We start from the raw sequence: 43,035 nt of genomic DNA, 5'->3' as shown, positions 1-43,035 counted from the left end.
TGGCCCAGCCGCGACGGCGCCGGGCCTGGCTGACCGCAGGGGCGGGGGCGTTCGTCGCCCACGCGGCCGCCGTGGTGATCAAGCGGGTGGTCCGCCGCGAGCGCCCACACCATCCGGCGATCGCGGTCAACGTGGCCACCCCGAGCCGGTTGAGTTTCCCCTCGGCACACGCCACCTCCACCACGGCGGCCGCGTGGGCGACGAACGCCCCCGCCCCTGCGGTCAGCCAGGCCCGGCGCCGTCGCGGCTGGGCCAGCGCACCGAGCGCGGACACCGCCAGCCAGCCCAGGCTGTGCTCACCGAAGTGCGACATGGCACGCGCGGTGGTCAGCACCCCGGTACGGCCCGTCAGCGCCGACTGCACGGCGACGAGCACCGCGTTCTCGCCGTGCGGGGGGCCGGCCAGCGGTTCAGTCATGGTTCTCCAACAGCACTGTCTCCCACTGCTGTTTGCTGGCCAGTGTGGGCAGTGCCCGCCGGTAGGCCCGGCGCAGGTCGTCGAAGCGGCGGCCCAGCTGGTACTGGCGGCGCAGCGACTCGCGCAGCAAAGTGAACATCTTCTCCCGGTCGCGCTGCCGGTAGACCACGCCGCGGCCGTCGGCGGTGGTCACGGTGACGCCGTCCTGGGTGCACAGCAGGAACCACCGGGCGTCCTGGGTGGGCACGTTGAGCTGCGGGCGCTGATGGTGCTCGGGCGCGGTGGCCTTGAGGTTGTGGGCGATGCCGCGGGCCAGCCGGTAGCCGATCGACAGCGGTTGCACCGGCGGGCGCATCGGCTTGCGGCGCTTCGACGGGGCGGGCAGCTGGCTGGCCGCGGGCAGCACTACCGCGTCGGGATAGGTCTTGCGCAACGCGTGGATGTCCGGCAGCGCCGACTCCAGGATCGAGAAGATGTGCTCGGGACCGGCCATGAAATCGTCGAGCGCCTTGTTCTGCACGGCGACCGTCGAATACTCCAGGCAGGCAAGGTGTTTCAGCGTGGCCTTGAGGTGGCTGCGGATCAGGCCGGCGATGTTGCCGTCCCAGTGCAGTGCGGCCACCATCAACCGGTTGCGCAGGTGGAAGTAGGCCTGCCAGTCGATCGCGTCGTCCTTGTCGCTCCAGGCCATGTGCCAGATCGCCGCCCCGGGCAGGGTGACCGTGGGGTAGCCGTGCTTGCCGGCTCGCAACCCGTACTCGGCGTCGTCCCACTTGATGAACGACGGCACCGGCTGGCCGACCTCTTCGGCGACGGCCCGCGGGATCATGCACATCCACCAGCCGTTGAAGTCGACGTCGATGCGCCGGTGCAGCTCGGGGGTCTCGGCCAGCGAGTCGGTGGCGAAGTTGTGGTCGTACTCGGTGTGCGGGGCGTTGGTCCACATGAACACGCCCGGGTCGACGACCTCGCCCATGATGTGCAGGTGCGACGGCTCCTGCAGGTTGAGCATGTGCCCGCCCACCAGGGTGGGCGTCTTGGCGAACCGGTTCAGTGCGAGTGCCCGCAGGATCGAGTCCGGCTCGATGCGGATGTCGTCGTCCATGAACAGGATCTGTTCACAGCCGGTGTTTTTCAGCGCCTCGTACATCACCCGGCTATAGCCGCCGGAGCCGCCGAGGTTGGGCTGGTCGTGGATCGACAGCCGGTCACCCAGCGCGGCGGCCGCCGTCGGGAATCCCGGATGGTCACGCGCTTTGCGGGTGCCCTGATCCGGGACGATCACCGCGCTGATCACCTCGTCGACGCACGGGTCGGAGGTGAGCGCGGCCAGCGCGTTGACGCAGTCGTCCGGCCGGTTGAAGGTCGGGATGCCGACGGCGACGTCGGCGCGCCCGGGCGCCTCGACCGGCGCGTACCAGCCCCCGCCGATCAGGGTGACCGCGCTGTCGGTGGTGATGTCGAACCAGATCCAACCGCCGTCCTCGAACGGCTGCAGGCCGACCTCGAACTCGATGATCGCCGGCGCGCCACTGCCATCGACGGATCCGAAAGGCTTGCCGTCCACCGCGATACGCGCACCGGTGGCCTTGGAACGGTAGACGTCGACACGGCCGGAACCGGTCAGTTCCAGGCGCAGCACCACCGACTCGAGGATCGACCAGCGGCGCCAGTAGGAAGCCGGGAAGGCGTTGAAGTACGTCGCGAACGACACCTCCGACTCCTCGCCGATCTCCAGACTGGTGCGGGTGAGCGGGTGCGCCCGGCGGTTGTTGGTCTCCGACTCCTCGATGTAGAGCTTGCGGACGTCCAGCGGCTCACCGTGGCGGGGCAGGATGATCCGCGAAAGTCGGCTCACCGCACGCGAACTCTTGGCCTTGGTCATCGGTTGTTTTCCCTGTTGTTCTCGTGCAGCGGAACGCCCTCGGCCAGATACGGCGCCAGGACGTTGTCGTACATGCTCAGCGCACTGGCGATGGCCATGTGCATGTCCAGATATTGATAGGTGCCCAGCCGCCCGCCGAAAAGCACCTTCGCCGACTCCATCTCGGCCTTGGCCAGCCGGCGGTAGGCCTCGACCATGGCACGGTCGTCGGGGGTGTTGATGGGGTAGTACGGCTCGTCGTCGTCGCGCGCGAATCGCCCGTATTCGCGCATGATCACCGTCTTGTCGGTCGGGTAGGACCGTTCCGGATGGAAGTGCCGAAACTCGTGGATGCGGGTGTAGGGCACGTCGGCGTCGTTGTAGTTCATCACCGGGGTGCCCTGGAAGTCACCGGTGTCGAGCACTTCGAGCTCGAAGTCCAGGGTGCGCCAACCGAGCCGGCCCTGCGCGTAGTCGAAGTAGCGGTCCAGCGGCCCGGTGTAGATGACCGGGGCATCCGGACTGACAGCCCGAAGCTCGTCGCGGACGTCGAACCAGTCGGTGTCCAGCCGGACTTCGATGTTGTCGTGCGCCGCCATGTTCTGCAGCCACGCGGTGTAGCCGTCGACCGGCAGTCCCTCGTAGGTGTCGTTGAAGTAGCGGTTGTCGAAGGTGTAGCGCACCGGCAGCCGGGTGATGTTGGACGCCGGCAGCTCGGTGGGGTCGGTCTCCCACTGCTTGGCGGTGTAGTGCTTGACGAACGCCTCGTAGAGCGGGCGGCCGATCAAGCTGATCGCCTTCTCCTCGAAGTTGGCGGCCTCCTTGGTATCCACCTCCGAGGCCTGCTCGGCGATCAGCGCCCTGGCCTCGTCGGGGGTGAAGTAGCGGCCGAAGAACTGCGACACCAGGCCCAGCCCCATCGGGAACTGGTAGGCCTGGCCGTCGTGCATGGCGAAGACCCGGTGCTGGTAGCCGGTGAAGTCGGTGAACTGCCGCACGTAGTCCCAGACCCGCTTATTAGAGGTATGGAACAGGTGCGCGCCGTATTTGTGGACCTCGATGCCGGTCTGCGGCTCGGCCTCGGAGTAGGCGTTGCCGCCGATATGGTGGCGCTTTTCGACGACCAGGACGCGCTTGCCGAGCTGCGTGGCTGCGCGCTCGGCAATGGTCAGGCCGAAGAATCCAGAACCAACAACATAGAGGTCGTAGCGACTAGCAGGTGAAGTCATCGGCGCCAAGGGTATCTGAACAGCGGCCGTGAGCAGCGTCGGCGCCCCGCCACTTCCGCCGTCCAGCCGACCGGGCGGCCCCTCGCAGCGCCGCCGGCACCGCGAGATTGCGCTCACGCAGGCAAAACGCGCGAATTCCCTGCACCAGTCCAATCTCGGCGCCCGGCCGGGATAGCGACGCCGACGAAGGGTTGGTCGCGGTTTCCTCACGATTCGATCTCGTCACTCTATTCACATCAGTCACACGCGTACCGTCGATCCGGTAGGCAGTAAACGCTCTGGGGGTCCTCGGCGAGATCGGGACCGAGGGGCAAAACATATTGAGGAGACTTCCGTGCCGAACCGACGTCGACGCAGGCTCTCGACCACCATGAGCGCAGTCGCCGCCCTGGCAGTCGCGAGTCCGTTTGCAGTTGTCGCAGTATCCGAGCTGGCCGCCCGCCAGGACGCCCCGCAGCAGCGCGACTTCGTCGCGGCCGCGTCGGTGGCCGACCTGCCCAATGAGCTCATCTCAGCCCTCACCCAAGGGCTGTCCCAGTTCGGGGTGAACCTCCCGCCGGTGCCGGGCTTCGGGGGCGGGACGGGTTCGATGCCCGGCGCCTACCCCGCCTCACCGGGGCTTACCTCGCCGGGGCTGTACCCCGCCTCGCCGGGGTTGACCTCGCCCACGGGCCTGACGCCGGGCCTGACCACCCCGGGGCTCACCGACCCCTCACTGACGACGCCGTCACTGTCGACGCCGCCGCTGGGCACCCCGGGCGTGTCCACCACCTCGGGCTTGACGACGCCGGGCCTGACCACGCCGTCGCTGGGCACCCCCGGGCTGACCTCACCCGGTCTGACCACGCCGTCGCTGTCCGACTCTTCGCTGACCAGCCCCGGGCTGACCAGTCCCGGCTTGACCAGCCCGGACACCGGTCTGCTGGGCTCCGGTGACCCGCTCACCTCGCCGGTGGGCCTGGACCCGGGCCTGGACGGCACCTACCCGATCCTCGGCGACCCGTCGCTGGGCATGGGCATGCCGGAGGAAAAGGGCGGAGTCGTCAGCGACCTGATGAGTGCGGCCAACCAGTTGGGCGCCGGACAGGCCATCGACCTGCTCAAGGGTGTGGTGATCCCGTCCATCGCGCAGGCCGCGCAAGGTGCCGCCCCGGCCGCCGCGGCCGCACCGGCTGCGGTCCCGGTCCCCTGACCCAGGAGCCTGTTTCCCTAACGGCACCGCAGAGTCAGCCCGCCAGGGCAACGGAGGACTCTGCGGTGCCGTTAACAATTCGGCCGGCCCCCAGGGTCGCGTGTCGCATCACTAACAACACGAGACACATACGTAACATCAGCACGTGCCAACCCGTCGCCCCCCGCCGACGATCAAGCTGACCGCTACCGTCGCGACCGTGCTGATCCTGCCGTGGGCACTGGGCTATGGATCGGGATCTCCGACGGACGAGACACCCAGCGCCGCCGCGACCAAGCTGAACCAGCAGCCGCTGCCCGACCTGGAGCCCGGCGTCACCGTCCGCGAGATCACCCAGGACGAGCCGTTCACCATGGTCGCGCTCACCGGCGCCGACCTCAGCGGCACCTCGGCGAAGATCCGCGCCAAGCGCTCCGACGGCTCCTGGGGGCCCTGGTACGCCACCGCCCACGAGGTCACCGAACATGCGTCGCCGGCCCGGCCCGCCGACGCCCCGGGGCCGGACGGGACCGAGCCGGTTTTCGTCGGGCGCACCACAGCGGTGCAGATCGCGGTCACCCGGCAGGGCCCAGCCGCCCAGGCGAAGACTCCGGCCAAGCAGCAGACCCCGCCGAAACAGCCCAAACCCGACCTGGGCTACATCCCGGCCACCGCCGCCCAGCCGTTCGCCCAGAACATCTCCGCGGTGCTGATCACCCCCCCGAAAGCCCCGGTCGACGCGCAGTGGTCGCCGCCGAGCGCGGCCCTGGCGCCGGGACAGCCGCCCAACATCATTCCGCGCAGCCAATGGGGTGCCGGCGCCCGCGGGCGGTGCGGCAAGCCGGCGGAGAGCGGCCCGATCCACGCCGCGGTGGTGCATCACACCGCGGGCTCCAACGACTACTCCCCCGAGGACTCGGCGGAGATCATCCGGGCCATCTACGCCTACCACACCCGCACCCTGGGCTGGTGCGACATCGGCTACAACGCGCTGGTGGACAAGTACGGCCAGGTGTTCGAGGGCCGGGCCGGCGGCGTCACCAAGGGCATCGTGGGCAGCCACGCCGGCGGGTTCAACAAGAACACCTGGGGGGTGTCGATGATCGGCACCTTCGACGACGCGCCTCCCCCGCCGATTCAGCTCGAGACCGTCGGCCGGTTGCTGGGCTGGCGGCTGGGCCTGGACCTCGCCGACCCGCGCGGCACCGTGCACCTGACCTCCGCCGGCGGCGCGTTCACCCACGTTCCCCGCGGCTCGGAGCTGACGCTGCCGGCGATCATCGGCCACCGCGACCTCGACGCGACCGAGTGCCCCGGCGAGCAGGGGTATGTGGCGCTCAACGAGATCCGCGAGATCGCGGCCCGATTCGGTGACCCCCCGGGACCGGAAGACCTCGCCCGGACGATGCAAGGTGGCGCCATCCACGCCCGCTGGCTGGAGCTGGGCGGCCCGGAGGGCCTGCTCGGCGCCGTCACCTCGCCTGAGGCGATCGGCGAGGGTTCCACCAAGTACGCGACCTTCGAGCACGGCGCGGTGTACTGGTCACCGGAGACCGGCGCCCAGCCGATCACCGGGGCGATCTACGACGCCTGGGCGTCGCTGGGCTACGAGCGCGGCATGCTGGGGCTGCCCACCAGCGCCGAGATCCCCGAACCGGAGTGGATCGGGCAGAACTTCCAGCACGGCACGCTGAACTACAACCGGGCCAGCGGCAGCGTCGTCCGGGTTATCGACGGCAACGCCGAAGAGCTGCCGCCACCCCCGCCGGAGGGCCCGCCGGTGCAGCTGGAGCGCTTCTCCCGGGTGCTGGAAATCGGTTAACCCCCGCTGGGGTTCCACCACCGTTCCAGCACCCGCGCCAGGCCGTCGTCGGTATTGGGCGCGGTGATCTCGGCAGCCGCCGCCAGCACCTCGGGATGCGCGTTGCCCATCGCCACGCCATGGCCCGCCCCCAGCAGCATCGGCAGATCGTTGGGCATGTCGCCGAAGGCCACCACCTGATCGATGCCGATTCCCAGCGGCGTGATCAGCTCCTCGATGCCGGTGGCCTTGGTGATCCCGGCCGGCACCACCTCGACCAGCCCGTTGTTGGTGGAATAGGTCATCTCCGCGGCGCTGCCGATATGCGGCGCCAGCTGCGCCGCCATGTCGGCACTGGCCGCCCCGGCCTGGCGGATCAGCAGCTTGATCGCCGGCTGGGACAGCAGGTCGGCCAGGGAGACCTCGGTGTTGTCCGGGTTGAGCCAGGCGTGTTCATAGCCCGGTGAGCTGACGAACTGCGGCGTCGCCGCGTCGTGTGCGCGCTCGCCGATGCGTTCCACCGCCAAACCCGCGCCGGGCAGGACGCGTCCGGCGACCTCGGCCAGTTTGACCAGGCTGTCGGCCGACAGCGTGCGCGCCGAGATCACCCGGTCGGTGTCGGGGTCGTAGAGGACCGCCCCGTTGGCGCAGACCGCCAGCGGGGCGAAGCCGAGCGCGTCGACGACCGGGGCGATCCAGCGCGGTGGGCGCCCGGTCGCCAAAATGAAGCCGGCGCCGGAGTCGACGGCCGCGTGCACCGCCGCCCGGGTGCGCGCGGTGATGTTCTCGGTGTTGTCGAGCAGGGTGCCGTCGACGTCGCTGGCGATCAGCGCGGGAACCGGGTACTCCATCAGCGCCGACTCAGTCCGGCCAGCGTGCGCCGCAGCCGGCCCCGCTGTGCCCGCTCGAGCCGCTTGCGATCGCGTTCGGCCAGTTCGGCTTCGCGCATCACCAGGGCTTCGGCCATGGTGGGGGCGCCGCCGCCGAGCCGCCGCGGCACCCAGTACGCGCCGGCGGGGTGCGGGTACTCCAGTTGCGCCTGGTCGAGCATGGCGGCCATGGTCTCACGCAGCGCGGCGGTGGTCGCCTCGACGTCACCGGTGGCGGCCATCGGCCGGCCGATCTTCGCCAGCACCGGAACGTGGTTGCGCCACAGGTTCTTCGGGTGATCCTTCGTCCATACCCGCTGCATGCCCCAGACGATGACCGGGATGATCGGGACACCGGCGGCGCGGGCCATCCGGGCGGCGCCGGTCTTGAACTCGCGCAGTTCGAAGCTGCGGCTGATGGTGGCCTCGGGATGCAGCCCGACCAGCTCACCCTCGCGCAGCCGCTGCACCGCCACGTCGTAGGCGCCGGCCCCGGCCGAGCGGTCGACCGGGATCAGCTTGATGTGCTTGATCACGTAGCTGATCACCGGCACCTCGGTCATCTCGGCCTTGATCATGAACCGCAACCGGCGGCGGCGCTGCAGGGCCGCCATCGAGGCCGGATACCAGTCCAGGTAGCTGGTGTGGTTGAGAGCGAGCACCGCCCCGCCGCGTTCGGGAATGTTCTCCAGGCCCTCGAAGGTCGGGTGCGGCCCGTTGGCCTTCACCAGCGCCGGGATCACGATCTCCAGGGTGCGGAAGAAGGGTTCAGCCATCCTCGGCGCTCCGTGTTCGGTGGGCCGCCCGCTGCGCCAGTTCGCGTTCGTCGAGGACGGTGGCCTCCGCCGGGGTGGGGGCGGTACCGCCCAGGCGCCGCGGCACCCAGTACTGGCCCGCCGGGTGCGGATAGTCCTGCTGGACGCCGGCCAGCATCGGCGCCATCTGCGCACGCAACGCGGCGCTGAGGCCGGCGGCGTCGCCGGCCGGGGCCAGCGGCGGGCCCGCCAGCACGGTGATCGGGATCCGGCTGCCGATCAGCCGCGCCCGCGGATGATCCTTGGTCCACAGCCGGTGGGCACCCCACACGATCAGCGGGACGATCGGCACCTGCGCCTCGAGCGCCATCCGGGCGGCCCCGGACTTGAACTCCTTCAGCTCGAAGCTGCGGCTGATGGTGGCTTCCGGGTAGACGCCGACCACCTCGCCGGAGCGCAGCGCGGCCACCGCGTGCCGGTAGGCGTCGGATCCGGCGCCGCGATCGACCGGGATGGTGCCGGTGTGGTGGATCAGGTAATTCACCACCCGCACCTGCTGCATCTCGGCCTTGATCATGAACCGCATCCGCCGGCCCCGACGATAGGCCGCCAGCGCCGCGGGCAGGAAGTCGACGTAGCCGGTGTGGTTGATCGCGATCACCGCGCCGCCCTCGGCCGGGATGTGCTCCAGGCCGCGAAAGTCGATGCGGGCGCCGGAGACCTTCACCGCGGTCACCGCTGTCAGCTCCAGCGCACGAAAAACCGGCTGCATGCCAGGGCTACTCCGCGGCGCCCGTCGCAGTCGGCGGCTGCGGGTCCCGGGCGGCCCGCGCCTCGGCCTTGCGGGCGGCTTCCTCGGCGTCGAGCCGCAGCGCCTCGGCCGGGGTGGGGGCACCGCCGCCGAGGCGGTGCGGCACCCAGAACTCGCCGGCCGGGTGTTCGGGATAGGCGTCCTGGGTCTGCTCGAGCAGGTGTTGCATGCGGGTCTGCAGCAGATCCCGCAAGTCCTCGACGGGCAGCGTCGGCGGTATCGGTTCGCCGACCGCCACCGAGATCGGCACCTTGGAGCGCCCCAGCCGTCTGGGGTGGTCCTTGGTCCAGACCCGCTGGGCGCCCCACACGATGTGCGGAATGATCGGCACCTGCGCCTCGAGTGCCATCCGGGCGGCGCCGCTCTTGAACTCCTTGAGCTCGAAGCTGCGGCTGATCGTCGCTTCCGGGTAGACCCCGACCAGCTCCCCGGCCCGCAGGTAATCGACGGCGGAGGCGTAGGCGTCGGCGCCCTGACCGCGATCGACCGCGATGTGCCGGCAGCCGCGCATGATCGGGCCGGTGAAGCGGTTGTCGAAGGTCTCCTTCTTGGCCATGAACCGCACCCGGCGCCGCGGTTTGTTGTCGTAGGCGGCCAGGCCGGCGAACGCGAAGTCGAGGTAGCCGGTGTGGTTGATGGCGACCACGGCGCCGCCACTGGCGGGGATGTTCTGCGCGCCGGTGACGGTGATCTTCACCCCCTGAAAGCGCCATAACGTGCGGGCGGTTGTCGCGACGCTCCCGTACCACGGCTCCACAGTCGTCCAGCCTAGGCGATGCCGCCGGCCGTGCCGCCGTTAAGCTCGGGAGGAATCTGCTACAGCGTCGGGAAGGTACCAGTGCGGGTCACCAGCGTCGGACACGCCGGCTTCCGGATCGAGACCGCCGCGGGCAGCATCCTGTGCGACCCGTGGGTGAACCCGGCCTACTTCGCGTCGTGGTTCCCGTTCCCGGACAACTCCACGCTGGACTGGGACGCCCTGGGCGACTGCGACTACCTCTACATCTCGCATCTGCACCACGACCACTTCGACCCGCGGCACCTGGCCGCCCACGTCAGCAAGGACGCGGTGGTGCTGCTGCCCGACTATCCGGTCCCGGATCTGCGCACCGAACTGGAGAAGCTGGGCTTCCACCGGTTCTTCGAGACCACCGACTCGGTGCGGCACACCGTGAGCGGCCCCAAGGGCGATCTCGACGTGATGATCATCGCGCTGCGTGCCCCGGCCGACGGCCCGATCGGCGACTCGGGGCTGGTGGTTTCCGACGGTGCGACCACCGTCTTCAACATGAACGACTCGCGCCCGATCGACCTGGACGTGCTCAAGGCGTTCGAGAACATCGACGTGCATTTGCTGCAGTACTCCGGGGCGATCTGGTACCCGATGGTCTACGACATGCCGGAGCGGGCCAAGGAGGCGTTCGGCATCCAGAAGCGGCAACGGCAGATGGACCGCGCCCGCCAATACGTCGCGCACGTCGACGCCCGGTGGGTGGTGCCGTCGGCCGGCCCACCGTGCTTTCTGGATCCCGAGCTGCGCTACCTCAACGACGACCACGGCGATCCGGCCAACATCTTCCCCGACGAGATGGTGTTCCTGGATCAGCTGCGCCGCAACGGCCACGACGGCGGACTGCTGATGATCCCCGGGTCATCTGCGACGTTCGCCGGGGCACAATTGGATTCGCTGACCCACCCGGTTGACGACGTCGAGGCGATCTTCACTTCCGGCAAGGCCGACTACATCGCCGCCTACGCCGATCGGATGGCGCCGGTGCTGGCCGCGGAGAAGGCGTCCTGGGCGCCGGCTGCCGGGCCGGCGATGCTGGAGCCGCTGCGGGCGCTGTTCGAGCCGATCATGGCCAAGAGCAACGAGATCTGCGACGGCATCGGCTATCCGGTGGAGCTGGTGCTGGACGGGTCGGATCAAAGCGGGGCCCATAGCGAAACCGTCGTGCTGGACTTCCCGAAACGCATGGTGCGCGAACCGGTTCCGGGCGAGAAGTTCCGTTACGGCTTCGGTATCCCGCCCGAGCTGGTGCGCACCGTGCTGCGCGACGGCGAACCCGACTGGGTCAACACCATCTTCTTGTCGACCCGATTCAAGGCTTGGCGGGTCGGCGGCTACAACGAGTACCTCTACACGTTCTTCAAGTGCCTCACCGAGGATCGGATCGTCTACGCCGACGGCTGGTTCGGGGAGAGCCACGACGACTCGGCGACGATCACCTTGGGCGACTGGCAGATTCAGCGCCGCTGCCCGCACATGAAAGCCGATCTGTCGAAGTTCGGGGTGGTCGAGGGCAACACTTTGACCTGCAATCAGCACGGCTGGCAGTGGGATCTGAAAACCGGCCGCTGCCTGACCGCCAAGGGCCACGAGCTGCGCTGCGAGAAGCTGTGAGCGGCTCCTACGACGACGGCCTGATCGCCCTGGACGGCAGGGCGATCACGTTGCGCCGCTACCACTTTCCCTCCGGCACCTCGAAGGTGATCCCGTTGTCGGCGATTCGCGGCTACCGCGCCGAACCGCTGGGCGCGCTGACTCACCGCTTCCGGCTGTGGGGCAGCTCGGATCTGCGCCGCTGGCTGCCGCTGGACATCAAGCGGCCGCTGCGATCCACCTTGATCACCCTGGATCTGCACGACAACCATTGGCCGCGGCCGGCGTTCACCCCGGCGGACCCGGAAACGTTCCGGGTGCTGCTCGACGAGCTGCTGGCGGGGGCGAACCCGAACTGAATTGACCCCGGCTACCGCGGTGGTAGCGTTGATCGCCGCGCAAGCTAAAGGGGTCATCGGTGCACCTGGAGTCGATCAGCATTCCGTTGCTGGTCGCCGAGGCCGGCGGTGATCCGTGGGCGATCAACGCCGCGCTGCAGCACGGCCGGCCGGCCCAGATCGACGGTCTGGCGAAGGCATTTCACCACGCCGGGAGCTCCGCCGCCGAAGCCGATGCCAGTTTCGAGCAGGCCCGCAAGCGGTTCGAGGGCGCCTGGAACCGGGAGAACGGCGATCATCCGATCAACGATTCCGCGCAGGTGCAGCTGGTCACCACCTCGCTGGGAGTGCAGGCCGAGCAGCTGCCCAAGATCGCCGCCGATCTGGAGAGCATCGCCGCGGCGCTGGCCGAAGCACAGAAGTCGTCGGCGGCGTGCATCTCCGAGCTCGAGACCGTCCTTCAGGCGATTGACACCAACCTGACGCACTGGCTCGAGGTGGACAAAAGCCCCGATCTGACCGCCGAGCAGCGCCAGGGAGTCCACGACCAGATCCACGACCTGCAGCAGGCGGCGATCGACGACACCAAAGAGACGCTGCGCCGCATCAAGGTCGTCCGCGACGGCTACCTGGGCGCGCTGCGCGCCGCCGAGGCCCGGCTGCGCGCCGAGGGCTATGACCCGGGGCTGGTCAAAAACCTCGACCAGCCCACCTCGCCGCTGGGTGATCCGCTGATGCCGATCCCCCCGTCCGACACCGACCCGCAGGCCGTCACGAACTGGTGGAATTCGCTGACCCCGCAGCAGCGCGCGGCCTATCTCGCGCAGCACGACCCGGGCCTGGGCAACCTCAACGGCATTCCCGCCGACGCCCGCAACGAAGTCAACCTCGCGGTGATGCACGACGACCTCAACCGGGTGCGCGACCTGGCCAACCTGCGCGGCGTCTCCGTCGACGACGTGCTGCGCAACCCCGGCGTCTACGGCCTGTCGGCCGGTGATGCCACCCGCTATGCCAATGCGGTGCAGACCGAAAAGGGTTTGCAGCACATGGCCGGCAAGGTCAACCCCGACGGCACGACCGCGCGTCAAGCCCTGCTGTGGGCGTACGACCCGTCGGCGTTCAACGGTCAGGGCACGGCGGCGGTCGCGCTCGGCAACCCCGACCATGCCGCCAACACCGCGGTGGTGGTTCCCGGCACCGGCAACAGCGTGCAGCAAGGCTGGCTGGCGAGCAGCGACGCCACCAACCTCTACGACCAGATGCGGTTGGCCAATCCCGGTGAGTCGACGTCGGTGCTGGCCTGGATGGGCTACGACGCCCCGGACAGCCCGGCAGATCTGCGAATCGCCACGCCCTGGCTGGCGCGTGACGGTGGCGAGCTGTTGGCCGCTGACGTCAACGGCCTGTCGGCGACCCACGACACCGGATTGTCCTCGCACGTGACGGTGATCGGCCACTCCTACGGCGCCACCACGGTGGCCGACGCGTTCGCCAACAGCGGGATGCACGCCAATGACGCGGTGCTGATCGGTTGCCCCGGAACGGATGTGGCGAAAAGCGCCGCCGATTTTCATCTCAACGGCGGCCAGGTCTACGTCGGCGCGGCCTCCAGCGACCCGGTGTCGTGGCTGGGCCAGTCCGGGCTGGCGCCGGACTTCATCAACCACACCATGCACCACCCGCTGGGCGAGATGGCCGGGCTGGGCACCGATCCGGCCGGCGATTCCTTCGGCTCGGTGCGTTTTCGGGCCGAGGCGGTCGGTCACCAGGGGCTGGCGTTCGGCGATCACTCCCGCTACTACGACGTGGGCAGTGAATCCTTGCGGGCGATGACCGACATCGCCGCCGACAGGGGGCAGTCACTGGCCGACGGGGGCCTGATCGCCGACGGCCGCCGCCAGGCCCACATCGGTTTGCCGGAGAAGGTCCACGTCCCGTTCCTCGGGGAGGTCGACCTGCCGCACGTGGACACCCGGATCCCCGGCACCCCGGCACTCATCGACCCGGAAGGCAAACGTGCACCAGCAACGATCACCGATGATCACCAATACCGCTGACCGCACCTGGCGCCGGGCGGTGGCGCTGGTTGCGACGGCACTGATAGGAGGGTGCGCGATGTCTGCCCACGACCGGCGAAGCGAACTCGAAGGGCCGGAACTGACCGACGAACAGACCCGGGCCCAGGTCGTCGAGCCGGCCAAGGCGATCGTGCAGGGCGCAGACCTGCGCGATTTCACCGCCTCGTTTCGGTTCGAATCCTGCAACGACCAGAACGAGGCGCCCTACCGCGGCGTCGCCGAGGTGGTCTTTACGTTTCCGGCCGACGCCGACAAGCACGCCTATATCGACCACGTCGCGGCGGTGATGACCCGGCTCGGCTGGGATGAGGGTCCACCGGCGGGCAAGATGCCGTATGGCCGGGTGCTGCACCAGGGACAGCTGATGGCGATCATGGCACCCGAGCCCGACCATCCCCGTTTCGGCAGCATCGATATCTACGGCGAATGCCGCAACCTGACCGATCAGCGCAGCCGCGGTGGGCTGGGCCGCCAGGACATCGCCGGTGAGCTGGCCGGCTGACCTAGTTCCGGTCCGCCAGCACCGCATGGGCGGCGTTGTAGCCGGGGGTGAACGTGATCCCCGGACCGCCGTGACAGCCCGCGCTGCCCAGATACAGTCCCTCGACCGGTAGCGGTTGCCCGACGAAGCCCCGGGGCCCGGGCCGGTTGGGCCCGATCTGGTCGGGGTTCAACAGACCATGGCAGTAGTCCCCGCCGGGCGCCCCGAACATGGTGCCCATATGGCGTGGCGTGAAGGTGGTGTGGCGGGTGATGCTGCGCTCGAAATTCGGTGCCAGCCTGGTGATCTTGTCGATCACTCGCTGGCCCATCTCGGCCTTCATTTCGCCGTAGTTGCCGTCGCCCTCGATCGGGAACCACAGTGCGAACGCCGACGCGGCGTGCTTGCCCGGTGGGGCCAGCTCGGGATCGTGCAGCGACGGGATCTGCAGCACCACGGTCGGATCGGCCGGGACGATGCCGCGGCGCGCATCCTCCCACTGCTGCTGCACCTCCTCAGGCGTGCAGAAGATTCCCAACGAGGCCTGCATCGCTGGGTCATTGAGCGCCTCGTAGGGCGTAGTGAACACCGGCGCCTCGTCCAGCGCGAAATGCATCTGCAGATAGCTCCCGCGGTGGTCGGTGCGGGCATAGCGGGCGCGGACGTCGTCTGGAACCGCAGCCGCGTCCAGCAGCCCGGTCACGGTGGCGTCGGGCGCGATCGCCGACACCACCACCGGTGCGGTCACGGTGTCGCCGGACTCGGTGCGCACGCCGCTGACCGCCCCGTCGGCGACAAGGATCTCCGCGACCGCGGTGCGCAGCCGAAGCTGTCCGCCCAGGCCGGTGAACGTGTCACGCAAATGCCCGGTGAGCGCGCCGATTCCGCCGCGCAGCTTCTTCATCAGCACGGTGTTCTCGTCGGGCACACCCAGGCCGTAGGCCAGGGCCGCGGCACTGCCGGGGGTGGCGGGCCCGCGGTAGAGGGTGTTGACGGCCAGCACGGTGAAGGAGCCGCGCAGCGCCGCGTGCTTCTCCCGGTCGGGCAGGTAACGATCCAGCACGTCGGTGACCGACCCGAACAGCATGTCGTCGATGGCCGATCGCTCGAATTCATTGGCGGCGCAGGCATACATCTCGTCGAGCGATTTCGGCGCCCGACCCGCCTCGAAGCGACCCAGCGCCCGGGTGGGCGCCTGACTCCAGGCCAGCAACCCGGCCATGCCGTTGACCGCCTCGGCGCCATGCACCTCACTGAGGTGGGTGAACAGCTTCATCGGGTCGGTGTACTGGATCAGCGGGTCGTCACCGACGCCGCGCATCGCCACCGACATGACCTCGAGGTCGATGCTCTCCAGACCGTCGAGGCCCAGCTCCGCGCTGACCGCGGCCGATGTGGGGAACTGCACCGAGCCGGCTATCTCGAACCGATAGCCGTCGAACAGCTCCACCGTGGAGGCCATCCCGCCGGCGTAGCGCCCGGCCTCCAGGCACAGCGTGCGGAGTCCGGCGCGCTGCAGGATGAGCGCCGCGGCCAGGCCGTTGTGTCCGGCGCCAATGACGATCGCGTCGTAATCGGTCATTCATCCGCCCCTTCCCGCTTTCCGGGAACGCTGGCATGCGTGGATAGTTTTGTCAATATTGACGTAACTAGAGATCACCCAGCGAGTCCAGCGCGGTACGGCACATTCGGGCCAGCTCGGCCAGTGAGCGGTCCGCACCCAGCATCCAGACCTCCATCGCGGCGAACACGGCGGCCGCGATGCAGCGGGCCGTCACGGCCACGCGCAGCGGGTCAGCTGGTTCGTTCGCCGCGGTGGCCCGCAGCCGCTCGGCCACCGCGTCAGCGAAATCGGTCTCCACCTGGCGGATATGGCGCACGATCCGCTCCGGATCGAGTTCCTCGGCACGCAGTGCGGCGATACGGGTCACTGCCTCGACGTCGTAGGGGAAGGCGAAGATGGCCGCCTGGACCGCCTCGATCATCGGCTCGGCGGGCGGGCGGGTGGCCAGGGCGCTGCGGAACCACTGCAGTCCGGCGTCGTAGTCGGCGAACAGCAGATCGTGCTTGGAGGTGAAGTGCCGATAGAACGTTCGCAATGACACCCCGGCGTCGGCGGCGATCTGCTCGGCGGAGGTGTCCTCCACACCCTGCGCCAGGAAGCGGACCAGCGCAGCCTGGCGCAACGCTTCGCGGGTGCGTTCGCTGCGGGCGGTCTGGGGCGCTCTGGGCATGGCGGTAAAGGTACCCCAGCGCGAGTAGGCCAATAATGTCATTATTGACAAAACTTGCGGCGCGTGGTGAGACTGACCGCATGATCTCGCTCATCGTGCATGCGGTGCTCGGCCTGGCGACTATCTGGTGGATCGTGGCGTCCAACCGTGCGGTCTTCGCGAAACCCACTGGGGGCAACGCTTTCTCACTTTTGGAGATCGTGTACTACGCGATCGGTATCGCCTCGATCGTGCTGGGCTGGTACTTCAACATCCGGTTCGTCCAGGAATACGCGCACGGCCCCAACCACAATCCGATCTGGGGGCCGGGCAGCTGGACGCAGTACATCCAGCTGATGTTCACCAACCCGGCGGCCGGCTCGGCCAGCCAGGACTACACCATCATCAACGTGATTCTGCTGCCGCTGTTCACCATCGTGGATGGCTACCGGCGCGGGCTGCGGCGCCCCTGGCTGTACTTCGTCTCGAGCCTGTTCACCAGCTGCGCGTTCGCCTACGCGTTCTACTTCGCCACCATGGAACGCCAGCGCCGCCACGCCCCGGCTCCAACGTCGCGGGTCGTGGCAGGGCTCTAGCGAAAGCGCCGCGCGATAGGCTGGCCGCGACGACGGGAGGGATGTCGTGGCCAAGCCGGTGGCGCCGCGCGGATCCGCGCGCGAGCGGGTGCTGCAGGCGGCATTGGCCCTGTTCATGGAGCACAGCGTGGGCGGCACCTCGATGCAGATGATCGCCGACCGGCTGGGCGTGAGCAAACCTGCCGTCTATTACCAATTCCGGTCCAGGGACGACATCGTCGTCGCCCTGGTGGAACCGATGTTCGACGACATCGCCCGGGTGATCAAGATCGCCGAGGCGATGCCGACCGAACAGGGCAAGCGTGATGTGACGGTCAGCGGGGTGGTCGAGCTCGCGGTGCGATACCGCCGGCTCACCTTCCTGTTCTACGACCGCGCCGTGGAGTACGCCGTGCGGTCCCGGGATGACTTCATGGCCGCCGGCCAGGATGCGGCGGCGATCCTGCAGGGGTCCGAGCCGGATGCGGCGGCCCGCGTCATCACCACGGCGCTGATGGCGGGGACCTTCACCGCGGCAGCCGATCCGGAACTCGAGGACATCGCCGACGAGGAGCTCCACGAGATCCTGCTGGCCACCGCACGCCGGGTGATGGCACCACTGACTTAAACGGTCAGGTCCAGTTCCACACGCCCATGTCGGCAGCGGGGTACTGCTCGCACACGTCGGTGGTCCGGGCCGCGACGCCGTGGTTGTTGAAGAACAGCTTGGACCAGTTCGGCCACGCGAAAGCGAGCTTCTCGTAGTAGATGTCGGTGGCCAGGTTCTCCGAGTAGGCGCGCCGGCCCGGGTAATCCATCCCGTAAAACCAGTGGATCCGGTCCTGCACCGCCTCATGGACCTGCGGGGATTTGTTGTTGTAGTCGATCATGTAGCGCTCGTAGTAGACCGGTGCGACGTCGCGGGCGGCCGCCAGGATCTGTTCGGCGGTACAGCTAGTGTGCAGCATCCGGTTGGGAATCGGGAAGTTCTCCGTCGCATCCGCCGACGCAGTCCCCGCCGCAGCCATACCGGACAACAGCGCTACCGCTAGAGCCCGTATCGCGTAATGCCAGGGGTTGCGCTTCATCGGGTAGCTCCAGCCTGTTCCAGAACGATCAGCTTGTCGGGGCAGTAGGTGCTCAACGCCGCACCCACGAACTGCCAGGCCTGCTGGGAGTCAGCAGCTTTGACGTTCTTGCCGACAAAGGCCGCCGATTCGAGAGCGTCGTGGTCGACGTCGTTGGTCAACCGTTTACAGGTGAGCTTGCCGATCCAGGCGTTGTAGTCACGCGCCCCGTAGATCCCGTAACCGTGTAACCGGCTGGCGAAATCGGTGTCGACATCGGCGTGCGCGGGCACTGCGAAAAGGATTGCCGCCGACACACCTGCCACGGCGGCCACGGCTCCGAACCTCATCACCAACCTCCCCGATGCGCTCCACCACCGGACCCGACGAGCTCGTCGCGCGGGTTGCGCTGCAACGGCGCCGGCCAGGGAGAGGGCTTGGGCCGCAGCCGCGGTACCTGCGGCCACCAGAACCATTTGCCGAGCAGCGTCGCGATCGACGGCGTCATGAACGAGCGGATGATCAGGGTGTCAAGCAGCAGCCCCAAACCGATGGTGGTGCCGACCTGACCGATCACGCGCAGTTCACTGATCGCCATCGTCATCATCGTGAAGGCGAACACCAATCCCGCCGCGGTGACCACCGACCCGCTGCCGCCCATCGCCCGGATCATGCCGGTGTGCAGCCCGGCGTGGATCTCCTCCCGCAGGCGGGAAACCAGCAGCAGGTTGTAGTCGGCACCCACCGCCAACAGGATGATCACCGCCATGGCCATCACCATCCAGTGCACCTGCAGACCGATGATGTTCTGCCACAGCAACACCGACAACCCGAAGGCGCTGCCCAGTGATACCACCACCGTGCCCACGATCACCAGCGCGGCCACCACGGCACGGGTGATCACCAACATGATGATGAAGATCAGGCACAGCGCCGCGACGCCGGCGATCATCAGGTCGTAATTGGAGCCCTCCTGCATGTCCTTGAACATCGCGGCGGTACCACCGACGTAGATCTTCGAGCCCTCCCACGGGGTGGTCTTGATGGCTTCCTTGGCGGCGAGCTTGATCGCATCGATGTGTTTGATGCCGTCTGCGCTCAGCGGATCGCCCTCGTGGTTGACGATGAACCGCACGGCGTGCCCGTCCGGCGACACGAAATTCTTCATGCCGCGCTGGAACTCGGCGTTGTCGAAGATCTCCGGCGGCAGATAGAACGAGTCGTCGTTGCGGGCCTTGTCGAAGGCCTCCCCCATCGCGGCGGGATCTCCCTGGGCTTCCTGCGCCTGTTTGGCCAGCCCGCTCTGGGTGGCATACGTGGTCAGCATCATCGCCTTGGTGTTCTTCATCATCTGGATCATCGGCGGCATCAGCGTGAGCATCTGCGGCAGCTGGGCGGCCATCGCGTCCATGTCCGGGACGATCTGCTTGAAGTTGTCGGTCATGGTGTCCACGCCGTCCATGGCATCGAAGACCGACCGCAGCGCGTGGCAGACGGGAATGTCGAAACAGTGTGGTTCCCAGTAGAAATAGCTGCGCATCGGCCGGAAGAAGTCGTCGAAGTCGGCGATCTTGTCGCGTAGTTCTTCGATGTCGTCGACCATCAGGTGCATCTTGCCCACCATGCGCCCCATGGTGGCGTTCATCTCCTCCATGAGCTCGATCATCTTGGTCATCGTATCGATGTTGACCTGCATCTCCTCTGCTTGGGCCAACATCTCCGTGGTGCGGTCGTCATTGAACTTGCGGGTCATGTCCTGGCTGACGGCCTGCATGCCGAGCATGTAGCCGAAGGTGGAGTGCTCCATCGGAATGCCCTGCGGCCGGGTGATGGACATAACCCGGGACACTCCCTCCACCCCGGTGACTCGCTTGGCGATTCGCTCGATCACCAGAAAGTCCCCGGAGTTGCGAATGTCATGGTCGGTTTCGATCATGAGCATCTCGGGGTTCATCCGCGCGGACGGAAAGTGCCGGTCCGAGGCCAGGAACCCTTGGTTGGCGGGTAGATCCGCAGGCATGTAGGCGCGATCGTTGTAACCGGGCTTGTATCCGGGCAGGGCCAGGATGCCGACCAGGGCTGCTGCGGTGGCCGCGATCAGAATCGGTCCCGGCCAACGGCTTACGGCCGCACCGATCTTCCGCCAGCCGCGCCCCCGGTCGGCGCGCTTGGGCTCCAGCAGGGTGCCGAACCGACTGGCCACCACGATGACGGCGGACCCCATCGTCAGCGAGGTGATCACAACGATGGTCATGCCGATCCCCAGCGGAATCCCCAGTGACTGGAAGTAGGGCAACCGGGTGAAGTGCAGGCACAGCGTGGCGCCTGCGATGGTCATGCCCGAGCCGAGCACCACATGGGCGGTGCTGCGAAACATGGTGTAGTACGCCTGTTCCCGGTCTTGGCCGGCGCTTCGAGCTTCCTGGTATCTGCCGATGAGGAAGATCGCGTAGTCGGTGGCCGCCGCGATCGCCAGGGTGACCAGCAGACTGGTGGCGAACGGCGAAAGCCCGATCAGCCCGTGATAGCCCAGGAATGCCACAATGCCCCGGGCCGACGCCAGCCCGGTCACCACCATCGCCAGCGCCAACGCCACGGTGGTGATGGATCGGTAGACCATCAGCATCATGGTGATGATGACCACGAAGGTCAGCGACTCGATCACATGCATGCTGCGGGTGCCGGCCTTGTCCTGATCGGCGGCCAGCGCCGCGCCACCGGTCACATAGGCCTTGACGCCCGGCGGTGCGGTGACGCTGTCGACTGCTTGGTTGACCGCTTTGACCGATTCGTTGGCCAGCGCCTCGCCCTGGTTGCCCGCGGTATAGATCTGCACGTAGGCGCTTTTGCCGTCCGGGCTCTGGGCTCCCGCGGCGGTGAGGCGATCACCCCAGAAATCCTGGATGTGTTCGACGTGAGCGGTGTCGGTCTTGAGTTTGGCGATGATCTGGTCGTAGTAGTGGTGGGCATCGGCACCCAGCGGCTCGTCGCCCTCGAGGACCAGCATGACCGAGCTGTTGGAGGTGAACTCCTTGAACACCTCGCCCTGACGTTTGACCGCGATCATCGACGGCGCCTCGTCCGGGGTCATCTGGACCGCGGCCATCTCGGCGACCTTCTCCAGCTGGGGAACGGTCACGTTCGCCAGGACGATGATCCCGATCCAGCTCAGAATGCTCGGAATGGCCAGCCGCCGTATCCATTTGGCAATCCGGCCGGGCTTGGCGTGGTCAGCAACAGCCGGGATGACCTCGGTCGGCGCCTCGGGGGGGAAGTTGTCCGTGGAAGTGCTCATGCAGATTTCACCAAGCAGAAGGTCAGGGCGCTGGCGCCGGTGGTGGTTCTCTCGTCTTTGAGCTCGTTGTCGATGCTGATCCGGCAGCCCAGGGTGGAGCCTTTGCCCTGCGCGTAGAGGTTCGGCGATACCGCGGACAACGTGGTGCTCAGGGTCACCGACCAGGGCAGCGTCGCGGCGTCCACGCGCTGCGGCCTGCTGTTGAGGTCGAGGTAGCTGATGTCCGCAGTCGCGCCGGGTTCACCGAAGACCTCATAGGTGACGACCTTGGGGTTGTACGGCTTGGTGTCGTCGACCTTGGTGCTGATGAGGTTGGAATTCTCGCCGCCGAAGTAGGTGCGCATCCGCAGCACCGTCATCGTCCCGAGCACCACCACCACCACGATGAGCAGTGGCATCCACGCCCGCTTCAGCAGCCTCATCGGGTGCTCCCTTCCACCGATCGTCTCTGGTTGAGCATGGCCGAAAGGGAAGTTATACGATCAATAAAGTTGAATCAAGTGATATGTCAATTAGTCTTGGCGACGCGGCTCACATCGCTGAGTCGTCCCGACGGACAGCAGGAGGCATGCGGTGACGAAGACGGTGGCAACGCGCGGGTTCGCTCGCGACCGGGTGCTGGACGCCGCACGGGCACTGTTCACCGAGCACGGGGTCAGCGGCACGACGCTGCAGATGATCGCCGACCGGCTCGGGGTCAACACCTCGGCGGTGTACTACCAGTTCAGGTCCAAGGCCGACATCGTCGTCACCGTGTTCCGCCCGGTGTTCGAAGACATCACCCGCGTGGTCCGGATCGCCGCGGCCATCCCGTCCCAGGAGGTCCGGCGCGAGGCCACCATCAGCGGCATGATCGAGCTGGCCGTACGACACCGCCGGACCACTGCACTGGTGCACACCGATCCCGCGATCGCCGAGGTGGTCGAGACCATCGGCGAGTTCCGGGACGCCTTCGGAAGCCTGCAGGAGATCCTGACCGGACCGGAACCCGACCCGGCCTCACGTACCGCGATTGCCGTACTGGTGCCCGGGATCTTCGGTGCGGCAGCCGATCCCGCCGTCTGCGACATCCCCGACGAGGAACTGCACCGGCTGCTGCTGGACTGCTCGCGCCGGCTCATCGCCGCCTGACGACGACGCCCAGGACAAGCCGTTCGCCCCAGAGCCTGTGGAGCCCGGCGCCGGCACCATATGGATCGTTGCCCGCCTTTGAGCGACAACCGCCGCGCCCTGGTCCGACCCCGCCAGCTGCACCCGCCAGGGCCCGCGCAGCATCGGCCGTCCACGAAAGGGCGCCAAGTCCTCTCAGCTCCACTGCAGCGAACACGAACGGTGATCCCCGACCACGCCGCCAACCCGACATAACGCGAGTTGTCGCTGAAAGGCGGGCAACAATCACATACCCGAGCTTGGGCGTGGGGCTTCCCACCCCTGCCCCCGGGTCACAGCGGCTGAAAGATCAACCGGCACTACCGGCGCGAAGACCTAGCGCGAGGGCTCCAGCATCTCCGCCCCGACGTACGGCACCAGCGCGGCGGGCACCCGCACACTGCCGTCGGGCTGCTGATGGTTCTCCAGGATCGCCACCAACCAGCGGGTGGTGGCCAGCGTGCCGTTGAGCGTCGCGGCGGTCTGCGGCTTGCCGTTGGCGTCGCGGTAACGGGTGGCCAGCCGACGCGCCTGGAAGGTGGTGCAGTTCGACGTCGAGGTCAGCTCCCGATAAGTGCCCTGCGACGGCACCCAGGCCTCGCAGTCGAACTTGCGCGCCGCCGACGAGCCCAGGTCGCCGGCTGCGACGTCGATCACCCGATAGGGCACCTCGATCTGCGCCAGCATCTCGCGCTGCCAGCCCAGCAGCCGTTCGTGCTCAGCCTCGGCCTCGGCGGGCCGGCAGTAGACGAAGCCCTCCACCTTGTCGAACTGGTGCACCCGGATGATGCCGCGGGTGTCCTTGCCGTAGCTGCCGGCCTCCCGGCGGAAACACGACGACCACCCCGCGTAGCGCAGCGGCCCGCCGGACAGATCCAGGATCTCGTCGGCGTGATACCCGGCCAGCGGGACCTCGGAGGTGCCGACCAGGTAGAGGTCGTCGGCCTCGAGCCGGTACACCTCCTCGGCGTGCGCGCCCAAAAACCCGGTGCCGGACATGATCTCGGGCCGCACCAGCGCCGGAGTGATCATCGGGGTGAAGCCGTTGTCGACCGCGACCCGCAGCGCCAACTGCAGCAAACCGAGCTGCAGCAGCGCACCGGCACCGGTCAGGAAGTAGAACCGTGAGCCGGAGACCTTGGCGCCGCGGCCCATGTCGATCAGGCCCAGCGACTCGCCGAGCGCCAGGTGGTCCCGCGGGTCCGGGATCGCCGGCGGCTCACCGGCCACCTCGAGCACCGTGAAGTCGTCGGCCCCGCCGGGCGGTACCCCGTCGATGACGACGTTCGGGATCGCCATATGCGCACTGGCGAACGTCGCCTCGGTGTCGGCCTGGGCGGTTTCGGCGGCTTTGACCTGCTCGGCCAACTCCTTGGCCCGCGCCAGCAGGACGGGGCGCTCCTCGGGCGACGCCGCGCCGACGGACCGGCTGGCCGCCTTCTGTTCGGCGCGCAGGTTGTCGGCCGCCGCGATCGCCGAACGCCGCGCGGTGTCGGCGGCCAGCAGGGCATCCACCAGGGCCGGGTCCTCACCGCGGCCCACCTGAGAGCGGCGGACACGGTCGGGGTCTTCACGCAGCAGGTTCAGGTCGATCACGGCGCAACCCTACAACTCCGCCGGTGGCATCACTTTCGCATCATTTGTCACGCGTGGGCGCCTGCCTGTCAGAATGGACCGGATGTCGAAGGCAGCCGACCAGGAAAATCCACCCGCCACGCGGGTGTCTTGGCTGCGCACGCTGCAGGCGGCCGCCACCCGCCGCACCCTGCTGTTGACCGCGCTGGGCGGGCTGCTGATCGCCGGGCTGGTGACCGTGGTTCCGGTGGCGGGCGACGGGAACGGCGGGTTGCTCGGGCACCTGCGCTCCGAGCCGGCCGCCGGCACCGGCGGTAAAGGCGCCGGGCCCGGGCTGGGCATCGGGATCGGGAAGGGCAACGAGGCGATCGATCGCGCGGTCGCCGGCGACTGCCTGAACTGGCCGGAGAACGACCTGGACGGCGCGACGGTGGTCCGCTGCGCCGACGAGCACAAGTTCGAAGTCGCCGGGCCGGTGGACATGAAGATGTTCCCGGGTGCCGAGTACGGCCCGGACGCCCCGCCGCCCACGACCGCCCGCATCGAGCAGATCACCCAGGAACAGTGCGAGTCCTCGGTGCGCCGCTACCTCGGCCCGAAGTTCGACCCGCACAGCAAGTTCGTCGCCAGCATGTTGTGGGCCGGCGAGCGGGCCTGGCGCCAACACGGTGAGCGCCGGATGTTGTGCGGCCTGCAACTGCCCGGCGTGGGCGGCCAGCAGATCGCCTTCACCGGCAAGGTCGCCGACATCGACCAGTCCAAGGTCTGGCCGCCGGGCACCTGCCTGGGCATCGATCCGGCCACCAACCAGCCCAACGACGTCCCGGTCGACTGCGCGGCGCCGCACACCAAGGAGGTCACCGGCACGGTCAATCTGGCCGAGCGGTTCCCCGACGCGCTGCCCCCGGAACCCGAGCAGGACGCCTTCATCAAGGACACCTGCACCCGGCTCACCGATACCTATCTGGCGCCGGTGCAGTTGCGCGACACCACCCTGACGCTGACCTACGCCACCGTCTCGCTGCCGAGCTGGTCGGCGGGCAGCCGCGAGGTGGCGTGCAGCCTCGGCGCCACGCTGGGCAACGGCGGCTGGGCGGCTCTGATCAACAGCGCCCGCGGGTCGTTGCTGATCAACGGTCAGCCACCGGTCCCGCCGCCGTCGATTCCCGCCGAGCGGCTGAACCAACTGCCCGCCGGTAGCCAGCCCCGGTGAGTGTGCAGATGGACCCGGACCGGTTCGACGAACTGGTCTCCGACGCATTGGATCTGATCCCGCCCGAACTGGCGGCCGCCATCGACAACGTCGTGGTGCTGGTGGAGGACCGCAACGACGAGGAACCCGAGCTGCTCGGGCTGTATGAAGGGGTGGCGCTGACCGAGCGCGACTCGAACTACGCCGGATCCCTGCCGGACACCATCACGATCTACCGGGACGCGCTACTGGAGATGTGCGGCTCCGACGACGAGGTCGTCGACGAGGTGCGCATCACGGTGATCCACGAGATCGCCCACCACTTCGGCATCGACGACGACCGGCTGCACCAACTGGGCTGGAGTTGAGCGAGCGTGTCGCGGCGCGCCGGGACGGTGTTGTCGGCACGCAGTGCTAGGAACGACGCATGGATGACCACTGCCGAGCCTGCCGGGCGGGGCTGGAGCACTGCCACGGCACCCTCATTCACCACGTGCTGCAGGCCGCCGAGTGCACCGAGGACGGCTGCCCCGGCGAGGTGCTGCTGCACGCGTTCGCGCTGGACTGCGAGGCCGTCGGCTGCCGCTGCGCCGAGGTCTACGCGCTGGCGATCTGACCCAACGCGGCGACCCTCCCGCGCAAGCGGGAGGTGCCCCGCGGCGCCCGGCTCCGCAAGCTCCGCCGCGCTTGCGATCGCCTAGCCCATCGGGTCGGTGTCGGAGCGCAGCGCGTCGCCGACCGGGTCCGCATCGGGCTCGGGATAGAACGGCGGCGTCAACGCGCCCCACTGCACGCAGCTCCACCGGCCGTCGGTGATCGGTGAGAGCACCACCGCCTCGGTGTTGTTCAGGTGGTTGTCCAGCACGAAACTGCCGTCCACCCCGGCCAGGGTGGCCGCCGCCAGGCGGATCGCCGCGCCGTGGCTGACCACGACGATGTCACCGGTCCAGTCGTCGTCGTCGAGGTAGCGCATCCGCAACTCGGTGACCACCGGCAGATAACGGTCCAGCACCTGCTCGGCGGTCTCGCCGCCGGGCAGCGCGACCCCCGGTTCGCCGGAGTGCCAGCGCTGATAGATCGCGTTGAACTCGGCGATCGCGTCGTCGTCGTTGCGGTCCTCCAGCGCCCCGGCCTGCACCTCGTGGATTCCGTCGAGGGCGCGGGCGGTCAGCCCGAAGCGGCCGCTGATCTCCGCGGCGGTCTGCACGGCCCGGGTCGCCACCGAATGGGCGACCAGCGCCGGACGGTGCACGCCGTTGCCCGCGAACGCCCGCGCCTGATCGCGGCCCAACGGGGTCAGCTCCGATCCGGGCGGGCGGGTGTCGAGCCGACGCTCGACGTTGCCGTAGGACTGCCCGTGCCGCACCAGCACCAGCCGGCCGCTCACGTCGCCGCCTCCGTCCGGCCGGCCGGCCCGGCGGGCCAGGAACCCAGATACCGCACGTCAGCGCAGCGCTGGCGCAGCGCCTGCAGTGCCTCGCCGACGGCGGGATCGTCGATGTGCCCTACGCAGTCCAGGAAGAACAGGTAGGTGCCCAGCTCGGTGCGGGTCGGGCGGGACTCGATCCGGGTCAAATCGATACCGCGGCTACCGAATTCGGTCAGCGCAGCAGCCAGGGCGCCGGGTGCGTTGTCCAGCCGCAGCACCACCGACGTCCGGTCGGCGCCGGTGCGCGGCGGCGGCGTCGCGGGCGCGCCCACCAGTACGAAACGGGTACGCGCGTTAGGTTCGTCGATGACGCCTTCGGCCAGGGTGAGCAGCCCGCGCTGTTGCGCGGCCAGTGCGGTGCTCACACCGGCGTCGGCCTCGCCGTCGCAAACCTGCTGCGCTGCAGCGGCATTGGAGTTCGCCGGCACGATGTGCGCCTGCGGCAGGTGCTCGGCCAGCCAGCGTCGCACCTGGGCACCGGCCACCGGGTGAGCGGCCACGGTGCGGATGTCGGCCGCCGCCCGCCCGGGCGCGACGACAACCGAGAACGCGACGTCCAGGGCGGTTTCGGCGAATATCTGCAGCGCCGAGCCGACCGCGAGCCCGTCCAGGGTGGGTGTCACCCCGCCCTCGATCGAGTTCTCGATCGGCACGCAGGCGTACTCGGCGGCGCCGGTACGCACCGCCTCCAGGGCGGCCGGCGTGCTCTCGGCCGGCACGGCGCGATGCTCTTGATGGCCACAGCCGGGAACCAGTCCGGCGCCGGTCAACGCGAGCAGCGCCGCTTCGGTGAAGGTCCCCGCCGGGCCGAGATAGCTGATGCGGGTCACGGCACAACCCTATCGGCCGTGGCCCGGCCGGGGCCTCGGCGCCGCCTTCACCGGCGGCGCGGCGAACACATTCCGCATTTTCGGTTGCGCCGAGCCGGGTCGTTAATTAAGTTAGGCTTACCTCACTTACTGGAAGGGTGATCGATGGCAACCACCACCACAGCGGTAACCGTCCCGACGTCCGCGGAGCGGATCCGCAGCGCCTGCGTCCGGGGCCAGGCACTGGTGGCCATCGCCGACTCCACCGACGCCGCGCCGGTCAACGCACCGGTGTGCCACCTGCTGTCGGACGGCTCGGTGGTGGTTGCGGTCCCCGTCGACGACCCGGTCGCCGAGGCTGCCGGCGCCGGCGGTTCAGCGAGCCTCGACGAAGGAGAGGCGAAGCTGGGACCGCCGCATCAGCCCGGCGGTTCAGCGAGCCTCGACGAAGGAGAGGCGAAGCTGGGACCGCCGCATCAACCCGGCGTCGCGGCGATGCTGGAGCTGACCGACCATGCCCCGCTGCGGCTGCGGGAACGCGTCCGGGCTCTGGTGTGGATCCGCGGCCGGCTGCAGGCGGTGCCCGAGCCAGAGATCGTCGCCCTGCTCGACCGGATCGCCACGGCCGACCCCAACCCGGCGCTGCTGCAAGTGATCTCACCGCGCTCGCCCGCGGGCGGCCGCTACACTCTGCTGCGGCTCATCCCGGACTCGGCGGTACTGGCCGATGCGACCGGGGCCGAAGCGGTCGCCGTGGATGAGCTGCTGGCTGCAAGACCCGACCCGTTCTGCGCGATCGAGGCGCACTGGCTGCATCACCTGGACTCGGCGCACCCCGAGCTGGTCGCCCGGCTGGCCACCACCAAGCTGCCACCGCGACTGCGGCGCGGGCGGCCCCGCCCGCTGGCCGTGGACCGCTACGGCATGTGGCTGCGGGTCGAGGCCGCCGACGGCGATCACGATGTCCGGCTGAGCTTCCCGCGGCCGGTCACCGACGTGATGGGGCTGAACCGGGCGGTGCGCGCGTTGATGGGCTGCCCGTTCCTCAACGGCTTGCAGCCGCGCCCCCGCTAGCGGTCAACGGTTACCGTGTCGAGGTGACCGAGCCGGCGGCCCCAGGACGCGCACTGCGCCTGGAGGTCGCCGTCGTGCTGGCGGTGACCTACGGCGTCAGCGCCGCTACCGCGATGCTGCAACTGGCCGACGCGGTGCTGCGTGACCTGAGCGCCCAGCGGATCCCGCTGAACCCGCGCCGGTCCTATTTCGATGTCATCGACTTCGGCCTCAACGCGGCCTGGGCGGCGCAGCTGTTCGCCTGGGGTGCCCTGGCGCTGTATCTGTTGTGGCGCAGCGGTTATGGTCCGGCGCGTATCGGGCTGGATCGGCTGCCCCGCGGCCGCAACCTGGCCGGTGCCCTGGGCCTGGCGGCATTGATCGGGCTGCCCGGCCTGGCGCTGTATCTGCTGGCGCGCACCCTGGGCCTCAACGCCGACGTGATCCCCGCGGCGATCAACGACACCTGGTGGCGCGCCCCGATGCTGATCGTGATCGCGTTCGCCAACGGCTGGGCTGAGGAGGTGATCGTCGTCGGCTATCTGCTGACCCGGCTGGGACAACTAGGTGTCTCGCGGCCGGTGGCGCTGGCCTGCTCGGCGCTGCTGCGCGGGGCGTATCACCTCTATCAGGGGTTCGGTGCCGGATTAGGCAACGTGGTGATGGGTGTGGTGTTCGGCTACGCCTGGCAGCGCACCGGCCGGCTGTGGCCGTTGATCCTCGCCCACGGTCTGATCGACACCGTGGCGTTCGTCGGCTACGCGCTGTTCGCCGACAAGCTGGGCTGGCTGCCTTAAGACCCCGCCCACATCGCCAAACCCCCGCCGAGAGTGCAACCATGCAGGGACGACCGCGAAATCACCTGCGTGAGTTCACTCTCGGCAGCGGATGACACCGCGCCCGCCCCGCCCCGCCGGCTATGCCGCCGCGACCGGGGTCACGGTGATGCTCACGGTGCCCGCGCCGGCGTCCGACCCGATCACCAGCACCGCGGCGTTGGGGTCTGAGAGGACCTCCCCGCCGGTGACGCTGACCTGGTAGCCGTTCGGGAACTGGATGTCCGGGATCGAGATCTTGGTCTCCGATCCGGCGGCGAAGCTGCCCGAGCCGTCGGCCATCGCGGTGGAGTAGCTGAACGAGAAGACGCCATTAGAGAACGACCACGCGCTCGGGATCCCGGCGATCACCTGCGGGTACGGCTGGGCCAGCGTCGCCACGATCGGCTCGTCGACGTTGCCGCCGGTCGGCGGCAGGTTGGTGTTGTGCACCAGCGAGCCCGCCTCGTTGGTGTAGCCCCAGTACAGCCAGCCGAACCGGTGCGGGTCGATCGAGTTCAGCTGACTGGTGATGGTGTCGACGTTATGGGTGGCACCGAATTCGGTGACCACCCCGGGGACGCCGTAGTGGTCGATGTAGCGCTGGGCGCCGTCCATCATCATCCCGTCCCACAGCGAGCAACCGGTGGAGCTGCCCCCGCCCAGGGCGTCGAAGATGCAGTAGTCGTGGAACGCGAAGACCACGTTGTCGTCGTCGACCTCGCCCAGGTGGGTGACCGCAGTGGCGTTGCCGAACAACACGTTCGGCTCGTAGTACACCGTGGTGTTCGGGTCGACCGACCGGATCGCCGAGATCACCTGGTCGTAGAACGGGGTCAGCGTCTCGCGGTCGAAGTGCGGGTCGCCGAGCAGGCTGGCCAACCACGGCGAGCCCAGCCACGGCTCGTTCATGATCTCGTAGCCGGCCACGCCGGGCGTGCCGCCCAGGTAGTCGGCGACGTTCTGCCACATCCGGGCGTAGTGGTTCTGCAGCCCGATACCGTCGACCTTCTCGTTGGCCCAGAACGCATCCCAGGCCTGGTTCTGCGCCGGGTTGAGCGCGTAGCCGAAGGGGAACGGCGCGCTGGTGTCGTTGTCGTCCGGGTTGAACAGCGTCGCCCAGTCCGGGGCGCCGTTGCCGCCGATCTGCGAGCTGTAGAGGTCCTGGTGCATGTCGAGGATGCTGACGATGCCGCGCGCCTTGAGGATCTCGATGGTCTCCTTGACCGACTCGAGGTAGGCCCAGTTGTACTCCCCGGGCTTCGGCTCGATCTCCGCCCAGTACAAGCCCAGCCGCACCGCAGTGAAGCCGTTGTCGGCCAGGAACTTCGCGTCGTCGTCGTCGAAGCCGTTGCCGCCGGGTGAGAACGGCGGCGACTTGTACACCTGGTTGACGCCCTGCAGGATGACCGCCCGGCCGTCCTGGTCGACGATCCAGTTGCCGGCGGTGCTCAGTTCAGGCAGCGCCTTCTCCGGAGCTCCGTCCAGCGCGCCGAAGTGGCCGACGGCGCCGTGGGTGCCGAACGCGCCCGCGAGACCTCCGGCGCCGCCCAGGCCGGGCAGATCACCCTGGCTGACCCAGACGCCGCTGCCGGCGTTGCCGCCGTCGCCGCCGCCGCCGAACCACGCCGAGCCGTTGCCGCCGTCACCGCCGTTGCCGCCGATGTGGGTGCCGTCGCCGCCGGCGCCGCCGGCACCACCGATGCCCAGCATCCACCCGATCCCGGCACCGCCGGCGCCACCGATGCCGCCGGTCACCCCATCGCCGCCGGTGCCCCCGATGCCGCCGACGCCCATGTACCACCCGCCGGCCCCGCCGACACCACCGGCGCCGCCCTCGCCACCGGCGCCACCGGCCCCGCCGTTGCCGAAGAACCCGGCCGCACCACCGGCACCCCCGACGCCACCGGCCTCGGCGTTGTCCCAGCCGGCCCCGCCATCACCGAACAGCCAGCCCCCGGCGCCACCGGCGGCGTGCTCGGCAGTACCGGCCGCGCCGTCGCCGATCATCATGCCCAGACCCAGCGACCCGCTGAGCTGGTTGAAACCGTCGACGATCGGCGCCATCCACGAGCTGCTGACCAGGCTGTCGATCCCGGTGTAGAGCGGGGTGTAGTACCAGTCGTGCACCAGCCCGGTCAGGTCCGGGGCGAACAGGCTCGGCGATGCAGTCGCTATCCCGGCCAGCAGGCCATCCCAGTGTCCGGGGTCGAAGAACGCCTCCCAGGCCGCCGGACTGAACAGCGCATCCCAGTCCCCGGTGGTCGCCTCCACGAACGGCGCCAGCGCCAGCTCGAACACCTCGTCGAGGCCCTCGGCAGCAGCCACCGGCGTCGGAACCAGCGGCGTCACCCCGAACGCCAGAAAAGCCGCCACCGCAGACCCGACCCCGACCAGTTTCCGCTTCGTGCTGACCTGACGAGTCATCCTGGGTAGACCTCTTTCCATTGTGGCGGAGGACAACGCAGTCAAGATAACAACTTGGTGCGAAAACCACTAGCGCTACCTGAGAAACGCCAGTGTGGTGGACCTAGTGCCGGAATCAGCTCCGAAGTCCGCGGCGGCCCCCGCTGAAATAGGTGTATCCGGTCGCCAGTGCGCAGATCAGACTGGCGATCGCCAGCATGTAGGTGCCGCCGGCGACCATGCCGATACCGCCACCGATCGCGGCCCCGAGCACGAACGCCCCGAACAGCAGGAAGTACCCCAGCCAGTGGCCGCGTTCCCCGCCGCTGAGATGCCGTTCAATGCCCTGGCCCATCTTCACCAGCGTGCCGGTCACATAGCTCAACGGGATGGACACCTCGCCCTTGCGGTCGACGAAGGTGGTGTTCAGCGCTCCGATACCGAACGTCATCAAGAGGATCGGGAAGAAGGGCAGCGGAAGCTCCGGGCCACCCAGCAGCACGGCGTCGACCACGGTGGCCAGCACCAGAGCCAGGGTGGTCAGCACCGTGGTGGCATAGGGCCGGGTCGGCCACAGATGCCGCCGGCACAACGACGCGCTGACCACACCGGCCACGAAGGCGACCAGGAGCAGCGCCGCCGAGGCCGCGAGCCAGGGCGATGACGCTGCCCAGTCGTCCTCGGCGTAGTAGCCCATCACGGCGCGCTGCGCGTTGCCGGTCATGAAGGTGACGAAGTAGCCGGCGGAATGGGTGAACGCCGTTGCGCCCAGCAGACCCGCCAAGCCGGCCAAGACCCACGACAACCTGGTTTCGCTCGCACTATCCCGGATCCGGGTCGCCGCGCTATCGGGCTGCGCAGCGCATTGCGCCGGCTCAGCGCAGCGGTCGCAAGAGAGTTGATCGGGCACCAGCGGGTTTCCTTCCCGTTATCGGGCACTGTCAGCCGGCTCGACACTCGGGCAGGCAGGTCGGTCGCCTGCCCACCAACCGAGGCGGAACATCTTGGGATGCAACATGAATCGCGAAGCGCCGACACACCGGTCCCACCATTTTCCAGAGCGCGAACCGGCCCTCGCCATGGTGTTTAACACCCATTTTCGGGCACCTGGTTCGCGTAGATTGAGCGGGTGAACGGCGATCGCAGACCCGTGGGGCCGCAGCGTCCGTGGGATCGCCGGCCACCGACCCCACCGCCACGCGAGCCGCCGCCGCTGCTGCACCGCCAGCCTTATCGGTCGCCTCCTCGGCCGACGCCGCCCCCGTCAGCGCCCCCGGCGCCAGCGCAACAGCGACCGCCATCGCGACCGGTGCGACGGCGGCAGCGGTCCTGGGCACGCCGACTCGTGGTGCTGGCCCTGCTGGTGGTGCTGGCCGGTGCGGCAGGCCTGGTCGCTGGCGCCGCCTGGTTCGACAGCGCGCTCCAGCGCGCCGCGGTCTTCACCGGTTACGCCGAGCGGCCGGCACACGGCCGCGGCACGACCTGGCTGCTGGTCGGCTCCGACAGCCGCGCGGACCTCACCGCCGAACAGCAGCAGCACCTGACCACCGGCGGCGAGATCGGCAACGGCCGCACCGACACCGTGCTGCTCATCCATCTGCCCGAAGCCGGCTCCGGCTCGCCCGCCACGGTGGTGTCCATCCCGCGCGATTCCTATGTGCCCATCCCCGGCTACGGCGACGACAAGATCAATGCCGCCTTCGCCCTCGGTGGAGCGCCGCTGCTGACCCGAACCGTGGAGCAAGCCACCGGCCTGCGACTGGACCACTACATCGAGATCGGCTTCGGCGGGTTCGCCGCGCTCGTCGACGCCCTCGGCGGGGTCACCCTGTGCCCCGACGAACCGATCGACGACCCGCTGGCCGGGCTGAGCCTGCCGGCCGGCTGCCAAAAACTGGCCGGGCGGGCCGCCCTGGGCTACGTACGCAGCCGGGCCACCCCACGCGCCGATCTGGACCGGATGGACCACCAGCGGCTGTTCTTGTCCGCACTGCTGGCGCGCATCGCCGATCCGGCGGTCTGGCTCGACCCGCGGCGCTGGTACGCCGTGCCCAACGCCGCCGTGCACGCGTTGACGGTGGACGCCGGCGCGGGCGTACTGGATCTGGCCGCACTGGGCTGGGCGCTGCGCGGCCCCACCACGATGCTGACCGTGCCGGTCGGGGAGTTCACCTACACCGACTCCGGCAACGCGGTGGTATGGGACCACCAGCAGGCCGCCCGGCTATTCGAGGCGTTGAGCCGCGACGAGCCGCCCGCAGCCGGCCCGGATAATTGACGCTAATTCGAACATCCGGAATTACCGCCCGGCGAAAGAGCTATTTCAGCCTACCCTATCTTTACTTAGGCAAAGCTGTCCTGAGTAAGCCTCGCCTTGGATGCGCACCCGGTCTGACCTGGGGTAGCATCGCGACCATGTCCGAGATCGATAACCACACGTCGAAATTCCACGCCCTGCTGCAGGAGCAGGTCTACCACGAATTCACCGCCGCGCAGCAATACGTCGCGGTGGCCGTCTATTTTGACAGCGGTGATTTTCCGCAATTGGCGAAATTCTTTTACGCCCAGGCGGTCGAGGAACGCAGTCACGCGATGATGATGGTGCAGTACCTGATCGACCGCGGCGTCGCCGTCGAGATCCCCGGAGTGGACGCGGTGCGCAACCGCTTCGACGCCCCGCGGGACGCCCTGGCGCTGATGCTCGACCAGGAACGCACCGTCACCGAGCAGATCAGTGGGCTGACCAGCGCGGCCCGCGACGAGGGCGACCACCTCGGCGAGCAGTTCATGCAGTGGTTCCTGCGCGAGCAGGTCGAAGAGGTGGCGACGATGTCGCGGCTGTTGCGGGTGGCCGATCGCGCCGGGCACAACCTGTTCGACCTGGAGAGCTTCATCGCCCGCGAAATCGGCACCGGCACACCGGAGCCCGGCGCACCGCGCGCCGCCGGCAGCTGACACCTCGCCCGCCGGCTGATCAGCCCGCCCGCAACCGCGCCTTGGTTCGGGCGGGCTGATTCGTGGCGACCCACGCGACGCCGACGTCTCGGCAGAAGTCGACGTCCTCGTCGCGGTCGACGGTCCAGCAGTACACCGCACGGCCGCGCGCGGCGGCATGGTCGACCAGCTCCGGGTGTTCTCGAAGCGTCGCGATCGAGGGACCGATGGCGGTGGCACCGACCGTGGTCGCAGCGCTGCCACCCAGGTAGCGGGCGGCGGACCCCAGCAGCACCGTCGGCAGCAGCGGGGCCGCCCGGCGGATCCGCCACACCGCCGCCGCCGAGAACGACATGACCACCGCACGCGAGCGGGTCGCCGAAGCCGGTGAGGCGATCCCGAAGCGGTGCAACAGCGCCAGCAGCCGGCGTTCGACCAGCGCGCCGTAGCGCACCGGATGCTTGGTCTCGATGAAGATCTTCACCGGCCGTTGCCAGTCCAGCACCAGCGCCATCAAAGCGTCGAGCGTGAGCAGTCCGGTGTCTCGCAGCTCGGTCGCCTCCGGTGGCCCGGCCGGCCGGCCGTCGTGCCAGGCCCCGTAGTCCAAGCCCTGCAACTGCGACAGCGTCATCTCGCTGACCAGTCCCGCCCCGCTGGAAGTCCGGTCCACCCGCCGGTCATGCACGCAGACCAGGTGACCGTCGCTGGTGAGCCGCACGTCGCACTCCACGCCGTCAGCGCCCTCCTGCAGCGCCAAGTCGTAGGCGGCCAGAGTGTGTTCCGGGCGGTCGAACGACGCACCCCGGTGCGCGACCACGAACGGGTGCTCCGCCACCACCTCGTCGGTCGCTGCCATGGGCTTATGCTGCCGGTTCCCGCCCGCCGGACCCACCCACAGCGGCCGGTGTCGCAACAGTTTCCGGCTCCGCGGACGACGCGGTCTCCGGCGGCACCGCCGGCGCGGCGCCACGGTCGTCGGCGACCACCACCCAGTGGTGGGCGGGCCGCGCAAAAGACCGCTGTTCGAATCCTCCGACGACCCGCGAGGCCGCCACCACCGCGGCCAGGCCCAGCAGGTAGGCGACCACCATCGCCACCATGTTGTCGGCGATGCCCTGCGCGTCGTCGGTCCAACTGGTGGCCGTGGCGAAGACCGCCGCCGCCGTGGCGGCCGCCCACACCAGCCACCACACCACGATCGGTTTACGCAGCCGGCCCAGCCGATCCTCCCGCCCGGCCAGCTCCAGCGCGTAGACCGGCGCCCAGGCCAGGTTGACCAGCGGCACCAGGCAGCCGGCCCACAGCGCCCAGGCCGGCCGCGACTCGGGCAGATGTTGCCTAGCGAACGCCGCCGCCCGCCGCGCGAGCAGCCATCTGGTCAGCACCACCGCGCAGTGGACGACCGCCGCGATCGCCGCGAGGCCGGCCAGCCGGCCCAGCCACACCGCGCCACCGGCGATCAGCGGGTGCAGCAGTCTGGTGCGGTTGATGATCATCAGCAGGTAGATCAGCGCGTGCACCAGCGCGGCGATCCCCAGTGCGGCGATCGCACCCCCCAGCGCCTTCTCCAGCGACCGGGCCGAAGGGGCAACCCGTTCCTCCGTTTTCCGTTGCGCGGCAACCGGATTGGGAGCGCCCATCAGCGTCCAGCGCGGCATCACCGAATAGCGGGGAGTGGGGCCCAGCGGCCGGCGGCGGCGACGCTGCGGCGGCGGCGGTCCGGGGCGCACCGCGATCCAGCGGTAACCGGGACCCAACCGGGGCGGCGACTCAGGCCCGGGCCGGGAAGGTCCGGGCGGCGCCGGGGGCCCGGGCTGTGCCCACTGCAGCTCCGCTTCCTGCGCGGGAGTCAGTGGCGCCCACAGCGCGCCGTTGCAGCGCGGGCACCAGGCCCGCCGCCGATCGCGCACGTTCCACCGCGTGCCGCAGCGGGAGCACACCTGAATCACCGCACCAGCGTAGCGAGAGCGTCGGCGATGGAGTCCGGGACGCGGCGGACCGCCCATTCCGAGGCCCCTCCAGCTACCACCGGCTATCCACAGTTTCCACAGGTTTATCCACATGGTCATTGCGGGTACGGAGTGCCATGAGGTGGCTTTTGCACGTCGCTCCAAGGGGCGACTGTGGATAACGCGCCGTCGCCAAAGTGAGCTGATTAACAGCGTCGAGCGAAATCTCTTGATTCACTAACCAGCTGCTCTCCCTCGCCCCTGCCGGGCATTGCTGCTGGCAGGCGGGCGATACCCGCCGAATTTTTCCACCGCGCCGGCGAAGCGCTATGATCGCCGTCACAGAACGGTTGTGATGCGCCTCACGGGCGGGCGCGACGGCGAAGTTTTGGGGGCGACAGGGATGTTGAGGGCAGGGGAATGACGGCACGTCCGATCGGGCCCGCCGCGACGGCGGCGGGGTGGCCTGCGGGATCGTCGACCTACAAGCGCGGCTACCTGCTGGCCTCGCTGCGCGCCGGGATCATCGCCCTGGTGTTGCTGACCTTCCTGCTGGCGATCGTTCTGATCTAAACGCCGCGCGCCGGCGTGGCTACGCGACTCGTTGTTGCGGTACACCGCGCGTTGGAGCAGTGTTGATCGAGGTGGCCTCACCACACCGCGCCCGCGGTAGGCGGTGGGTTGCCGCCAGCGCGTCAACGCAAGTCGACAATGATCAACGGTGATCGACACCGGATCGACCGAAGGAAGGAACCCCGTGGCCGACTACACCTTGCCGGACTTGGACTGGGATTACGGAGCCCTTGAGCCGCACATCTCGGGCCAGATCAACGAATTGCACCACAGCAAGCACCACGCCGCCTACGTCAACGGCGCCAACAGTGCCCTGGAGAAGCTCGCCGAGGCACGCGCCAACGACGACCACGGCGCGATCTTCTTGAACGAGAAGAACCTGGCCTTCCACCTCGGTGGGCACGTCAACCACTCGATCTGGTGGAAGAACCTGTCCCCCAACGGCGGTGACAAGCCGACCGGCGACCTGGCCGCCGCCATCGACGACGCCTTCGGGTCGTTCGACAAGTTCCGCGCACAGTTCACCGCGGCCGCCAACGGCCTGCAGGGTTCGGGCTGGGCGGTGCTCGGCTACGACACCCTCGGCGGCAAGCTGCTGACCTTCCAGCTCTATGACCAGCAGGCCAACGTGCCGCTGGGCATCATCCCGCTGCTGCAGGTCGACATGTGGGAGCACGCCTTCTACCTGCAGTACAAGAACGTCAAGGCTGACTACGTCAAGGCGTTCTGGAACGTCGTCAACTGGGCCGACGTGCAGTCCCGCTTCGCGGCCGCCACCTCGAAGACCTCGGGTCTGATCTTTTAGCCCAGTGCCTTAAGTGGGGCGTCGCGCCGTTGGCGCGGCGCCCCGCTGTGCTTTCCTCACCGATTCGTTATCCGGCGCGCCGCCGTGTCCGCTTGCACGCGCACGCCGGCTGTCGCATGCTCCCAGGCAACCCACCCGCTGAAATGCGAGCAGGCGAGCCAAAAGTCGCGGAGGGTGTGCGATGGAGACGACAGGGTCCGGCCGGGCGATCGAAGTCGCCCCGTTTCATTCCCGCGGCGAGCTACATGGATTCGTGGTCTTTGGCCGCTGGCCGGATTCCACCAAGGAGTGGGCGCAACTGCTCAGCATCGCCGTCCGGGTGGCCTCGATGCCCGGATTGCTGACCACCACAACGGTGTTCGGCACGCGCGAGGAACTCCCCGACAACCCGGGCCCGGGCACCGTCGGATTGCTGATGGCCGAAGGGACCGTTTCCGGCGAATCCGCGATCGCGCCGGGCTACTTCGCCGCCCATCAGCCCTCTGCGCTGCTGATGCTGCACCCGCCCTCGGAAACCATTCCCTCGTTGCCGGAGTGCCGGGGCGCGGCGTCGGGTTGTGTACTGCTGCCCGGACTGCCGCATCTGGGCCTGGAACACCGGGCCGCCTGGGTCGAAGCCGAATCCGACGGCACCGTCACCTCGATGGTGAGCCGGGTGGGTGTCGACCCCGTCAGCCATCCCGATACCGCGATCCTGGCCATGCTCCTTGCCGCATAGGGCAATTCAGGATCGCCCGAACCCCTCGCCGAACCCCCGGATTCGGCTCGCCGAAATCTCCGCAGCGCTGGCGGGCGGGCCGGGCAGTCACTAGCCTCGGCAGCTGACGAAAGGTCGTCTTGCATGCTCGCCGCCATGCTGATCAGTCTGGGAGTGGTCTTCCTCGCTGAGCTCGGCGACAAATCGCAGCTGATCACCATGACCTACGCGCTGCGGCACCGCTGGTGGGTGGTGTTGAGCGGGGTGGCGATCGCCGCGTTCGCGGTGCACGGCATCTCGGTGACCGTCGGTCACTTTCTGGGACTGACGTTGCCCGCGCGGCCTATCGCCGCCGCGGCCGGGGTGGCGTTCATCGGTTTCGCCGCGTGGACGTGGCGGGAGGGCAAGAACGCCGTATCCGACGACGGGCCGGTTCGTGAGCCGCGGTTCGTGGTGCTCGCGGTGGTGTCCTCGGTGCTGCTGGCCGAGCTGGGCGACAAGACGATGCTGGCGACGGTGGCCCTGGCCAGTGACCGCAGCTGGCTGGGGGTGTGGCTCGGCGCGACGGCCGGCATGGTGCTGGCCGACGCGGTGGCGATCGGCGTCGGGATGGTGCTGCACCGCCAGCTGCCCGAGCACCTGCTACACGGGGCGGCCGGCCTGCTGTTCCTGGCGTTCGGTCTGTGGATGCTCCTCGACGAGGCGCTGGGCTGGCGCCCGGCGGCCATCGCCTCGATCGCCGGGGTGGTGGTGGCGGCGTTCGCGGCAGCGCTGCGGCGGGCCGCCCTGCACCGGCGCGAACACCCCGCCGGAGACGAATCCGCCGCCCGGTAGCAAATACTCCAGGCGACTCTGCGTGTGGGGCGAACTTCACTTCGCCGGAGGGGCGTCCGACGCCGGGGACCGGCGGACGATTCGGCGGCGCGCCGGGCAACCGCCGCGAACGATGCAATTGTGCTTGGTACACCACAAAACTGCGGCCCCAACGGCCGGTACAGCCGACGAATGAACCGCGTCGAGTGGCACCCAACATCAAGATCGGATTCGCAGCGGAATCACCCTTGGTTGTGTGGGTATCTATGGCTACGATGATCAGCAAATCATCAGACGTGACGGCTCCCCCCTCGCCGAGCGCCTGTCGACCGCTTGCCGACCCCCGGGAGGTCCTATCGATGAGCGCGACTTTCGCTGTCCGCTTGAACCGCCTCTTCGAGGTGGTGTATCCGCCCGGACGCGGGCCACACACCTCCGCCGAGGTGATCGCGGCCCTCAAAGCGGAGGGCATCACGATGTCGGCTCCCTATCTATCCCAGCTCCGCTCGGGAAACCGGACGAACCCGTCGGTGGCCACCATGGCCGCGCTGGCCAATTTCTTCCGGATCAAACCGGCGTTCTTCACCGACGACGACTACTACGCCAAGCTGGATGCCGAACTGGCCTGGCTGGACAGCGTCCGCGACTCCGGGGTGCGCCGCATCGCGACTCAGGCCGTCGGGCTGTCCGCCGAGGCCCAGCAGGACATCCTGGACCGGATCGATGAGCTGCGCCGCAAGGAGCACCTCAGCGCCTGAGGCGCCGGCACCGCGATTAGGGTGGCGCAGATAGGTTCCAGCGAGACACCGGGGAGGCGGCCGCGAATGGGCCTGTTCAGAAAACGCAAGAGCCGCGCGACCCGGCGCGCCGAGGCGCGGGCGCTGAAGGCCGGGGCTCGACTCGAGGCTCGGCTGGCCGCCAAGGGCGAGGCAAAACGCTTCAAAGCCGCCCAGCGTGCTGACGCCCGAGCACTGAAAGCCCAGATCAAGTCCGACCGGAACCGGGACCGCGCCACGCTCAAGGCGGCCGAGAGTCAACTCAAGGCGGCCCGCGACGGCAAGCTGCTGTCCGCGGCCCGGATCCGCCGGACCCTGGTGGTATCGCGGATGCTGGCGCCGATCGTGGTGCCGCTGGTGTATCGGGCCGCCATGGCGATCCGCGGCCTGATCGATGAACAGCGGGCCGCCCGGCTCGGGGTGCCGCTGGCCCGCATCGGCGACTTCTCCGGGAAGCACGAAGCCCGGCTCTCCGCACGGATCGCCGGAGCGGAGAAGACGCTGCACTTGGTGGCCGAGCGCAAACCCAAGGACTCCGAGACCCGGCAGTTCGTCACCGCGATCACCGCGCGGCTGAGCGACCTGGCCACCGCGGTGACCGCCATCGAGACCATGCCGGTGGAACGGCGCCGGGCCGCCTCCACCGCGATCAGCGAGCAGCTCGACGGAATCGACGCCGATCTGATGGCCCGGCTGGGGCTGCCGTCATGAGCGCCCGAATCCGCGCGGGCGCGCTGGCCGCGGCGGTCGCCGTCGCCGCCTCGATCGCCGGCACCGCACCGGCCTGGGCGCACGTGCACGCCAGCAGCCCGGGCGCGGTGCGCGGCGGCGTCGCGATGGTCACCTTCGAGGTGCCGAACGAATCGCCGACCGGTTCTGCCACAACGGAACTCACCGTGACGCTGCCGGACGTGGCGTCGGCGCGCACCGAGACCACACCGGGCTGGACGGCCCGCTTGGACCGCGACGCCAAAACCGGAGCGGTGCGCTCGGTGACCTGGACGGCCGACGCCGGCGGCATCGGCGCCGACCAGTTCGGTCTGTTCCGGATCGCGATGAAGCTGCCCGACGCCGAGACGGTCGACTTCCCGTCGGCGCAGCGCTACGCCGACGGCACCGTGGTGCGCTGGGATCAGGCGCCCCCGCCCGGCGGCGGCGAGGCGGAACGCCCGGTGCCCACGCTGCGCCTGGCGGCCGGTCCGGCCTCGGCACCCGAACACCACGGCCAGCACCCGCCGCCGGCGGTCTCTGCCGGTCCTGCGCAGCCGGCCGAGCCCGAGGCCGACGGAGCCCACCACGCCGACAATGCGGCCCGGCTGCTCGGCGGCGCCGCGCTGCTGGTCGCCGCGCTGGCCGCCACGATTGCGCTGGGCCGGCGGCGCGCATGACCGGGGCCGTGCGGGTCGCGTTGGCGGGGATGTTCGCACTGGCCGCGTTGTTGGCGCCGGTGGCGCCGCCCGGGGTGGCCGCCGCGCACGCGGTGCTGGTCTCGGCCGATCCGGCCGGCGGCGCCGAGCTGTCGCACGGGCCGCAACGCGTCAGCGCCACCTTCAACGAGCAGCTGCAGACCAGCTTCGCGGCCATGACGGTGGTCGGGCCGGACGGGCACCTGTGGTCCACCGGCGAAACACAGGTCCGAGGTGCGGTCGCCAGCGTTGCCGTCCGCCCGCTCGGCCCGGTCGGCACCTACACCGTCCACTACCGGGTCACCTCCGCCGATGGTCATGTGGTGTCCGGTTCGTGGCCGTTCCGGCTGACGGTGGCCGGCACCGGCGAACCCGGCCCGGCGGTCACCGACCACGGCGAGGCACCGCCCCCGATACCCCGCCGCGACACCGAGCCCGCCGGTGACGACCTGCCGATTTGGCCGTTCGTGGCCGGCGCGGTGGCGCTTGTCGGGGCCGGTCTGTGGCTGAATAGGCACCGATCCTGATCGCTGCCACCTCCTGACCGCAGGCAGATGCTGGCATGATGGGCGAAGTTGCCGGTGCCGCCGACTTGATCTGAGACGAGAACCCGCCAGAGGAGCTGCCGTATGACCGAGCCGCAGGACCAGCCCGACCACGAATCCGCCGCTGCACCCAAGCCCGCCGAGCCGACTCCGCCGGCCGAACCGGCTGGCGCCGACCCCGCCCCGCCGTCCCCGCCGATCGTGCCGGCTGAGTCCGACCGGCCCGCCGAGCCGCCCGCCAAGAAGGCGGCCAAGAAGGCCGCGGCCAAGGCCGCCAAGAAGGCACCGGCAAAGAAGGCTCCGGCCAAGAAGGCTCCCGCGAAGAAGGCTCCGGCCAAGAAGGCACCCGCACCGGCCCCCGCTCCCGCTCCCGCGCCGAGCCCCGTCGCCAGCAACGGCGCGGGCAAGCTCACCGATGGCGCCAAAGAAACGGCCGCTCAGGCCAAGTCGACGGTCGAGGCGGCCCGCAACCCGCTCACCCCGTCGGGATCGCCGTCTGGCCAGTCGCCGGCGGCGATACTGGCCGCCGGCATCGTCGGCTTGCTCGGACTGCTGCTGATCCGCCGGCTGTTCCGCGCCCGCCGCGGCTGAGCCCTTGAACGCAGGCTTTCGGCCCACCGCCGACCTGGTCGACGACATCGGCGCCGGCGTGCGCAGTTGCGACCTGCAGTTCCGCCAACTCGGCGGCCGCACCGAGTTCGCCGGCCGGATCAGCACGGTCCGCTGCTTCCAGGACAACGCGCTGCTCAAGTCGGTGC

43 protein-coding genes and 3 pseudogenes are annotated in these 43,035 nt (G+C 69.0%); 27 read left to right on the top strand and 19 right to left on the bottom strand.

What is annotated here, in order from left to right; translation table 11 throughout:
* Positions 1 to 224, top strand: a pseudogene (locus tag A5648_RS25105) (phosphatase PAP2 family protein); the annotation flags it as partial.
* A 186-nt stretch (positions 225 to 410) separates the two neighbouring features.
* Here A5648_RS25105 and A5648_RS14040 read toward each other — a convergent pair.
* Complete coding sequence (locus tag A5648_RS14040) at positions 411 to 2,303, bottom strand: glycosyltransferase (RefSeq protein ID WP_065025135.1); 1,893 nt, start codon at positions 2,301 to 2,303, stop codon at positions 411 to 413.
* Positions 2,300 to 3,511, bottom strand: coding sequence for a UDP-galactopyranose mutase (gene glf, locus A5648_RS14035; RefSeq protein ID WP_065025134.1), 1,212 nt, complete (start codon positions 3,509 to 3,511; stop codon positions 2,300 to 2,302). Before glf ends, A5648_RS14040 begins: the two co-directional genes overlap by 4 nt.
* Positions 3,512 to 3,845: 334 nt before the next feature.
* Here glf and A5648_RS14030 point away from each other — a divergent pair, with 334 nt between their 5' ends.
* Complete coding sequence (locus A5648_RS14030) at positions 3,846 to 4,703, top strand: hypothetical protein (RefSeq protein WP_065025133.1); 858 nt, start codon at positions 3,846 to 3,848, stop codon at positions 4,701 to 4,703.
* Between the two features lie 145 nt (positions 4,704 to 4,848).
* Complete coding sequence (locus A5648_RS14025; protein ID WP_065025132.1) at positions 4,849 to 6,504, top strand: N-acetylmuramoyl-L-alanine amidase; 1,656 nt, start codon at positions 4,849 to 4,851, stop codon at positions 6,502 to 6,504.
* Here the strand turns inward: A5648_RS14025 and A5648_RS14020 are convergent.
* From A5648_RS14020 to A5648_RS14005, 4 genes are read right to left on the bottom strand one after another with little or no spacing between them, the layout of a single operon-like run.
* Positions 6,501 to 7,334 carry a Cof-type HAD-IIB family hydrolase gene (locus tag A5648_RS14020; RefSeq protein WP_065025131.1) on the bottom strand — a complete coding sequence of 278 codons (834 nt, stop codon included), beginning with the start codon at positions 7,332 to 7,334 and terminating at the stop codon, positions 6,501 to 6,503. The two genes, A5648_RS14025 and A5648_RS14020, sit on opposite strands and share 4 nt — an antisense overlap.
* Positions 7,334 to 8,128 carry a lysophospholipid acyltransferase family protein gene (locus A5648_RS14015; RefSeq protein WP_065025130.1) on the bottom strand — a complete coding sequence of 265 codons (795 nt, stop codon included), beginning with the start codon at positions 8,126 to 8,128 and terminating at the stop codon, positions 7,334 to 7,336. Before A5648_RS14015 ends, A5648_RS14020 begins: the two co-directional genes overlap by 1 nt.
* Positions 8,121 to 8,879, bottom strand: a complete 759-nt coding sequence (locus A5648_RS14010) for a lysophospholipid acyltransferase family protein (RefSeq protein WP_065025129.1) — start codon at positions 8,877 to 8,879, stop codon at positions 8,121 to 8,123. The genes A5648_RS14015 and A5648_RS14010 overlap by 8 nt, the downstream gene beginning before the upstream one ends.
* A 7-nt stretch (positions 8,880 to 8,886) precedes the next feature.
* Positions 8,887 to 9,675 (bottom strand): lysophospholipid acyltransferase family protein, encoded by a 789-nt coding sequence (locus A5648_RS14005; RefSeq protein ID WP_065025128.1) that lies wholly within the window; start codon positions 9,673 to 9,675, stop codon positions 8,887 to 8,889.
* Positions 9,676 to 9,756: 81 nt separating this feature from the next.
* Here A5648_RS14005 and A5648_RS14000 point away from each other — a divergent pair, with 81 nt between their 5' ends.
* The 4 genes from A5648_RS14000 to A5648_RS13985 are packed head-to-tail and all read left to right on the top strand — an operon-like array spanning position 9,757 to position 14,222.
* Positions 9,757 to 11,322 carry an MBL fold metallo-hydrolase gene (locus tag A5648_RS14000; RefSeq protein ID WP_065025127.1) on the top strand — a complete coding sequence of 522 codons (1,566 nt, stop codon included), beginning with the start codon at positions 9,757 to 9,759 and terminating at the stop codon, positions 11,320 to 11,322.
* Positions 11,319 to 11,660, top strand: a complete 342-nt coding sequence (locus A5648_RS13995) for a hypothetical protein (protein ID WP_065025126.1) — start codon at positions 11,319 to 11,321, stop codon at positions 11,658 to 11,660. The genes A5648_RS14000 and A5648_RS13995 overlap by 4 nt, the downstream gene beginning before the upstream one ends.
* Before the next feature lie 59 nt (positions 11,661 to 11,719).
* Positions 11,720 to 13,699 carry an alpha/beta hydrolase gene (locus tag A5648_RS13990; protein WP_065025125.1) on the top strand — a complete coding sequence of 660 codons (1,980 nt, stop codon included), beginning with the start codon at positions 11,720 to 11,722 and terminating at the stop codon, positions 13,697 to 13,699.
* A 58-nt stretch (positions 13,700 to 13,757) separates the two neighbouring features.
* Positions 13,758 to 14,222, top strand: a complete 465-nt coding sequence (locus tag A5648_RS13985) for a hypothetical protein (protein WP_082966493.1) — start codon at positions 13,758 to 13,760, stop codon at positions 14,220 to 14,222.
* A 1-nt stretch (position 14,223) separates the two neighbouring features.
* Here A5648_RS13985 and A5648_RS13980 read toward each other — a convergent pair whose 3' ends face one another.
* Both A5648_RS13980 and A5648_RS13975 read right to left on the bottom strand, forming a co-directional pair.
* Positions 14,224 to 15,783, bottom strand: coding sequence for a phytoene desaturase family protein (locus A5648_RS13980; protein WP_065025123.1), 1,560 nt, complete (start codon positions 15,781 to 15,783; stop codon positions 14,224 to 14,226).
* 67 nt (positions 15,784 to 15,850) lie between these two features.
* Positions 15,851 to 16,435: a TetR/AcrR family transcriptional regulator gene (locus tag A5648_RS13975; protein ID WP_065025122.1), complete on the bottom strand. Its 585-nt coding sequence runs from the start codon at positions 16,433 to 16,435 to the stop codon at positions 15,851 to 15,853.
* 80 nt (positions 16,436 to 16,515) lie between these two features.
* Between A5648_RS13975 and A5648_RS13970 the strand changes: the two genes are divergently transcribed.
* Both A5648_RS13970 and A5648_RS13965 read left to right on the top strand, forming a co-directional pair.
* On the top strand, positions 16,516 to 17,010 hold the full coding sequence (locus tag A5648_RS13970; RefSeq protein ID WP_065025121.1) for a DUF2834 domain-containing protein: 495 nt from the start codon (positions 16,516 to 16,518) through the stop codon (positions 17,008 to 17,010).
* A gap of 46 nt (positions 17,011 to 17,056) precedes the next feature.
* Positions 17,057 to 17,617 (top strand): TetR/AcrR family transcriptional regulator, encoded by a 561-nt coding sequence (locus tag A5648_RS13965; RefSeq protein ID WP_065025120.1) that lies wholly within the window; start codon positions 17,057 to 17,059, stop codon positions 17,615 to 17,617.
* 4 nt (positions 17,618 to 17,621) lie between these two features.
* Here the strand turns inward: A5648_RS13965 and A5648_RS13960 are convergent, their stop codons facing one another.
* From A5648_RS13960 to A5648_RS13945, 4 genes are read right to left on the bottom strand one after another with little or no spacing between them, the layout of a single operon-like run.
* Entirely contained in the window at positions 17,622 to 18,077 is a 456-nt protein-coding gene (locus A5648_RS13960) for a DUF5078 domain-containing protein (RefSeq protein WP_065025119.1), read from the bottom strand.
* Positions 18,074 to 18,406, bottom strand: coding sequence for a DUF732 domain-containing protein (locus A5648_RS13955; RefSeq protein WP_065025118.1), 333 nt, complete (start codon positions 18,404 to 18,406; stop codon positions 18,074 to 18,076). Before A5648_RS13955 ends, A5648_RS13960 begins: the two co-directional genes overlap by 4 nt.
* Positions 18,406 to 21,351, bottom strand: coding sequence for an RND family transporter (locus tag A5648_RS13950; RefSeq protein WP_065025117.1), 2,946 nt, complete (start codon positions 21,349 to 21,351; stop codon positions 18,406 to 18,408). The genes A5648_RS13955 and A5648_RS13950 overlap by 1 nt, the downstream gene beginning before the upstream one ends.
* Complete coding sequence (locus tag A5648_RS13945) at positions 21,348 to 21,773, bottom strand: MmpS family transport accessory protein (RefSeq protein WP_065025116.1); 426 nt, start codon at positions 21,771 to 21,773, stop codon at positions 21,348 to 21,350. Before A5648_RS13945 ends, A5648_RS13950 begins: the two co-directional genes overlap by 4 nt.
* A gap of 151 nt (positions 21,774 to 21,924) precedes the next feature.
* Here A5648_RS13945 and A5648_RS13940 point away from each other — a divergent pair, with 151 nt between their 5' ends.
* Entirely contained in the window at positions 21,925 to 22,482 is a 558-nt protein-coding gene (locus tag A5648_RS13940) for a TetR/AcrR family transcriptional regulator (protein WP_065025115.1), read from the top strand.
* 354 nt (positions 22,483 to 22,836) lie between these two features.
* Here A5648_RS13940 and serS read toward each other — a convergent pair whose 3' ends face one another.
* Positions 22,837 to 24,096, bottom strand: a complete 1,260-nt coding sequence (gene serS, locus A5648_RS13935) for a serine--tRNA ligase (RefSeq protein WP_065025114.1) — start codon at positions 24,094 to 24,096, stop codon at positions 22,837 to 22,839.
* Positions 24,097 to 24,169: 73 nt separating this feature from the next.
* On the opposite strand from serS, the pseudogene A5648_RS13930 reads away from it, so the two are divergent.
* The 3 genes and pseudogenes from A5648_RS13930 to A5648_RS13920 form a co-directional block, all read left to right on the top strand.
* Positions 24,170 to 25,267, top strand: a pseudogene (locus A5648_RS13930) (septum formation family protein); the annotation flags it as partial.
* A 17-nt stretch (positions 25,268 to 25,284) separates the two neighbouring features.
* A complete protein-coding gene (locus A5648_RS13925; RefSeq protein ID WP_065025112.1) occupies positions 25,285 to 25,635 on the top strand; it encodes a metallopeptidase family protein in 351 nt (116 codons plus the stop codon).
* A 59-nt stretch (positions 25,636 to 25,694) separates the two neighbouring features.
* Positions 25,695 to 25,883 (top strand): hypothetical protein, encoded by a 189-nt coding sequence (locus tag A5648_RS13920; RefSeq protein WP_065025111.1) that lies wholly within the window; start codon positions 25,695 to 25,697, stop codon positions 25,881 to 25,883.
* 81 nt (positions 25,884 to 25,964) lie between these two features.
* On the opposite strand, the gene A5648_RS13915 is transcribed toward A5648_RS13920, so the two are convergent.
* Positions 25,965 to 26,654, bottom strand: a complete 690-nt coding sequence (locus A5648_RS13915) for a histidine phosphatase family protein (RefSeq protein ID WP_065025110.1) — start codon at positions 26,652 to 26,654, stop codon at positions 25,965 to 25,967.
* Positions 26,651 to 27,526: a prephenate dehydratase gene (gene pheA / locus A5648_RS13910; protein ID WP_065025109.1), complete on the bottom strand. Its 876-nt coding sequence runs from the start codon at positions 27,524 to 27,526 to the stop codon at positions 26,651 to 26,653. The genes A5648_RS13915 and pheA overlap by 4 nt, the downstream gene beginning before the upstream one ends.
* Before the next feature lie 144 nt (positions 27,527 to 27,670).
* Here pheA and A5648_RS13905 point away from each other — a divergent pair, with 144 nt between their 5' ends.
* Both A5648_RS13905 and A5648_RS13900 read left to right on the top strand, forming a co-directional pair.
* Positions 27,671 to 28,579 (top strand): DUF2470 domain-containing protein, encoded by a 909-nt coding sequence (locus A5648_RS13905; protein WP_065025108.1) that lies wholly within the window; start codon positions 27,671 to 27,673, stop codon positions 28,577 to 28,579.
* Between the two features lie 23 nt (positions 28,580 to 28,602).
* A complete protein-coding gene (locus tag A5648_RS13900; protein ID WP_065025107.1) occupies positions 28,603 to 29,355 on the top strand; it encodes a CPBP family intramembrane glutamic endopeptidase in 753 nt (250 codons plus the stop codon).
* 120 nt (positions 29,356 to 29,475) lie between these two features.
* Here the strand turns inward: A5648_RS13900 and A5648_RS24925 are convergent, their stop codons facing one another.
* Together A5648_RS24925 and A5648_RS13890 are read right to left on the bottom strand one after the other, a co-directional pair.
* Complete coding sequence (locus A5648_RS24925; protein WP_065025106.1) at positions 29,476 to 31,800, bottom strand: cellulase family glycosylhydrolase; 2,325 nt, start codon at positions 31,798 to 31,800, stop codon at positions 29,476 to 29,478.
* A 115-nt stretch (positions 31,801 to 31,915) separates the two neighbouring features.
* Entirely contained in the window at positions 31,916 to 32,611 is a 696-nt protein-coding gene (locus A5648_RS13890; protein ID WP_065025138.1) for a DUF1275 family protein, read from the bottom strand.
* 297 nt (positions 32,612 to 32,908) lie between these two features.
* On the opposite strand from A5648_RS13890, the gene A5648_RS13885 reads away from it, so the two are divergent.
* Both A5648_RS13885 and A5648_RS13880 read left to right on the top strand, forming a co-directional pair.
* Complete coding sequence (locus tag A5648_RS13885; protein ID WP_065025105.1) at positions 32,909 to 34,057, top strand: LCP family protein; 1,149 nt, start codon at positions 32,909 to 32,911, stop codon at positions 34,055 to 34,057.
* A gap of 137 nt (positions 34,058 to 34,194) precedes the next feature.
* Positions 34,195 to 34,734 carry a ferritin gene (locus A5648_RS13880; RefSeq protein ID WP_065025104.1) on the top strand — a complete coding sequence of 180 codons (540 nt, stop codon included), beginning with the start codon at positions 34,195 to 34,197 and terminating at the stop codon, positions 34,732 to 34,734.
* 19 nt (positions 34,735 to 34,753) lie between these two features.
* On the opposite strand, the gene A5648_RS13875 is transcribed toward A5648_RS13880, so the two are convergent.
* Both A5648_RS13875 and A5648_RS13870 read right to left on the bottom strand, forming a co-directional pair.
* Positions 34,754 to 35,569, bottom strand: a complete 816-nt coding sequence (locus A5648_RS13875; protein WP_065025103.1) for a glycerophosphodiester phosphodiesterase — start codon at positions 35,567 to 35,569, stop codon at positions 34,754 to 34,756.
* A 4-nt stretch (positions 35,570 to 35,573) separates the two neighbouring features.
* The gene (locus A5648_RS13870; protein WP_065025102.1) at positions 35,574 to 36,662 is read right to left on the bottom strand and encodes a DUF4328 domain-containing protein; all 1,089 of its coding nucleotides are present in this window, start codon (positions 36,660 to 36,662) and stop codon (positions 35,574 to 35,576) included.
* A 420-nt stretch (positions 36,663 to 37,082) separates the two neighbouring features.
* Between A5648_RS13870 and A5648_RS24075 the strand changes: the two genes are divergently transcribed.
* From A5648_RS24075 to A5648_RS13825, 10 genes and pseudogenes are all read left to right on the top strand, one after another.
* Positions 37,083 to 37,235, top strand: coding sequence for a hypothetical protein (locus A5648_RS24075; protein ID WP_165607345.1), 153 nt, complete (start codon positions 37,083 to 37,085; stop codon positions 37,233 to 37,235).
* Between the two features lie 184 nt (positions 37,236 to 37,419).
* Positions 37,420 to 38,040 (top strand): superoxide dismutase, encoded by a 621-nt coding sequence (locus A5648_RS13865; RefSeq protein ID WP_065025137.1) that lies wholly within the window; start codon positions 37,420 to 37,422, stop codon positions 38,038 to 38,040.
* Between the two features lie 181 nt (positions 38,041 to 38,221).
* A complete protein-coding gene (locus A5648_RS13860; protein ID WP_065025101.1) occupies positions 38,222 to 38,758 on the top strand; it encodes a peptidase in 537 nt (178 codons plus the stop codon).
* Between the two features lie 123 nt (positions 38,759 to 38,881).
* A complete protein-coding gene (locus A5648_RS13855) occupies positions 38,882 to 39,571 on the top strand; it encodes a TMEM165/GDT1 family protein (protein WP_065025100.1) in 690 nt (229 codons plus the stop codon).
* Positions 39,572 to 39,909: 338 nt separating this feature from the next.
* Complete coding sequence (locus A5648_RS13850) at positions 39,910 to 40,308, top strand: helix-turn-helix transcriptional regulator (RefSeq protein ID WP_065025099.1); 399 nt, start codon at positions 39,910 to 39,912, stop codon at positions 40,306 to 40,308.
* A 66-nt stretch (positions 40,309 to 40,374) separates the two neighbouring features.
* Complete coding sequence (locus tag A5648_RS13845; protein WP_065025098.1) at positions 40,375 to 41,037, top strand: DUF6474 family protein; 663 nt, start codon at positions 40,375 to 40,377, stop codon at positions 41,035 to 41,037.
* Positions 41,034 to 41,714, top strand: coding sequence for a YcnI family protein (locus A5648_RS13840; protein WP_065025097.1), 681 nt, complete (start codon positions 41,034 to 41,036; stop codon positions 41,712 to 41,714). Before A5648_RS13845 ends, A5648_RS13840 begins: the two co-directional genes overlap by 4 nt.
* Positions 41,711 to 42,259 (top strand): copper resistance CopC family protein, encoded by a 549-nt coding sequence (locus A5648_RS13835; RefSeq protein ID WP_065025096.1) that lies wholly within the window; start codon positions 41,711 to 41,713, stop codon positions 42,257 to 42,259. The genes A5648_RS13840 and A5648_RS13835 overlap by 4 nt, the downstream gene beginning before the upstream one ends.
* A 102-nt stretch (positions 42,260 to 42,361) precedes the next feature.
* Positions 42,362 to 42,868 (top strand): nucleoid-structuring protein H-NS, encoded by a 507-nt coding sequence (locus A5648_RS13830; RefSeq protein WP_109470792.1) that lies wholly within the window; start codon positions 42,362 to 42,364, stop codon positions 42,866 to 42,868.
* Positions 42,869 to 42,872: 4 nt separating this feature from the next.
* Positions 42,873 to 43,035, top strand: a pseudogene (locus tag A5648_RS13825) (ribonuclease E activity regulator RraA); the annotation flags it as partial.

The sequence above is a fragment of the Mycolicibacter sinensis genome (assembly GCF_001673565.1).
GTDB classification, from domain to species: domain Bacteria; phylum Actinomycetota; class Actinomycetes; order Mycobacteriales; family Mycobacteriaceae; genus Mycobacterium; species Mycobacterium sinense_C.
This window is presented reverse-complemented; position numbering and strand designations above follow the sequence as displayed.

What these genes read in the sequence shown, in the direction of transcription:
- A5648_RS13860 (WP_065025101.1), top strand. Translation starts at nt 38,222, where the DNA reads ATGGAGACGACAGGGTCCGGCCGGGCGATCGAAGTCGCCCCGTTTCAT.
- A5648_RS24925 (WP_065025106.1), bottom strand. Translation starts at nt 31,800, where the DNA reads ATGACTCGTCAGGTCAGCACGAAGCGGAAACTGGTCGGGGTCGGGTCT.
- A5648_RS13945 (WP_065025116.1), bottom strand. Translation starts at nt 21,773, where the DNA reads ATGAGGCTGCTGAAGCGGGCGTGGATGCCACTGCTCATCGTGGTGGTG.
- glf (WP_065025134.1), bottom strand. Translation starts at nt 3,511, where the DNA reads ATGACTTCACCTGCTAGTCGCTACGACCTCTATGTTGTTGGTTCTGGA.
- A5648_RS13840 (WP_065025097.1), top strand. Translation starts at nt 41,034, where the DNA reads ATGAGCGCCCGAATCCGCGCGGGCGCGCTGGCCGCGGCGGTCGCCGTC.
- A5648_RS14020 (WP_065025131.1), bottom strand. Translation starts at nt 7,334, where the DNA reads ATGGAGTACCCGGTTCCCGCGCTGATCGCCAGCGACGTCGACGGCACC.
- A5648_RS13875 (WP_065025103.1), bottom strand. Translation starts at nt 35,569, where the DNA reads ATGGCAGCGACCGACGAGGTGGTGGCGGAGCACCCGTTCGTGGTCGCG.
- A5648_RS13920 (WP_065025111.1), top strand. Translation starts at nt 25,695, where the DNA reads ATGGATGACCACTGCCGAGCCTGCCGGGCGGGGCTGGAGCACTGCCAC.
- A5648_RS13985 (WP_082966493.1), top strand. Translation starts at nt 13,758, where the DNA reads ATGTCTGCCCACGACCGGCGAAGCGAACTCGAAGGGCCGGAACTGACC.
- A5648_RS14015 (WP_065025130.1), bottom strand. Translation starts at nt 8,128, where the DNA reads ATGGCTGAACCCTTCTTCCGCACCCTGGAGATCGTGATCCCGGCGCTG.
- A5648_RS14010 (WP_065025129.1), bottom strand. Translation starts at nt 8,879, where the DNA reads ATGCAGCCGGTTTTTCGTGCGCTGGAGCTGACAGCGGTGACCGCGGTG.
- A5648_RS13960 (WP_065025119.1), bottom strand. Translation starts at nt 18,077, where the DNA reads ATGAAGCGCAACCCCTGGCATTACGCGATACGGGCTCTAGCGGTAGCG.
- A5648_RS24075 (WP_165607345.1), top strand. Translation starts at nt 37,083, where the DNA reads ATGACGGCACGTCCGATCGGGCCCGCCGCGACGGCGGCGGGGTGGCCT.
- A5648_RS13980 (WP_065025123.1), bottom strand. Translation starts at nt 15,783, where the DNA reads ATGACCGATTACGACGCGATCGTCATTGGCGCCGGACACAACGGCCTG.
- A5648_RS13855 (WP_065025100.1), top strand. Translation starts at nt 38,882, where the DNA reads ATGCTCGCCGCCATGCTGATCAGTCTGGGAGTGGTCTTCCTCGCTGAG.
- A5648_RS13970 (WP_065025121.1), top strand. Translation starts at nt 16,516, where the DNA reads ATGATCTCGCTCATCGTGCATGCGGTGCTCGGCCTGGCGACTATCTGG.
- A5648_RS13950 (WP_065025117.1), bottom strand. Translation starts at nt 21,351, where the DNA reads ATGAGCACTTCCACGGACAACTTCCCCCCCGAGGCGCCGACCGAGGTC.
- A5648_RS13830 (WP_109470792.1), top strand. Translation starts at nt 42,362, where the DNA reads ATGACCGAGCCGCAGGACCAGCCCGACCACGAATCCGCCGCTGCACCC.
- A5648_RS13905 (WP_065025108.1), top strand. Translation starts at nt 27,671, where the DNA reads ATGGCAACCACCACCACAGCGGTAACCGTCCCGACGTCCGCGGAGCGG.
- A5648_RS13835 (WP_065025096.1), top strand. Translation starts at nt 41,711, where the DNA reads ATGACCGGGGCCGTGCGGGTCGCGTTGGCGGGGATGTTCGCACTGGCC.
- A5648_RS13955 (WP_065025118.1), bottom strand. Translation starts at nt 18,406, where the DNA reads ATGAGGTTCGGAGCCGTGGCCGCCGTGGCAGGTGTGTCGGCGGCAATC.
- A5648_RS13850 (WP_065025099.1), top strand. Translation starts at nt 39,910, where the DNA reads ATGAGCGCGACTTTCGCTGTCCGCTTGAACCGCCTCTTCGAGGTGGTG.
- A5648_RS13975 (WP_065025122.1), bottom strand. Translation starts at nt 16,435, where the DNA reads ATGCCCAGAGCGCCCCAGACCGCCCGCAGCGAACGCACCCGCGAAGCG.
- A5648_RS14040 (WP_065025135.1), bottom strand. Translation starts at nt 2,303, where the DNA reads ATGACCAAGGCCAAGAGTTCGCGTGCGGTGAGCCGACTTTCGCGGATC.
- A5648_RS13880 (WP_065025104.1), top strand. Translation starts at nt 34,195, where the DNA reads ATGTCCGAGATCGATAACCACACGTCGAAATTCCACGCCCTGCTGCAG.
- A5648_RS13845 (WP_065025098.1), top strand. Translation starts at nt 40,375, where the DNA reads ATGGGCCTGTTCAGAAAACGCAAGAGCCGCGCGACCCGGCGCGCCGAG.